General features: G+C 35.2%; 53 protein-coding genes and 1 pseudogene (1 of these 54 only partly in view). 37 read left to right on the forward strand and 17 right to left on the reverse strand.

The genetic code is table 11. The features are described 5' to 3' along the window. The 3 genes from OEA66_RS17855 to OEA66_RS17865 form a co-directional block, all read right to left on the reverse strand. A protein-coding gene (locus tag OEA66_RS17855) for a helix-turn-helix domain-containing protein (protein ID WP_267282674.1) crosses the window boundary here: on the reverse strand, positions 1–616 show its 5' portion. It extends 326 nt beyond the left edge of the window; only the first 616 of its 942 coding nucleotides appear in the window; the start codon lies at positions 614–616; its stop codon lies off the left edge, out of view. Between the two features lie 228 nt (positions 617–844). Beyond that, positions 845–1,807, reverse strand: coding sequence for a bifunctional helix-turn-helix transcriptional regulator/GNAT family N-acetyltransferase (locus tag OEA66_RS17860; protein ID WP_267282675.1), 963 nt, complete (start codon positions 1,805–1,807; stop codon positions 845–847). A 117-nt stretch (positions 1,808–1,924) separates the two neighbouring features. Next, positions 1,925–2,254: a winged helix-turn-helix transcriptional regulator gene (locus OEA66_RS17865; RefSeq protein WP_267282676.1), complete on the reverse strand. Its 330-nt coding sequence runs from the start codon at positions 2,252–2,254 to the stop codon at positions 1,925–1,927. A gap of 114 nt (positions 2,255–2,368) precedes the next feature. Between OEA66_RS17865 and OEA66_RS17870 the strand changes: the two genes are divergently transcribed. The 10 genes from OEA66_RS17870 to OEA66_RS17915 all read left to right on the forward strand — a co-directional run bounded on the left by OEA66_RS17870 (position 2,369) and on the right by OEA66_RS17915 (position 10,929). Further along, a complete protein-coding gene (locus OEA66_RS17870) occupies positions 2,369–3,103 on the forward strand; it encodes a pirin family protein (protein WP_267282677.1) in 735 nt (244 codons plus the stop codon). Between the two features lie 20 nt (positions 3,104–3,123). Next, entirely contained in the window at positions 3,124–4,200 is a 1,077-nt protein-coding gene (locus OEA66_RS17875) for an alkene reductase (protein ID WP_267282678.1), read from the forward strand. A 305-nt stretch (positions 4,201–4,505) separates the two neighbouring features. Beyond that, positions 4,506–5,315 carry an SDR family oxidoreductase gene (locus OEA66_RS17880; RefSeq protein WP_267282679.1) on the forward strand — a complete coding sequence of 270 codons (810 nt, stop codon included), beginning with the start codon at positions 4,506–4,508 and terminating at the stop codon, positions 5,313–5,315. 12 nt (positions 5,316–5,327) lie between these two features. Beyond that, positions 5,328–6,239, forward strand: coding sequence for a helix-turn-helix domain-containing protein (locus tag OEA66_RS17885; protein WP_267282680.1), 912 nt, complete (start codon positions 5,328–5,330; stop codon positions 6,237–6,239). A gap of 7 nt (positions 6,240–6,246) precedes the next feature. Continuing rightward, on the forward strand, positions 6,247–6,579 hold the full coding sequence (locus OEA66_RS17890) for a nuclear transport factor 2-like protein (protein ID WP_267282681.1): 333 nt from the start codon (positions 6,247–6,249) through the stop codon (positions 6,577–6,579). Positions 6,580–6,623: 44 nt separating this feature from the next. Beyond that, the gene (locus OEA66_RS17895; RefSeq protein ID WP_267282682.1) at positions 6,624–7,502 is read left to right on the forward strand and encodes a helix-turn-helix domain-containing protein; all 879 of its coding nucleotides are present in this window, start codon (positions 6,624–6,626) and stop codon (positions 7,500–7,502) included. Positions 7,503–7,587: 85 nt separating this feature from the next. Continuing rightward, positions 7,588–8,178 (forward strand): sugar O-acetyltransferase, encoded by a 591-nt coding sequence (locus tag OEA66_RS17900; protein WP_267282683.1) that lies wholly within the window; start codon positions 7,588–7,590, stop codon positions 8,176–8,178. Between the two features lie 12 nt (positions 8,179–8,190). Next, entirely contained in the window at positions 8,191–9,237 is a 1,047-nt protein-coding gene (locus OEA66_RS17905) for an alpha/beta hydrolase (protein ID WP_267282684.1), read from the forward strand. 128 nt (positions 9,238–9,365) lie between these two features. Next, positions 9,366–9,863: a cupin domain-containing protein gene (locus tag OEA66_RS17910; RefSeq protein WP_267282685.1), complete on the forward strand. Its 498-nt coding sequence runs from the start codon at positions 9,366–9,368 to the stop codon at positions 9,861–9,863. Between the two features lie 4 nt (positions 9,864–9,867). Further along, positions 9,868–10,929, forward strand: coding sequence for a carboxymuconolactone decarboxylase family protein (locus OEA66_RS17915; protein ID WP_267282686.1), 1,062 nt, complete (start codon positions 9,868–9,870; stop codon positions 10,927–10,929). A gap of 75 nt (positions 10,930–11,004) precedes the next feature. On the opposite strand, the gene OEA66_RS17920 is transcribed toward OEA66_RS17915, so the two are convergent. After that, positions 11,005–11,388: a winged helix-turn-helix transcriptional regulator gene (locus tag OEA66_RS17920; RefSeq protein ID WP_267282687.1), complete on the reverse strand. Its 384-nt coding sequence runs from the start codon at positions 11,386–11,388 to the stop codon at positions 11,005–11,007. Between the two features lie 279 nt (positions 11,389–11,667). On the opposite strand from OEA66_RS17920, the gene OEA66_RS17925 reads away from it, so the two are divergent. Next, positions 11,668–12,594 (forward strand): DsbA family protein, encoded by a 927-nt coding sequence (locus tag OEA66_RS17925; RefSeq protein WP_267282688.1) that lies wholly within the window; start codon positions 11,668–11,670, stop codon positions 12,592–12,594. Between the two features lie 105 nt (positions 12,595–12,699). Here the strand turns inward: OEA66_RS17925 and OEA66_RS17930 are convergent, their stop codons facing one another. Next, the gene (locus tag OEA66_RS17930; RefSeq protein WP_267282689.1) at positions 12,700–13,032 is read right to left on the reverse strand and encodes a DMT family transporter; all 333 of its coding nucleotides are present in this window, start codon (positions 13,030–13,032) and stop codon (positions 12,700–12,702) included. Positions 13,033–13,184: 152 nt separating this feature from the next. On the opposite strand from OEA66_RS17930, the gene OEA66_RS17935 reads away from it, so the two are divergent. Beyond that, positions 13,185–13,910 (forward strand): NUDIX hydrolase, encoded by a 726-nt coding sequence (locus tag OEA66_RS17935; RefSeq protein WP_267282690.1) that lies wholly within the window; start codon positions 13,185–13,187, stop codon positions 13,908–13,910. Between the two features lie 16 nt (positions 13,911–13,926). Here the strand turns inward: OEA66_RS17935 and OEA66_RS17940 are convergent, their stop codons facing one another. The 6 genes from OEA66_RS17940 to OEA66_RS17965 form a co-directional block, all read right to left on the reverse strand. Then, the gene (locus OEA66_RS17940; RefSeq protein WP_267282691.1) at positions 13,927–14,709 is read right to left on the reverse strand and encodes a hypothetical protein; all 783 of its coding nucleotides are present in this window, start codon (positions 14,707–14,709) and stop codon (positions 13,927–13,929) included. A 17-nt stretch (positions 14,710–14,726) separates the two neighbouring features. Then, positions 14,727–15,278, reverse strand: coding sequence for a DUF7691 family protein (locus tag OEA66_RS17945; RefSeq protein ID WP_267282692.1), 552 nt, complete (start codon positions 15,276–15,278; stop codon positions 14,727–14,729). Between the two features lie 137 nt (positions 15,279–15,415). Further along, entirely contained in the window at positions 15,416–15,772 is a 357-nt protein-coding gene (locus OEA66_RS17950; protein WP_267282693.1) for a response regulator, read from the reverse strand. Between the two features lie 48 nt (positions 15,773–15,820). Further along, complete coding sequence (locus tag OEA66_RS17955) at positions 15,821–16,981, reverse strand: FAD-dependent oxidoreductase (RefSeq protein ID WP_267282694.1); 1,161 nt, start codon at positions 16,979–16,981, stop codon at positions 15,821–15,823. Between the two features lie 25 nt (positions 16,982–17,006). Next, positions 17,007–17,753 carry a helix-turn-helix domain-containing protein gene (locus OEA66_RS17960; protein WP_267282695.1) on the reverse strand — a complete coding sequence of 249 codons (747 nt, stop codon included), beginning with the start codon at positions 17,751–17,753 and terminating at the stop codon, positions 17,007–17,009. 102 nt (positions 17,754–17,855) lie between these two features. After that, complete coding sequence (locus OEA66_RS17965; RefSeq protein WP_267282696.1) at positions 17,856–17,996, reverse strand: hypothetical protein; 141 nt, start codon at positions 17,994–17,996, stop codon at positions 17,856–17,858. 307 nt (positions 17,997–18,303) lie between these two features. On the opposite strand from OEA66_RS17965, the gene OEA66_RS17970 reads away from it, so the two are divergent. From OEA66_RS17970 to OEA66_RS18055, 18 genes are all read left to right on the forward strand, one after another. Next, entirely contained in the window at positions 18,304–19,311 is a 1,008-nt protein-coding gene (locus OEA66_RS17970) for a LacI family DNA-binding transcriptional regulator (RefSeq protein WP_267282697.1), read from the forward strand. Between the two features lie 35 nt (positions 19,312–19,346). Then, positions 19,347–20,258, forward strand: a complete 912-nt coding sequence (locus OEA66_RS17975; protein WP_267282698.1) for a carbohydrate kinase family protein — start codon at positions 19,347–19,349, stop codon at positions 20,256–20,258. A 9-nt stretch (positions 20,259–20,267) separates the two neighbouring features. Further along, positions 20,268–21,512 carry an L-fucose:H+ symporter permease gene (fucP, locus tag OEA66_RS17980; protein WP_267282699.1) on the forward strand — a complete coding sequence of 415 codons (1,245 nt, stop codon included), beginning with the start codon at positions 20,268–20,270 and terminating at the stop codon, positions 21,510–21,512. A 1-nt stretch (position 21,513) separates the two neighbouring features. Then, positions 21,514–22,926 (forward strand): carbohydrate porin, encoded by a 1,413-nt coding sequence (locus tag OEA66_RS17985; protein WP_267282700.1) that lies wholly within the window; start codon positions 21,514–21,516, stop codon positions 22,924–22,926. A 21-nt stretch (positions 22,927–22,947) separates the two neighbouring features. Next, a complete protein-coding gene (locus tag OEA66_RS17990) occupies positions 22,948–23,787 on the forward strand; it encodes a sugar phosphate isomerase/epimerase family protein (RefSeq protein ID WP_267282701.1) in 840 nt (279 codons plus the stop codon). Positions 23,788–24,021: 234 nt separating this feature from the next. Continuing rightward, positions 24,022–24,954 (forward strand): ring-cleaving dioxygenase, encoded by a 933-nt coding sequence (locus OEA66_RS17995; protein WP_267282702.1) that lies wholly within the window; start codon positions 24,022–24,024, stop codon positions 24,952–24,954. A gap of 83 nt (positions 24,955–25,037) precedes the next feature. Beyond that, positions 25,038–25,991, forward strand: a complete 954-nt coding sequence (locus OEA66_RS18000) for a ring-cleaving dioxygenase (RefSeq protein ID WP_267282703.1) — start codon at positions 25,038–25,040, stop codon at positions 25,989–25,991. Position 25,992: 1 nt separating this feature from the next. Then, entirely contained in the window at positions 25,993–26,613 is a 621-nt protein-coding gene (locus tag OEA66_RS18005) for an alpha/beta hydrolase (protein WP_267282704.1), read from the forward strand. A 12-nt stretch (positions 26,614–26,625) separates the two neighbouring features. Then, on the forward strand, positions 26,626–26,973 hold the full coding sequence (locus OEA66_RS18010; protein ID WP_267282705.1) for a cupin domain-containing protein: 348 nt from the start codon (positions 26,626–26,628) through the stop codon (positions 26,971–26,973). A 21-nt stretch (positions 26,974–26,994) separates the two neighbouring features. Then, positions 26,995–27,306 carry a hypothetical protein gene (locus OEA66_RS18015; protein WP_267282706.1) on the forward strand — a complete coding sequence of 104 codons (312 nt, stop codon included), beginning with the start codon at positions 26,995–26,997 and terminating at the stop codon, positions 27,304–27,306. 9 nt (positions 27,307–27,315) lie between these two features. Continuing rightward, the gene (locus OEA66_RS18020; RefSeq protein WP_267282707.1) at positions 27,316–27,900 is read left to right on the forward strand and encodes a Crp/Fnr family transcriptional regulator; all 585 of its coding nucleotides are present in this window, start codon (positions 27,316–27,318) and stop codon (positions 27,898–27,900) included. A 265-nt stretch (positions 27,901–28,165) separates the two neighbouring features. Continuing rightward, positions 28,166–29,041 (forward strand): pirin family protein, encoded by an 876-nt coding sequence (locus OEA66_RS18025; RefSeq protein WP_267282708.1) that lies wholly within the window; start codon positions 28,166–28,168, stop codon positions 29,039–29,041. A gap of 148 nt (positions 29,042–29,189) precedes the next feature. Beyond that, a complete protein-coding gene (gene gnd / locus OEA66_RS18030; RefSeq protein ID WP_267282709.1) occupies positions 29,190–30,608 on the forward strand; it encodes an NADP-dependent phosphogluconate dehydrogenase in 1,419 nt (472 codons plus the stop codon). Positions 30,609–30,617: 9 nt separating this feature from the next. Continuing rightward, a complete protein-coding gene (gene zwf / locus OEA66_RS18035; protein ID WP_267282710.1) occupies positions 30,618–32,099 on the forward strand; it encodes a glucose-6-phosphate dehydrogenase in 1,482 nt (493 codons plus the stop codon). 18 nt (positions 32,100–32,117) lie between these two features. Further along, positions 32,118–32,834, forward strand: coding sequence for a 6-phosphogluconolactonase (pgl, locus tag OEA66_RS18040; RefSeq protein WP_267282711.1), 717 nt, complete (start codon positions 32,118–32,120; stop codon positions 32,832–32,834). A 494-nt stretch (positions 32,835–33,328) separates the two neighbouring features. Beyond that, positions 33,329–33,619, forward strand: a complete 291-nt coding sequence (locus tag OEA66_RS18045) for a DoxX family protein (protein ID WP_267282712.1) — start codon at positions 33,329–33,331, stop codon at positions 33,617–33,619. A gap of 43 nt (positions 33,620–33,662) precedes the next feature. Then, positions 33,663–34,136, forward strand: coding sequence for an alginate export family protein (locus OEA66_RS18050; RefSeq protein WP_267282713.1), 474 nt, complete (start codon positions 33,663–33,665; stop codon positions 34,134–34,136). A 157-nt stretch (positions 34,137–34,293) separates the two neighbouring features. Continuing rightward, on the forward strand, positions 34,294–35,037 hold the full coding sequence (locus OEA66_RS18055) for a M17 family peptidase N-terminal domain-containing protein (protein WP_267282714.1): 744 nt from the start codon (positions 34,294–34,296) through the stop codon (positions 35,035–35,037). Between the two features lie 101 nt (positions 35,038–35,138). Here the strand turns inward: OEA66_RS18055 and OEA66_RS18060 are convergent, their stop codons facing one another. After that, positions 35,139–35,759 carry a methyltransferase family protein gene (locus tag OEA66_RS18060; RefSeq protein ID WP_267282715.1) on the reverse strand — a complete coding sequence of 207 codons (621 nt, stop codon included), beginning with the start codon at positions 35,757–35,759 and terminating at the stop codon, positions 35,139–35,141. A gap of 65 nt (positions 35,760–35,824) precedes the next feature. Beyond that, positions 35,825–36,424 (reverse strand): Crp/Fnr family transcriptional regulator, encoded by a 600-nt coding sequence (locus OEA66_RS18065; RefSeq protein ID WP_267282716.1) that lies wholly within the window; start codon positions 36,422–36,424, stop codon positions 35,825–35,827. A gap of 522 nt (positions 36,425–36,946) precedes the next feature. On the opposite strand from OEA66_RS18065, the pseudogene OEA66_RS18070 reads away from it, so the two are divergent. After that, a pseudogene (locus OEA66_RS18070) lies at positions 36,947–37,837 on the forward strand (fatty acid desaturase family protein). Positions 37,838–37,918: 81 nt separating this feature from the next. Here the strand turns inward: OEA66_RS18070 and OEA66_RS18075 are convergent. Both OEA66_RS18075 and OEA66_RS18080 read right to left on the reverse strand, forming a co-directional pair. Beyond that, entirely contained in the window at positions 37,919–38,620 is a 702-nt protein-coding gene (locus tag OEA66_RS18075; RefSeq protein WP_267282717.1) for an SMI1/KNR4 family protein, read from the reverse strand. Positions 38,621–38,999: 379 nt separating this feature from the next. Then, positions 39,000–39,542: a hypothetical protein gene (locus tag OEA66_RS18080; protein WP_267282718.1), complete on the reverse strand. Its 543-nt coding sequence runs from the start codon at positions 39,540–39,542 to the stop codon at positions 39,000–39,002. Between the two features lie 368 nt (positions 39,543–39,910). Between OEA66_RS18080 and OEA66_RS18085 the strand changes: the two genes are divergently transcribed. After that, a complete protein-coding gene (locus OEA66_RS18085) occupies positions 39,911–40,816 on the forward strand; it encodes a leucine-rich repeat domain-containing protein (protein ID WP_267282719.1) in 906 nt (301 codons plus the stop codon). Between the two features lie 675 nt (positions 40,817–41,491). Here the strand turns inward: OEA66_RS18085 and OEA66_RS18090 are convergent. Next, positions 41,492–42,214, reverse strand: a complete 723-nt coding sequence (locus OEA66_RS18090) for a ferredoxin reductase domain-containing protein (protein ID WP_267282720.1) — start codon at positions 42,212–42,214, stop codon at positions 41,492–41,494. A gap of 75 nt (positions 42,215–42,289) precedes the next feature. After that, positions 42,290–43,144, reverse strand: a complete 855-nt coding sequence (locus tag OEA66_RS18095; protein ID WP_267282721.1) for a helix-turn-helix domain-containing protein — start codon at positions 43,142–43,144, stop codon at positions 42,290–42,292. Between the two features lie 686 nt (positions 43,145–43,830). Here OEA66_RS18095 and OEA66_RS18100 point away from each other — a divergent pair. The 5 genes from OEA66_RS18100 to OEA66_RS18120 form a co-directional block, all read left to right on the forward strand. Beyond that, a complete protein-coding gene (locus OEA66_RS18100) occupies positions 43,831–46,335 on the forward strand; it encodes a PIG-L family deacetylase (protein ID WP_267282722.1) in 2,505 nt (834 codons plus the stop codon). A gap of 100 nt (positions 46,336–46,435) precedes the next feature. Further along, positions 46,436–48,127: a sodium:solute symporter family protein gene (locus tag OEA66_RS18105; RefSeq protein WP_267282723.1), complete on the forward strand. Its 1,692-nt coding sequence runs from the start codon at positions 46,436–46,438 to the stop codon at positions 48,125–48,127. A 26-nt stretch (positions 48,128–48,153) separates the two neighbouring features. Beyond that, positions 48,154–48,672, forward strand: coding sequence for a DUF2911 domain-containing protein (locus OEA66_RS18110; protein ID WP_267282724.1), 519 nt, complete (start codon positions 48,154–48,156; stop codon positions 48,670–48,672). 294 nt (positions 48,673–48,966) lie between these two features. Beyond that, a complete protein-coding gene (locus OEA66_RS18115) occupies positions 48,967–50,235 on the forward strand; it encodes a SpvB/TcaC N-terminal domain-containing protein (RefSeq protein WP_267282725.1) in 1,269 nt (422 codons plus the stop codon). Next, a partial coding sequence (locus OEA66_RS18120) for an RHS repeat domain-containing protein (protein ID WP_267282726.1) occupies positions 50,201–57,004 on the forward strand: 6,804 nt, incomplete at its 3' end. The genes OEA66_RS18115 and OEA66_RS18120, both read left to right, overlap by 35 nt.

The following is a 57,004-nucleotide window of genomic DNA, read 5'->3' on the forward strand; positions in this document are numbered from 1 at the left end:
ATAGAGTAGTCGTTCTAGAAGCGGCAGTTTTGGTATTTTCAATTGGTTTAATTGGTTTTAATTTCTGTCCAAAATGAATCAATTCCATCACGTAATTTCTCAGCAAATCATATTTATAAACATAATCAGACTTGATTTCATCGTGCATTTTCAAGAAAATCGATTCAAATTGATGAAACTGTTCTGTCGAGATTTGAAAAATAAAATCGCTCTGAGCCGAGAAAACAGGAAGCAAGTCAAGCTCCAATCCAACTTTCGTGGCTGGTAAAAAATCCTTTGTGAAAACACAAAAATGTCCCGATTGCTCTGAACACTGATTGGTGTAGTTGTAAGGAATCTTCGGCGATGCGAAAAGAACGGCGCAATCCTCAATCTCAATGGTTTTGTCTGCATATTCCACTTTGTTCTTTCCATTAATCAAACTTATTTTGTAATAAGTTCTCCTATTGTAAGGCATTTCAGTCTTCGAAGTGCTGGTTCTGTAGATTTCAGAAATATCAAAAACATTGAAATGGCCAATGTCCTTATTGATATTTTCAGTAAGGAATTGGTTGATATCAGGACAGGTGTCTCCCAAAATATCCTGATAAAATTCTTTGATGGTGATTGAGTTCATTCGGTTGTAAAAATCAAAGATACGGGTTTGCTATTAATAAAAGTTAGGCATTTCAGATTTCAGACACATTGTTCCCCGTTTTTCCTAAGAAAACAGAAAGGCAAATGGACAATTGGTTGATTTGGTAAAACAATTGCAGAATCCAGCAATGCCTTGCATTTAGTTTGGTTGTTGACACAATAACCTTACAACGCATCAATTCAGGAACTGACAAAAATCTACAGTTTACTACTTTTTCAAATCCAATTCCATCTGAATGTTACAGCGCTGGTAAGGCGTATAACGGCCAACAATCTTTTCAAATCCCATTTTTTGATACAAATTAATAGCAGGTTTTAGAATCGTATTACTTTCCAAATACAGTTTTGAAGCACCCAATTCCTTGGCAGAATTAATAATTGCCTGACCCAAAAGCCAACCGATATTTTTGCCTTGAGCTTTTGGAGATACCGCCATTTTTGCCATTTCAAAATCGTAATCTTTGTCATTCATTTTTATTAAAGCGCAAACACCCAGCGGTTCGTCCTTGTAGAGTGCGACAAGAATTTTTCCGCCTTTATCGAGTATATATTCCTGCGGATTGTCCAAAGATTTGTAATCCGTTTCTTCCATTTTAAAGTAATTCGAAATCCATTCTGCATTTAAGTTCCTGAAAGCCGACCGATATTTTGGTTTGTATTCCACGATTTCAACATCTTTACTTTCACGTAGTTTTTTCTGCTCCTGAACACGTTTCAACAAAGACTTTTGTTCCAATAAAAATTCCCATTCTGCAACAGCTTCCCAAAGATTGTAAGTCGCTTCGGTCAGAAGATTTTCTACAGCCAAATCAATATCGACACATTGTTCCTGCAACATTTTTTCTGCTAAAGATTTTCCTTCTTCGGTTAATCCAACTACATTTCTGCGTTTGTCACTTGATTTAAGCTGATCATTTACCAAACCTGCTTTTATCATTTCCTTGATGATTTTGGTTACAGAAGGTTGAGAATGACCGATTTCTCTGGCTATTTTGGTAATGGTCTTTTCATCCGTTTCTGATAATACAAAGAAAACCGGAAACCATTTTGGAGAGAATTTCTCAACATTGTACATTTCATAGATTTTTGTTGCATCATCTGTAAATCGGCTTGTCAGCAAACGCAATCTGCTACCTAAAGCCATTTTTCCTGTTCTTTCAAATATATTCATAATTAATTACATAACTGATTATGCAAATGTAGAGATAAATTTGAATTGAACAAAATTGCTAGGTCTGAAAACTGATTAACAAATAATTGATACAGATATGATTTTAAGAAAATCTTTTTATTGGTCGACAAATTCCTCGCCCCATTTATGCAAATCCATTATGATGGGTTTCAGCATCATTCCTTTGTGATTCAGGGAATATTCTACAGTTGGGGGAACGGTGGCGAAGGCTTCTCGTTTAACAATTCTGTTTTCCTCTAATTTTTTCAGTTCTTTTACCAGCATTCTTGTATTGATGTTGGGAATCGTGCGCTCCAGTTCGCTGAAACGTTTCTTACCGTCGAATAAAGTATAGATGATGGGAATCGACCATTTGCCTCCTACAATGTCTAAAACATCTTTCAGAGAGCACTTGAATTCAATATTTTTATTTTTTTTAACTGCCACAATCATTGATTTTGCTTAATGCTTTACATTTTGTTACTACTGTACAAATATGTAACTACTTGCAAAAGTAAAGTAATGTATCTAAATTTGCAATAGCATTTAAACAAAAAGATAATGTTACACAAAATAAGCAACACCAGATTTACCGGTCACGGTCCCATTAAAATACTATATCCTGGTCTTGAAATTTCAAAAGAAGATACCGGAATTGGAAGCATCGGAAGAATCGACCATCCCGAAATCCACGGAAAGACAGTCATCAAAATGCATCCGCATATCAATGATGAAATTCTTTCTTATTTCAGAACCGGAACTGCTGAACACAGCGATTCCGAAGGTTTTGTAAAGACGATTGGCAAAAGAACTTTGATGCTGATGAAGGCCGGAAAAATGTTTCAGCACGAAGAAAAAATCTTTGGTGACAAAGAACCAATGGAAGGTTTGCAAATATTCATTCGTCCGGGCGAAAAGGATTTGAAACCGGAAGTTGTTTTTCTCGAACTTGATGAAATTCACAGTGAAAATAAATGGAGATTATTGGCTTCGCCCAATGTGGAAACTGACTTTCAGTTCAGCAGTCAGACCTGGTTGTATGATGCCAGATTATTGGAAGAAAATACACTTTTACTTCCTGATTTAGCAATACAAGGATTGACTTTGTTGCTGTATGTTTTTAAAGGAAATATAATCGTCAATTCAGATTTAAATTTAGAAAAAAAGGACAGCCTTCTCATCAAAGATGAAAATGTCATTATTAAAGCCAATCAGGATTCCGAATTGGTTTTGTTTGTGACAGACGAAAGTGCGGAAGTTTTTAAAGAAGGAATGTACAGTGGAAATAAATTATAATTAAATTATTAAATAAAAATATGAAACAACTAGAACAAATACAGTTAGGAAATAAAACGCTGAAAAACAAAATGGCAATGGCGCCAATGACCCGAAGCAGGGCCGACGAAAATGGAATCGTTAGTGACTTAACAGTATTGTATTACGCACAAAGAGCGAGCGCAGGTTTGATTATTTCTGAAGGAATCAATATTTCAGAGCAGGCTTTGGGAAGTCCTTACACACCGGGGATTTATATTCAGGAACAAATCGAAGCGTGGAAAAAAGTAACCCAAGCGGTTCACGAGAAAGGCGGTGTAATTTATGCCCAACTTTGGCATACGGGTCGTGTTGGCCATTCTTCTGTGAGAAACGGAGCGCTTCCTGTTGCTCCGTCCGCCATTGCCATCCAAGGACAAAAACATTTTACGGGGACCGGAATGGAAGATTACGAAACGCCTAGAGCTTTGGAGACAGAGGAAGTAAAACAAATTGTTCAGGATTACAAACAAGCTGCTCTCAATGCAATTGAAGCAGGTTTTGACGGTGTCGAGCTTCACGCTGCGTTTGGCTATTTGCCAAATCAGTTTTTAGCGGAAAGCTCAAACCACAGAACAGATGAATATGGAGGAAACATCGAAAATCAAAACCGTTTTGTGTTGGAAGTTATGCAGGAAATTACAGATGCTATAGGCGCGGACAAAGCCGGAATTAAATTATCGCCGACGATCCCTTACAATAATATCATCCACAACCAGCCAACAGAACAGTTTTCTGCGTTGATTGAAGGATTAAACAAGCTTCCTTTGGCGTACATTCAACTGATGAATCCGCTTTTTCCGATTGATGAATTGACACATTATCCACAAGATGTGATAGAAACTTTCGGAAAACTTTCTACCCACAAGGTCATTGCAAACGGTGGCTACAACAAAGAATCCGGAGAAGCAGAACTGGAAAAAGGAATAGCGGAAATGATTTCGTACGGCACTTTATTTTTAGCCAACCCTGATTTGCCAAAACGTTTCGAGCTTAATGCAGAATTGAACGAAGCTGACAAAGCCACAATGTACGGCGGAGGCGAAAAAGGTTATACGGATTATCCTTTTTTAAGCTAAATATTTGAAATAATTTTTTAAGGCCGGAGTGAAAACTTCGGCTTTTTTTGATTTTGGGCGTATCCCTTTGCATTTTTGCCTGTCATTCTGAGCCTGTGGCATAAACTTTCAGCAAGGCAAAAATGCAAGCGGGTCGGGCTCTCCGCTATATCTTTTGCTCCATTTCATTACGCAAAAGGATGCCACTTCTATCCCTTACGCAAAATTACGCTTCGTCATTTCGGATACAACCAAACTCATTTTGGCAACATTTCCCTCACTGCGTCTGCAGACATTTGTATTATAAAATTTAAACAACATTTAAAATGAAAAAAACAATTTTTATCACAGGCGCATCATCAGGTTTAGGAAAAGCAACAGCCAAATTATTTCAGTCAAAAGGCTGGAATGTGATCGCAACAATGAGAAATCCTGAAAAAGAAACAGAACTTTCTCAACTGGAAAATGTAACCTTACTTCCGCTTGATGTTACAAATTTAGAACAGATTCAGAAAACGGTAAAAACAGCAATTGAACTTCATACGATTGATGTGGTTTTTAACAATGCAGGTTATGGTTTGATTGGCGCTTTGGAAGCTTTGACAGACGAACAAATTGTCAAACAGCTGGACACCAATTTACTGGGCGTGATTCGTGTGACGCAAGCTTTCATTCCTTATTTCAGAAAAAACAGAAGCGGATTATTTATCACGACAACTTCGATTGGCGGACTTCTGACTTTTCCTCTGGATTCGCTTTATCACGCTACAAAATGGGCTTTGGAAGGTTGGAGCGAAAGTATGTCGTTTGAGTTGGCGTTACATAATGTTGGCATCAAAACCGTTGCGCCCGGCGGAATTAAAACTAATTTTGCAGGAGAATCATTAGCCGTTGCCAATCATCCCGCTTATGAAGACGGAATGCAGAAATTATTTGAACTGATGAATCCCGATAATTTCGAACCGGCAGAGTGGATTGCAGATGTGGTTTATGAGGCAGCGACAGACGGAAAAAACCAATTGCGATATGTGGCGGGAGAATTTGCCAATCAGTTGTACAACCGTCGTCTGGAAATCGGTTCCGAAGCTGCGGTTCACGAGATGAAACAGATGGCATTTGGAGATTTAATAAACTAAAAATATTAAGAAATGAATAATCCGATAAAAGTAGATTCCATCTCACAGCTTCACGAGATGCTGGGTTTTGGGAAGCCTGTTCATCCGTTGATCAGCATTACTCAAAATGCCAATATGGTTGTGGAAGAAGAATTTCTGAATCAGCATTTTCTGTTCAATTTCTATAAAATATCATTCAAGAAAACATTGAAGGGAAAAATGGGATATGGACAAAGTTATTATGATTTTGATGAAGGCGGAATGATTTTTACGGCTCCCAACCAGCTGCTTTCTACAAGTTCAGACGATATCCAATATGAAGGTTTGACACTGCTGATTCATTCTGATTTTTTGAGGAATTATTCTTTAGCAGCCCGCATCAAAAGCTTTGGATTTTTCTCTTATTCGGCAAACGAAGCTCTGTTTTTATCGGATAAAGAAAAGCAGACTTTGTTTTCAATTTTTGATAATATTAAGGAAGAATTGAACAACACGATTGACGATTTCAGTCAGGACGTCATCATTTCGCACATCGAGGTTTTGCTCAATTACAGCAACCGTTTTTACAAGCGCCAGTTTATTACCAGAAAAGCGGTCAACAATGATTTGCTTTCGAAAATTGAAGAACTTTTAAATGTCTATTTTGAAAAAGAAAACGGACTGAATCAAGGCTTGCCAACCGTTGAGTTTCTCGCAACCGAACTCAGCCTTTCACCACGATATTTAAGTGATATGCTACGGTCTTTGACAGGGCAGAATGCACAACAGCTCATCCACGAAAAACTCATCGAAAAGGCAAAAGATTATCTCACAACAACTCAGCTTTCAGTAGCAGAAATTGCTTATCAACTGGGTTTTGAGCATCCGCAGTCTTTCAATAAATTATTTAAAAATAAAACCAATCAGACGCCAGTGCAATTCAAACAAGGTTTTTATCATAACTAAATTTAAAATGAATATAGAAACGTTTATCAAAGACTGGATTGCAGTTGGCAACAGTTATAACACCGAAAAATATCTTGAATTTTATAATGAAAATACCGTTTTGGATGATCCTTCAGTTGGAAGAAAATTCATCGGTCATAGCGGAATTAAAAATTATTTTGTGAGCTATTTTATTGGTTATAAGACTCAGACTGAATTGAGGAAATTAGAAGTTAAAGAAAATTCAGCTTATCTGGAAGTTGAGTTTAAAGGAGAATTTCCGGAAGGTATAATTGGCGGAAGCTTTGATTTTACTTTTAAAAATGGAAAAATATCGAGCGTTAAAGCAGAGTTGATTTAAAATTATAGATAATCTATTATATTTGAATTTCTTAACTTTGACAAATGAAAGAAAAGGTAATCAGAGAAGTCTCAAGTTTTAACAATGAACTGAAATTGCAAGGTTTTAAAGCCTTTCAAATAGAGGGAGACGGAGCTGAAACCAGAACCTACAGCAGAAAAGAATTCTATAAAATCTGCCTGACTACGGGGAAAAGCAAAATTCATTATTCTGATAAAACCTACGAGCAGGAAGGGACAATTCTCTTTTTTGGCAATCCGCACATTCCGTATTCGTGGGAAACGATTTCAACAACTTACGTAGGATATACTATTCTTTTTTCGGAAGAATTCTTTAAAAATTCCGAACGTTCGGAAAGCCTGCAGCAATCTTCATTCTTTAAAATTGGCGGAACTCCTGTTTTAAAAATTACAGAGGAGCAAAGAATTTTCCTCAATACCATTTTTCAGAAGATGATTAGCGAGCAAGAAAGTAATTATGTATTTAAAGATGAATTGATTAGGAATTATATCAGTCTCATTATTCACGAGTCTTTGAAGATGGAGCCTTCTGAAAATTACGAACAAAACAAGAATGCATCGTCAAGATTAACTTCTGTTTTTCTGGAATTGCTCGAAAGACAATTTCCGATTGAAACTACTGCAAACCCGCTTCAATTAAGAACGGCACAACATTATGCACAACATCTGAATGTTCATATCAATTATCTGAACCGTGCCGTAAAAGAAGTGACAGGAAAATCAACAACAACGCACATTACAGAAAGAATCGTTACCGAAGCAAAAGCCCTTTTGCAACATACAGACTGGAGTATTTCCGAAATCGCTTATGCACTCGGTTTCGAATATCCAACATACTTCAACAATTTCTTTAAAAAACAAACAGGAACCAATCCTAAAGCTTTTCGATTGACGGAAGTTTGATTTTCTTAACTTTTGGTTTGATGATCTTTAACGGCTTGCTTGTAAGTCGTTATACCTTTGTATCTGATAATCAAATCAATCTAAAATGTCAGATTCACAACATAATTCCGGTTCTACACCAATTCAGAAAGATATTTTCGAAAGGCTTTTAAATGGCGAAACGATACTTCCTGATGATACACAGATGTACAGATTACGGGAAGAATCTTTTGCTGTAAAAGTTTTGCTTAATCGGATGAATAACTCTTCAAATCCTGACGAAATTAGAGATATATTATCTCAGATTTTAGATAAGAAAATTCAGAATGTCGCTGTATTCACGCCTATTTACATCAATTACGGAAAGCATATCAACATCGGTAAAAATGTCTTTATCAATTTCGACTGTACCTTCCTTGCATTGGGCGGAATTACGATTGAAGACGATGTTTTAATTGGTCCGAAAGTCAGTCTCATTACCGAAAATCATCCATTAAATCCGAAAGACAGAAAGGGATTGATTGGTAAACCTATTCTCATTAAAAAAAATGTCTGGATTGGTGCCAATGCTACAATCTTACCGGGCGTTACGATTGGTGAAAATTCCGTCGTAGCAGCCGGAGCAGTAGTTTCTAAAGACGTTCCCAATAATACTGTTGTTGGTGGAGTTCCTGCAAAATTTATCAAAACAATTTAAATTCAAAATCATATGAAAAAAATATTAGCAGTCACAATATTGTTTCTGTTCACAGGACAATTATTCTCACAAAAAGTAAAATCAAATTCAGAAAAAATGAATACAGCAAAAGAACATTACACATTCAAATTAAGCGATAAAGTGACCCGTGAAAAAGTAATGTTCAAAAACCGTTACGGAATCACTATTTCAGGCGATTTGTATCTTCCAAAAAATGTAGGAAATGCCAAGTTATCAGCGTTGGCCATCAGCGGACCTTTCGGTGCAGTGAAACAGCAATCATCAGGATTGTATGCCAATCAAATGGCGGAACGTGGTTTTGCTGTATTGGCGTTTGACACATCTTACACAGGCGAAAGTGGAGGAGAACCGAGAAATCTGGCATCTCCTGAAATTAACACAGAAGATTTCAGTGCAACGGTTGATTTTTTAGGACTTCAAAAAAATGTTGACAAAGACAAAATAGGAATCATAGGAATTTGTGGTTTCGGAGGTTTTGCTTTGAACGCCACTGCGATTGATAAACGAGTGAAAGCTGTTGCCACGACAAGTTTGTATGATATGACCAGAGTAATGTCGAAAGGCTATAATGATTCAGTAACACCCGAACAACGTACCAAAACTCTGGAAGACTTAGGTCAGCAACGTTGGAAAGATGCCGAAAATGGAAAACCTGCCGACGGATCAAGAAACTTACCCGAAACATTGAAAGGCGATGAACCTCAGTTTGTAAAAGAATATTTTGATTATTACAGAACACCACGTGGTTTTCACGTCAATTCTGTAAACTCAAACGGAGCTTGGCTCATTACGAATCCAATTTCATTTATGAATATGCCGATTTTGACTTATGTAAAAGAAATTTCACCAAGACCGATGTTGATGATTGCAGGGGAAAATGCACATTCCAGATATTTCAGTGAAGATATTTTTAAAGTGGCAAATGAGCCAAAAGAACTGCTGATTATTCCAAATGCTGTTCACGTGGATTTGTATGATAAAACGGATGTGATTCCTTTTGACAAACTGGAAACTTTCTTTAAAACGAATTTGAAATAAAATGCCTGATAGAATTAAGATTTTTTTTATTTTAATGAAATCAGTAAAAATGGTAAGCAACACAGTAATCTGTTTATAACTATTTTTCAGATGCACTTACCGAACTTTGTTTCGAGAAACTTTAAAAAATGAAATATTTAATAACAATAATTCTTTTAGTGTTGGCTCAATTTCTGCCAGCACAAAAGACAAATAATCAAAGTAAAATGAATTCAAACATTCCTAAAATAAGTGATTTTCCGACAGGCGAAGAAAACACTGCTTTTGAACAATATTTTACAGGCAAATCTTATCTGGCCACGCTTACAAGCGATAAAGATTTAAATGTTCCTCTCTCTAACGTAACCTTTGAACCCGGTTGCCGCAACAATTGGCATAGCCACAATGGTGGACAGCTTTTGATTGTCGTGGGTGGCGAAGGTTTGTATCAGGAAAGAGGAAAACCTGCCCGTCATTTGAAAGCAGGAGATGTCGTTGAAATTGCCCCGAACGTCGAGCATTGGCACGGAGCAACTGCTACAAGTTGGTTTTCACATCTGGCAACTGTTGGCAATCCACAGAGCAATGCAAATACCTGGCTGGAAGCTGTTTCAGATGAAGAATATGCACAAGCCAATCAAAAATAAAATTATGACTAAAAGCAAATTTTTTCACTGGATTATTCTGTTTTCCCTAACATTAAGTTTTACAAAAATGAATGCACAAAAAACTGTAGATAAACAAAATTTAAATTCGAAAGAACAGAATCTTGTAAAGATTTCTATATCCACGGCGATTGGAAATTTAGAAAATTTAAAATTAGATTTGAATAAAGGATTGGAAGCAGGACTTACCATCAATGAAATAAAGGAATTGCTCACTCAGTTGTATGCATATTGTGGTTTTCCGAGAAGTCTGAATGCAATCAATACCTTTAAAACTGTTCTCGATGACAGGAAATTAAAAGGCAAAAATGATATCGAAGGAAAGAAAATTGTTATCGAAAATAATATTGCTGATAAATATGAGCAAGGCAGAAAAACGTTGGAAACCCTCACAAAAACGCCACAATCCAAACCAGCACCGGGATTTGGGGAATTTGCGCCTCGTATCGATGCATTTCTGAAAGAACATTTGTTTGCAGATATTTTTGTGAGCGATGTTCTGAGTTATCAGCAACGAGAATTGATTACAATCTCAGCTTTGGCTTCTATTTCTGGTGTTGAATCTCAATTACAATCGCATATTAATATTGGAAAGAATACCGGAATTACAGAAAATCAATTAGTACAATTGGCAGATTTGATACAGGAATCTGTCGGTAAAACTCAGGCAAATACAGTCCGAAAAATCATCGGAAAACCACTTGTCCCAATTATCGAAAATGATATGATGGTTCGCATCTCAGAAATAGAAATTATTCCTGAATTTTTGGAAGAATACAAATCTATTCTAAAAGAAGAAGCTTCGGCTTCGGTAAAATTAGAGAAAGGCGTCATTGCTATTTTCCCTATGAATGAGCAGAAAAATCCTAATCAGATTAGAATTGTAGAAATCTATGCTGATAAAGAAGCGTACCAGTTTCATTTGCAAACACCACATTTTCAACATTATAAAACTTCCACTTTGAAAATGGTAATGTCATTGAATTTAATCGATATGGAAACGCTTGACAAAGAAACAATGTCAAATATTTTTGAGAAAATAAAATAAATTAAAATTTAATTCTTAGTCTACTGTTTCGTTCAAATAATTCTGATTTTATCATTAAAATTTTACTTAAATATTTTAGTTGGGCAAATCTATTTGCTCAGTTTTTTTATGGAATTTATCTCTGTAATCAATTCCCCATTTTGCGATTTCATCAATGACAGAGCTTAGTGTTTTACCGTGTTCTGTGATTTGATATTCAACAGTGACAGGTTTTGTATCAAGAACAGTACGAATAATTAAATGATTCATTTCCAAATCCTGAAGTTCTTTTGAAAGCATTTTCGAGCCAATTCCGTCAACTTCTCTTACCAAATCCATAAAGCGAAGTTTATCTCCTAACATTAAAGTACCCAAAATGTGAAATTTCCATTTGCCTGAAAGGATTTCCATGGTATCTTTTATTGCCAGAATTCTTTTTTCACAAATTCTGTTATTGTTAAACTCAGGTTCTTTTTTCATAATTTATTAATAAAATTGAAGGTTTGCAAATGTAGAAAATTAAACTACAGTTTCATAGAGGAAAGTAGTTTCATAGAGGAAAGTAAGGATGATTTTTATTGTATTGAATTATAAATTTGCATCGATATTTTAAGTATCAACGACTAGGCATCGTTTTAAAAACACAAATGATGAAAAAGGATTTTTCGAATTAAACTGATGAAAATTAAATTGTTAACAGTAGTTTGTTTAACCATAACTGCGTTTTATTGTTCAGGACAAAATATAAAGAAAACGAAAATGACAGATTCGATAACTAATAATCCGTTGATTTGTGACCCGGTAGAAGGCGTTTGCGGAGTTCCTGAAAATAGTGAAACAATAAAAATTAAAAAACAAAAATCTGAAAAACCTGTTAAAATTATCTATTTTACAGACCCGATTTGTTCGTCTTGTTGGGGAATAGAGCCTCAATTAAGAAAATTAAAGCTTGAATATGGCGATAATATTGAAATCGACTATAGAATGGGCGGATTGCTTCCGGATTGGAGTTATAGCAGTGGCGGAATCAGCAAACCTTCAGATGTGGCGCACCATTGGGATGAAGTAAGTCTGCACTACGAAATGCCGATTGATGGTGATATTTGGTTGGAAGATCCATTAGATTCGTCTTATCCTCCTTCGATAGCATTTAAAGCATCTCAAATTCAGAGTAAAGAAAAGGCTGCATTATTGATGAGAGAAATGCGGGAAATGTTGTTTCTGAATAAGAAAAATATTGCAAAATGGGAACATATTGCAAAAGCAGCAGAAAGAGTAGGACTTAATGTGGAGCAATTGAAGAATGATTTTGAGGGTCAAGGGAAAATTCTTTTTGAAGAAGACTTAAAATTAGCTAAAGAAAACGGTGTGAGAGGTTTTCCTTCAATATCTTTTATGAATGATTCAGGAAATAAAGAGATGATTTACGGTACAAAACCTTATCCTTTTTATGAAACAGCAGTTTTGAAAATGTTTCCGAAAGCTCAGAAAAATGAATATTCAAAAAACTGGGAAGCGTTATTTGAAAAATACCCATCACTTACGGCTAAAGAATTTGCTGTTTTATCAGATTTAAAAAAGATTGAAAGTGAAAAAATATTAGACGACCTTTTCATAAAAGGTAAACTCGAAAAACTTACAACAAAAAACGGTTCTTTATGGACTGTAAAAGCAATTGAAGAATAAACCATTTCACAAGATATCAATAAATAAAAGGCATGAATTTAATTTTCATGCCTTTTTGTTTTTACAAATTTCGATAAACGGTAAATATTAAATTTCATTATATATTTAATGGGACGCAGATTTTGAAAAAACATTAATTACCACAACGCCTATTATAATTAAAACGATTCCTAGAATTGCGGGGAAATCTAGAGATTGTTTATAAACAAAATATCCGATTAAAGAAATCAAAACAATTCCTACAGCAGACCAGATTGCATAAGCAATTCCTATCGGAATTACTTTTATTGCGTGAGTAAGAAGATAAAACGAAGCCGACATTGCAACCACAAAAATTATTGTCTGTAATGGTTTGGTAAAGCCTTCCGAAGCTTTTAGAAATGAAGTTGCTACCGATTCGAAAAGTATGGCAAATGCTAAAAATATATAATTTTTCATGTCATTAAATTTAATAATTTCTTTTAATTAAGCTATTGTTGATGTATTATTTTTAGAAAAATTTTTGAGTTTAAAAAGTTAATTATATTTTATGTGGTAGGATTTTTCTAATCCTATTTTGGTCGTTATCTTTGTGGTTTAATAAAAACTTCATGAATTCAAATTTTATTCAGACTTATGTTTCCGTAGACTGTGTGGTTTTTGGTTTTGACCATGAAAACCGACTGAATATTTTACTGGTTCAGAAATATCTCGATGAAATGCCTCTAGAAAGGTCGAAAAGATTGCCAGGAAGTTTGATTTTGAGTAATGAAGATGTCGATGATGCTGCACAAAGAGTTTTAACTGAGCTTACAGGAATCAAAAAAATGGTTTTGAAACAGTTCAAATGTTATGCAGACCCGAACAGAGCGAGTAATGAGGACGATATAAAATGGATGGGGAAGGAGTATAAACATCAGATTGAAAGAATTATCACGGTTGCTTATCTTTCTCTCTGTAAAATTGACCACAAAATTAACAGCGCAAAGTATGATACTGTGGATTGGTGTACGATTGATAAAGTTCCGATGCTTCCTTTCGATCATAACAAAATCATCACAGAATCATTAATAGAAATTAGAAAGTGGATTGAAACCGATTTCTCAATTATTTTTGAACTTCTTCCCAAAAAATTTACTATTAGACAATTGTATCAATTATACAATTCTTTGAGCGAAAAGAATATTGATATTAAAAATTTTCATAAAAAAATTGCTACATTTTCTTACATCATTCCTTTGGATGAAATGGAGAAAAATGTTTCGCACCGAGCGGCAAGATTTTACAAATTTGATGCTAAAATTTACAAGAAAAATTATAATAAGCTGATTAAATAATTTAATGTATTCAATGTTATAAATTTTTGATCTCAACAGTATTAAACTCAAAAGGAATTTTTTTAACTGAAACTTTATTTTCAATTAAAAGGTCGATGCGGATTTCATTTCTTTCTGAATCTGTCATCTCTTTTTTCAGTTTAATCATTTTATAACTGATGCCTGTTTCCGGATTTCTCAATGTCAAATTATTGTAACCAAATTCTATTTCATCATTGACTACAGGTAGAAAATCTTGATTTTTACTACTTTTGAAAGCATACATTAAATCGTAAAATTTAAAATCAATCTTTTTGAAATTTTCATTGTCTTTTAATTTTATAAAAGCTTTTTTAATCTCTTCTGAATCTACAATGCTAAAATATAATACGTTTGTATTTGCTGTATTTGGATTGATTAAATTGGTGTTTTTCTTTAAATTTTTAACCTTATCTAATTTCAGATAAGATTTATTTTGCTCCGCAGGTTTGAAATATCTGAGTTTACCTTTAATATCAACCGTTTTAAATTTTTTGGAAGGAATTTGATAACGTATTAAAACGTTCGCTCTTTGGAAAATCTGCTCCACATTATGATTGTCTTTCAGAAATTCGTCTTTGTTGGTTTTCGTAGTAATAGTGTCAATTTTTATCAAATGAAATTTATCGTTGGGTTTATTTTCAATTTCTAAACTTAATTCAATGAAATCGCCATATTGTTTTGCATTAGAAATAATTACTTTTTCCTGCGAATACAAAAAAGAACTGATGATAAATGAGGTGAAAATGATTATTTTTCCTGTGACAAATTTACTTTGCATAGCTTATTTATTAAGATTTAGTACAGAAAGAAAACCAAATCTTTATTTTCTTTGATTGCTTTATTAAAGGCAAATTCAAAATCTTCTTTTTCTGTTTTTAAATAATCTGAATCAACTCCTTTTCTTTCGGTTAAGGCTAAAAATTTTGATTTTTCTGTCTGTAAATCTGCAGCATAAATACTGTATACTTCAGGAAAATCTGATGAAAACGGAATAGGAATAAAAGCCTTATAAGTCTCTTTTGGAATTTCCCAATAATAATTCGTTGAAAACTCATCGTTTGGCGAATCAACTATTTCTCCAAAATATTCACAAAGTTTTTCGTAAACATAACCATACAAATAGGCGAGTTCAGGAAATCTGATTTCTCCATTAATAATATCAGTTAAAACAGCTTGTGAATTCTTTTCTTCATTCAAATTATCATCAAAATCGAAATCATCATTTAGCTCATCCAATGAATCTGATAATTCGTTTAGAAGAGAAGTCAATATCTCTTGATCTTTGCTTCCGTAAAGATTTTTAATGTTTGCAGAATCTGTTACATAGCCTGTTACGTAATATCCCATTGCTTAGTTTTTAATATTAATGTTTTTGAAATTCAAATATAACAAAAGACTGTGAATTAGTTTTCTGTCTTAAATTTAAAATTGAAACAAAAAAATACTCCAAATTTAAATTGGAGTATTGTATTATAGTATTTTTATTACGCAGTAAGTTTTTCTATTTTTACCAAAACATCATCGATATCGAAAGGTTTTGGGATAAATTCATCGGCTTGGCAAGAATTAATCACATTTTCAGCTTTTGCATGAGCGCTGATAATCATCACAGGAATTTTTGAAGTTGCTTCATTTTCCTTGATCTGATTGCATAAATCTGTACCGGAACCATCAGGAAGTCTTACATCCAGGATGAAAATATCAGGAACTACAGATTTGTCTCTGCTATTGAAAGCTTCAACGGTAGCAAAAGAACGCACATCATAATTTTCGAATGACAGGAGCAATTGTAATGCATCTCTGATGCCTGTCTCATCTTCTACGATAAAAATTGTTTTCATAATTCTTGGTTGGCAAAAACAAAGCCAATCTTCAGACTGCCGAAAAATTTATTGATTAAAAAATTCTAACATTGTCGAAAGAGAATTTTTACTATGCATTTTCTCTCCATTGTCAAGAGATTCTTGTGCAATTACTGAAGCTCTTTTTCTCATTTCTTTTTCATAATGTGAAATAGATTCTAAAATAGATTTGTACTCATTATTCGTTAAATACTCACTCAATTCTAAAGCATCAAGCATTGCCATATTAACACCTTCCCCGGCAAAAGGAGGCATCAAATGCGCTGCATCACCCAATAAAGTCAAATTATCTTGTGATTCCCAAGTTTGGTCTAAAGGCATGCAATAAATCGGACGTGGAATAAACGGAGTAGAAGTATTTTCAAATAATTCATGCCAAATATCGCTCCATTCTGCATAGTTTGATTTGAACCAATCTAAAACCTTATCTCTGTCTGAAAAATCTAATCCGCTTTTTGTTACCCAATTTTCTTCTGCTTTAAAACTAACATAAAATCCAATTTCTCCATCAGCTTTTTGTCCCATTAAAATATTTTGCTCATTTCCGAATGCCATAATTTTTCCGCCTTTAAGAATTGAAGAAATCTTCGGAACCGAATCTTCAGCATTATAAATATTTCCTTCAAGCATCAAAATTCCTGAATAAAATGGCTTTATATGGGTTAAATAAGGTCTTATTTTCGAATTTGCTCCATCTGCAGCGATAACAATATCTGCATAAACATCTTTTTCGTTTTTGAAATGTAAAACCCAGCCTTCATTTTCTTTTTCCATAGATAAAAAGTGGCTGTCCCAAATAATTGTATCGGGTTGTAATGATTCTAAAAGTATTTTTCTTAAAACACCTCGGTCAATTTCAGGGCGGAAATGTTCATAACCAAAATTCTCTTCTTTTTTATCAGTCTCATGCTCGTTGTAGAAAATTTCGGCTTGGGGATTTACAATCGTTGTTTTATCGGCTCCAATCATGAAATTCTTTTTGAACTCTTCCATTAATCCCGCTTTTTGCAAAGCTGCCAAACCTGAGTTTTCATGTAAATCTAAAGGAGAACCTTGCACTCTTGCATTTTTATCTATATCTCTTTCGTACACTTTTACCTCGATATTTTTCAATTGTAAAAGTTTTGCCAATGTTAATCCACCTGGACCACCGCCGATTATTGCGACTTGTTTATTTTGTAACAACATGCTTTTTAATTTTATTAGAGCAAAATTATGATTGCTTATAAACTAAAAATTGTAAAAATCGGTCATTTTCATTTTTGTGTAATTCTTTTGGGGAAACACCGGAAAATTGTTTGATTTCTTTGATGAAATGTGATTGGTCTGTAAAATTGAGTTGAGGGTAAAGTTCTCCTTTATTGATGTGTGGAAGAGAAGCTTGAAAACGCAATATTTTGCAGTAAGCTTTTAATGAAAGTCCGAATTGTTGATTAAAATATCTGTTAATTTGGCGTTGGCTCCATGATATTTTCTCGGAAAGTTCTTTTATTGTAATTTCTCCGTTTGATTCGAATATCAATTTAAATAAATTAAGCTTGCGTCCATCAATGGTTTTCGGTAATATTGAACTTATTTTTTGAGAGATTTTTGAGCAAAACTTTTCAAAGTCTTTTAAATCTTCAATAGTAATATCCCAAAAATTACTAGGCAATATTTTTCCGGAATTGATGATTTCAGCTACAGATTGATTAAAAATATATTCTATAGCAATCGGATTAAAACTCACTGCGCAAAATGAGGAAATTTGATGATTGGTATATTTGGGTTCGGTTTCTAAGCCTAATAAAGCAACTTGAAAATCACCTTTATCATTAATTGAAAAATTTAAATCAATTTTCCCATTTGGAATAATTACAACATCTTTTTGTGTGGAAAGATTTTGTAAAGAAGAAAAACAATACACGAAATCACTTAACGAAGTATCTGGTTCGACGAGTTTGAATTCTAAACTTTCCATTTTTTTCTAAAGTAGATTTAAAAATAGCTAAAAATTATTTATCTCATAAAATAAATGGAAAATTATATGATAATTTGAGATGTGAAAGTTAATTTAATTATCTTATTTTAAAACCGTGTAATCACCTTCTTTTAATTGTGGTTTCCAATGAGATAATTCTGAATATTTGATTAAAATTTGATCCATTGCTGAATAATACCCGTTATAAGCTCCAAGAAGCCTTTCTTTTTTATCGTGTATCAAGGTTACTTTTTTAGGTTTATATCTATATGCGGCTTCATAAATAGAAATTCCTTCAAAAAAATTATTAATTAGAAATTTATTGGATTAAACGTTTAACCAAAATTTAATATTAGAGTCGAGATTTATAATGATAAGTTAATATGACATTCTCTTAAATTGTTTTAAATATTTGATTTACAATACATTGTAAATTATTTTACTTATTTTTAAAATTCCCCAAATTACATATTTTTTCCAATTGACGAAAAAAAATTGGCTATTGTTTTTTTAATTTATTATTAAATACTTTGCAATGTAAATCAGACCAATGAGAAGAGCATCTATTAAAGATATTGCTAGAATTGCCGGAGTTTCCGTGGCAACAGTATCGTATGTTCTGAATAAGAAAGAGGGTCAGAGAATAAGTGAAGACACCAAGAAAAAAATTTTTGAAATTGCTGAAACGATTAACTATGTGCCAAACAGAATCGCGAGAAGTCTTCAGAATAACAGAACCAAATTGTTAGGTTTGATCGTGGCTGACATTTCCAATGATTTTTATTCCAGCATCGCAAGACACCTGGAAGATAAAGCTATAAAATTAGGCTATACTCTCATCATTGGAAGTTCAGACGAAAATGCACAAAAATTTTCAAAATTGATAGAACTGTTTTCGCAACAGCAGGTAGATGGAATGATTGTCGCGCCAGTTGCCGGTTCCGAGGATATTCTCCAGAAATTGATGGACAAAAATTATCCGTTGGTAACTATTGACCGTTATCTGAAAGGCGTCAATATTCCTGGTGTTCTTCTAAATAATAGGGAGATAGCGGAAAATACGACCAGTTTTCTTGTAGAAAAAGATTTTGAGCAGATCATATATGTTGGTTACGATACAAAACTACCACATCTTCTGGATCGGCAATACGGATTTGAGACGACGATCGCCGAATCCGGAAAGAATATCAGAACCAAAAATATCCTTGTCGGATTAGAAAATATTACTCTTGAGATACAGACAAAACTTGAAGAAGCTTTAGGGAAAAATCCGAAGAATACTGCCTTGTATTTCTCCAGCAACAAGCTTGCTGTAGCGGGTCTTGCCTATCTGGTTCAAAATAATGTCAATGTGCCGGAGCAGGTTTCCGTACTTGCTTTTGATGAGACAGAGGCATACAAATTATTCCCCGCAGAGATTACTTACATCAAACAGCCTCTGGAAGAGATGGCCGATGAAGCAGTGAAATTTCTGGACTCACAAATTAATCAATACAGTTCCAAGACAAAGAAAATAACATTGTCTGGAGAATTAATCATTAAAAAATCAATCAAATAATTTTTTTACCAATTAACTTAAACGTTTAATCTAATATGGATAATAATAAATCTTACACGGTATGTTTCGGAGAAGTGCTCTGGGATATTTTCCCAACCGGATCCAGAGCTGGCGGAGCTCCCTTCAACGTTGCGTATAACTTAGACAAGATGGGAACTGAAGTGAAAATGATCAGTAAAGTGGGTGATGATGAGCTTGGAAATTCGCTTTTGAGTCAGATCAGAAATTGGAATATTTCTACCGACTTTATTCAGATTGACGACGATAAACCTACGGGTACGGTCACTGCCAATTTTGATGAACACGGCGAAGCACATTACGATATTGTAAATGATGTTGCCTGGGATCATATCAGGGTTTTGAAGGAGCATAAGGAGTTGATTACAAATTCCAAAGCTTTTGTTTTTGGGAGTCTGATTGCCAGAAATGAAGTGTCTAAAAATGCACTTCTGGAATTGCTGGAGTTTTCGGATTTCCGTGTATTTGATGTCAATTTTCGTCCGCCATTCATCGATTTTGAATTAATTAAAACATTACTTCACAAAGCGGATCTCGTAAAAATGAACAAAGCAGAATTACGAACCATAATCGAGTTTCTAGGCGAAATATATATTGATGAAGATCAAAGCATAAAGTTCATTCAAAAGTATTTTGATCTGAATGAAATCGTGCTTACAAAAGGAAGCAAGGGTGCAAGATATTTTGTTGGAGACAGAAGTTATGACTTTTCTGCAGTCTCCATCGATGTCAACGACACGGTAGGAAGCGGCGACTCTTTTCTTGCGGGCTTTCTGTCAAAAAGAATTCAGGGGAAATCACCGGAAGAGATTATGAAACAAGCTGTTTCACTGGGCGCTTTTATCACTTCAAAATCAGGTGCTTGTCCGGATTACACTTACGAAGAATTCAAATCTTTCCGGGAAGAACATTACGGTAAAACTATTTAAATCACTATTATGAATACTGCAAAATTTACAGAAAAGAAATACATTGTCGTTTTGGCGTTTGTGATTTCGTTGTTTTTCTTTTGGGCGATTGCTTTGACGATGGGCGACGTGCTCAACAAACACTTTCAGAATGTTCTTAATATCTCAAAATCAAAATCAGGATTAGTTCAGCTTTCAATCTTCGGCGCGTACGCATTGATGGGAGTTCCGGCAGGATTGTTTATGAAGAAATTCGGTTACAAATTGGGTGTAATATTGGGATTGTCACTGTTTGCGCTTGGCTCTTTTCTTTTCATTCCGGCTGCCAATCAAATGTCATTCAACTTTTTCAGAATTGCACTTTTTGTTTTGGCGATGGGAATGGCTACTTTGGAAACCGTTGCGCATCCCTTTGTTGCAGCTTTAGGAAATGAAAAAACGAGTGATCAAAGGGTGAATTTTGCTCAATCTTTCAATGGTTTGGGCGCAATTATCGGTCCTCTTTTGGGTGGTTATTTTATCTTCGGAAAGTCTGGAGTGGATGATCAATCATTAGATTCTGTGAAAGATCTTTACACCTGGATCGGCGTGGTGATTTTAACCATCACCATTATTTTTTCTTTTATTAAAGTTCCCAGCCTGAAAGATCCTCACGCAGAAGATATTACGATTTCTGAGGACGAAAATGGAGTAGAAGCTTTGGTTTCAGATCCGCACGCACCACTTTGGAAGCAGAGGCATTTTATATTTGCTGTGATTGCACAGTTTTTCAATATCGCAGCACAGGGCGGAACCTGGGCTTATTTCATTAATTATGGTGTGGAAAAAATGCAGCTTCCGGAAATTGAGGCATCTTATTATTTTTCTCTAAGTATGGCGATGATGATGATTGGACGTTTCGCAGGAACATTCCTGATGAAATTCATCGCACCAAATAAGCTTCTCGCGATCTTTACAACTTGTAATATTGGATTATGTTTGATTATTTCGCAAAGTTTCGGTTGGGTCTCTTTCATCAGTTTAATCTTACTGAATCTCTTTTTAAGCGTAATGTATCCAACAATATTCAGTCTAGGTCTGAAGCGATTAGGCAGCAAAGTACCACAGGCATCATCATTCCTTGTAATGGCTATGTTCGGAGGTGCCGTTTTTCCACCTTTGATGGGGAAAATTGCTGAAAAAGATATTGCACACGCCTATCTTCTACCGATTATCTGCTATGCTGTAATTCTGTTATTTGCTTTGAAATTCTACAAGCCGAAGACATTTAAATAAGATGAAAAATTTAGATGTTTTTAAGTATAGCTTTTGGTTTTTATTAATCATCAGCCAGCTTTCGCACGCTCAGATTGTGATCACCAACAAGGATTTTTCTTTCGGAACAACAGGCAGAATCGGTGCAGGATATTCTCCAAATGCCGACGGAAAAACCGGCAGACAGCTGAATCTTAATAATCAGGGGTCATTGGGCGGAAGAATGGATCAAGGCGATTATGTGGATTTTTTGCCAGCTTTTCATTTTACTCCAGTTGTAAATGGCGACAGTGTAAAAACTACGAAAATCGATATGCAGGCAAGATTAAGTTTCTATTCAGGTGGAACTTTTTTGGGAAATGTGGATTCAAAGTCCAATCAGGGGATGATTATTGCTTTGCCCGAAGCTTTTGTGGAAGCTCGAAATATTATGGGAAGCGATTGGGATGTCTGGGCAGGATCACGTTGGCTGAGATATGATGACGTGCATATTGCAGATTATTTTTACTTCGATGACCACTCTGCGACGGGTTGGGGCGTGAGACATAAAAACACCAGATTCTCAATGTTTTTTCCCGCCGCAATAGATACTGCAGCGAGTAACTCAACACCATATTCTTACACGAATGTCATCAGTGGAACCAAAAATCTAATTTACAGACAACGGGAAGTTTTTATTTTGGAACAGATTATTCCGTTTAAAAATAATATTCATAAACTGAAATTTCTTGCTGAATTTCATAACGTCGATAAGTCTGGCAAAAACTCGATGGAGCAGTATCCATCAGATCAAGGCTGGGTTTTGGGAGCAAAACTGAACTCTAATTTAAAAACAAAAATTGCAGGCTCTTTCAATCAAATATCCATTAGATATGGCAGCGGAATTGCCAACGGTGGCGACAGTGGAAACACCCAAACCTGGCGAACCTACGGCGCTCCCGATGATGTGATGAAAAAATATAATGGCGCTTATTCTTTAACGGCTGTAGAATATATTTTATTAAATCTATCAAATAAATGGTCTGTCAATGCTTATGCAGTTTTTACTCAAAGTAAAGGTGGCGCAGATAGTAATAATAAAGCCATAGATTATTATGAGCGTGAAATCTTCAATAAGAAATCTGAATTTAATACAGGATTCAGAGCAACTTACTATTTCAATAACTGGTTTCATATGCTCTCAGAACTTCATTTCGCATCGAGAAAAGAAGGCAATCAAAATTCAGCTTCGATGACAAAACTGGTTTTGGCTCCAACCATCGTTCCTACGGCGGAAAGAAGCGTTTGGGCGAGACCGCACATCCGTTTTATTGCAGAAGTTTCCAGATATAATGATCAGGCAATGAACAGTTTGTATTCACCATTTCTACAGCAATCCGGAGCAAAAAGATTCGGAACTTATTTTGGCGTGAGAACAGAATGGTGGATTTTCTAAATAATATTTAAATTTAAAAAAATGAACGTAAAATTTGGCGCTTCGCTGTTATCCTGGATCACACCTCGATGGACAGCCGAAGCAGGAAAATATGCAATAGAAAAAACGGCAAATACCGGTTTTGATTTGATAGAAATTTTATTACCAACTTCAATGGAATTTAATTCTAAACAAGTAAAACAGCAGTTGAAAGATAATCATCTGGATGCTGTCTGTTCGCTTAATCTCCCCAAAGAAGCACATATTCCTTCTTATCCCAAAACTGCAGAAAAACTAATAAAACTGGCAATTGATAAAACTTCAGAACTGGAAACCGACTTTCTGGGAGGCGTTTTACACAGCGGAATCGGCGTGTTTTCAGGAAATCCTTTGACAGAAAATGAAGCTGAAATTATTACCGGAGTCTGGTGCAAAGTTGCAGATTATGCCAAAGAAAAAGGCGTAAATATAGGAATCGAACCCATAAACCGTTATGAATCGTATGTCTGCAATACAACATCAAATGTCCTGAATCTAATAAAAAAAACGGAAAAGGATAATCTGTTTCTTCATCTCGATACATTCCATATGAATATAGAAGAAGCTAATTTTTATGATCCAATCATTCTTGCGGGACAGAAACTGAAACACGTTCATATCACAGAATCTCACCGAGGGATGTTGGGAGAAGGAACGGTCAATTGGAAAGAACTTTTTATGGCTTTAAAAGAAATCAATTTTGAAGGAAATCTTGTTTTGGAAAATTTTTCGTCTTCAATTGCAGGAATGCAGCAAATGGTTTCATTATGGCAAAGATCACCTTATGATGCAGAAGAACTGGCTGTTGGAAGTTTAAAGTTTTTACAAAAATATCATAATTAATATCTTAAATATTAAATGTAATAAGCATTTGAATCTTCAAATATTTTTATAAGGAAATCTAAATCAGGTATAAAAACACCAGCAACAGTTTCTATTGGCGGTATTTTTTCTAATTCTATCATTTATTTTTTGAAAAACAGTTTTTACATTTATTAATCTAGTTAAATGTCCAGCATTTTACATCGACCTAAATTTGTCATATCAAAATCAATTAATCAAAAAAAAATAGACAAAATGGAAAATAGAATCTTAGGATTGCACCACATTACAGCGATCGCCAACAATGCAAAAAGAAATTTAGATTTTTACACTCAGGTTTTAGGAGTACGATTAGTTAAGAAAACTGTCAACTTTGATGACCCTGGAACGTATCACTTTTATTTCGGTAACGAAGAAGGAACGCCGGGAACAATTTTAACATTTTTTCCCTGGGAAGGAATCGGGCAGGGCACCAACGGAGCTGGTTTGGCAACGCACATCGGATATTCGGTTCAAAAGGGAAGTTTGGAATTCTGGAAAAATAGGTTAAAACAGTTTAATTTAAATGTTGAAGAAAGCGAAATCTTCGGTGAAAAACTGATTTCATTCAAAGACCCGGACGGACTTCAATTACAGTTCATCGAATCATCAACACCGGATAACAGAAAAATCTGGACAACCGATGACATCAAGGATGAAAATGGCTTGAAAGGTTTTCACAACGTTACTTTAACCTTGAAAAAAGCTGATCCAACCATCAAAGTTTTGACTGATATTCTTGGATATGACCTTCAAAAACAGGAAGGCGAAAGATCCCGTTTTGCGACAGATGCGATAGAAACTGCAAACCTTATCGACATTATTGAAAATGATAAAATTCCTGTTGGTAAAAATGCCGCCGGAACCAATCACCACATCGCTTTCCGGGTTGCAAATGATGATATTTTAATGGAATATCGTGAAAAAGTAATGTCCGCAGGTTTGAACATCACACCGAAAATCGACAGAGATTATTTTTACTCTTTATATTTCCGTGAACCGGGCGGTGTTTTATTCGAAATAGCAACAGACAATCCGGGATTTACAGTCGATGAACCTTTAAATGAATTAGGACAAAATTTAAAACTTCCGAAACAATATGAAGCAATGCGTTCTCAAGTAGAAGAAGCGTTACCGAAATTATCATAGGTCATTTCTTAAATTTACTTTAAAGTATAATTTTAAATTAAAAAAACTAATAACCATCAACTATAAAAAAACAATTAGAAATTATGGCACTCATCACAGGACTTCACCACGTCACCGCCATCACAGGCGACGCGCAGGAAAATATAGATTTTTATACCGGAATTTTAGGACTTAGATTAATTAAGAAAACCGTCAACTTCGATAATTCTGAAGTGTACCACTTTTATTTCGGGGACGAATTTGGAACGCCGGGAACCATTATGACAACTTTCCCTTATGGCAAAGGTCTGGCAAACGGACGACACGGCAAAGGAATGCTGAATACAACGGCTTTTTCAATTTCAATGGATGCTCTGGATTATTGGCTCGAAAGGCTGGATAAATTCAATATTCCGTACAAACAGGCACAGCAAAGGTTTTCAAGTGAAGTTTTTATTTATCTGGAAGATTTTGACGGACTAGGTTTGGAGTTGGTTTTCAATGAAAAAGATGACAGAAAAGCTTATGATAATGGATTTATTCCGAAAGATTTTGCCATCAAAGGTTTCCACCACGTTGAGATTTGGGTAGATGCTTATGAAAGAACTGCCGCACTTTTGACCACACAAATGGACCATCAATTGATTGCTGAAAGCTCTGACAGATTCAGATTTGGAACCGAAGACAAGCCCGGAAAATATGTCGACTTGCTTTGTGCTCCCAATTCTCTGAAAGGTTTGGCAGGACGAGGAACGGTGCACCACGTTGCTTTTGCGACTCCCGATACGCAATCACAATTGGAAATGATTGAAAGACTGAATAAATTCGGTTTGCAGCATACGGAAGTGAAGGATAGAAAATATTTCACATCCATTTATTTCAAAGAGCCGAGCGGTGTTTTGTTTGAAATCGCCACTTCGGGACCTGGTTTTGACATTGATGAAGAATTGGCGTCATTAGGTGAAGATTTGATGCTGCCGGAACAGTTCGAAGAAAACAGAGGACACTTAATAGATGTTCTTCCAAAAATTAATTATCCAACAGAAAAATTTAAATAAAATGAATCATAATTTAGATATAAAAACAGGCGGAAAATCATTGAATGAAGCTGAAAAAGTTTTGATAATGATTCACGGCAGAGGCGGAAGCGCACAGGATATTCTGAGCTTAGCCCAACATTTGAATGTAGAAGATTATGCTTTACTAGCGCCACAGGCAACAAATGGGAGCTGGTATCCATTGTCCTTTATTGCACCGGTTGAGCAAAACGAACCTTGGCTGTCATCAGCAATTGAAACAATCGAAAAAACAGTTAAGACTGCTTTGGATGCGGGAATTAAAGCTGAAAATATCTACTTTTTCGGATTTTCTCAGGGCGCCTGTCTCACTTTGGAGTTTTTGGCGAGAAATGCTCAGAAATTCGGTGGAGCAATGGCGATAATTGGTGGAGTAATCGGCGATAAGATCAACCGTGAAAATTACAAAGGCGATTTTGCACAAACCCCGATTTTCCTTGGAACAAGCAATCCGGATTTCCACGTTCCGGTAGAAAGAGTGTACGCAACAGCGAATATTCTGAAAGAGATGAATGCCGATGTGACGGAGAAAGTGTACGCAAATTTCGGACATTCCATCAATCAGGAAGAAATTGAACTGGCAAATTCTATCGTTTTTAAATAAAATTAAAATTAGATGAAAATCACAAGAATATTCAGTGACGAAAATGGAGAATCTCATTTTGGAGACATCGAAATTCCATTAATCGATCAAGGAGAAATTGGATATTTATCCGAAGATATTAATGTTAAAAAACTACAGTTCCGAACCGTTTCAGCTGATTACGACTACGATTTTCATCACGCTCCGCAAATGCAATATATCGTACTTTTGGATGGCGGTGTGGAGATTGAAACTTCGCTTGGAGAAATCAGACAATTCAAAACTGGCGAAATCCTTTTGGTAGAAGATATTTCGGGAAAAGGCCACAAAACAAAGAATCTTGAAAAGAAAGAGCGGACATCGTTATTTATTCATATTTAAATTAATTAAAGATAAACACTTATGAATACATTAAACTTTTTGGTCATCGGAAAGAATCAGGAAATTCTTGATACCTTAAAAAGAATTATCGAAAATAATGAAGGCTGGAAAGCAGAAATAAGAAGCGATGAAAATATTTGTTATGATTATATAAAAGAAAATCAGGTAGATATTGTGCTTTTGAGTTCCGGTTTGGATGAAGAATTTGAAAATGACATTAAAATATTTTGCACAAACTTAGAGAAAGAAGTGAAGGTTATCGACCATTACGGCGGTGGAAGTGGACTGTTAAAGAACGAAGTTTACAGTCTTTTTCCTAATTTGCAGCCGTAAACTTAATTTATGTTTGAAAATATCGTCAAGAACGTTACCCGTTTTATCAATCTGAACAGCGAAGAAGAGAAAATTTTCACCGATTTATTGGTTTGTGAAACCATTCCGAAGAAAACAATTTTGTTGCGGGAAGGCGAGATTTGCCAGTTTGAAGGCTTCATTCACAAAGGTTGTTTAAGAGCTTATTACCTTGATGATAATGGTTTTGAAGTGACGATTTTGTTCGCCATTGAAGATTGGTGGATAAGCGATATCGCCTCGTTTCAGGACCAGAAACCTTCCAATTTATATATTGAAACGATTGAAGATTCAGAGATTTTTTTGCTGAATCCGACCACCAAAGAAAAATTGTTGCAGGAAATTCCGAAATTTGAAAGGGTTTTCAGAATGTTGGTTCAGAGAAATCTCTTTACCCTTCAAAACCGATTGGTGAACACGATTTCCAAAAGTGCATCAGACCGATATCTGGAATTTATCAAAGTGTATCCTACAATTCCGCAGCGGGTTGCGCAATATTATATCGCTTCTTATCTGGGCGTTTCTAAAGAATTTGTAAGTACAATCAGAAAACGTTTGGCGACGAAAGAAAAATAGCTTTTATTAGCAGATAATTAAACGCTTAGAATTCCCCTCCTTTGGAGGGGTGGCGAAAATTCAAAGAATTTTTGACGGGGTGGTTTATGCGTAATGTATAAACTACCCCGTCTTTTTGCTTCACAAAAATCCACCCCTTCAGAGAAGGGGAATTTTAGCTTACTATTTTTTTGCTTTAAATGTATTTATTAAACTAGTTAAATGCACAGCAATTTTCATCACCATAAATTTGTCCTATCAATAACGAATAAATAATAAAACAGATATGGACAGAAAAGATTTTTTAAAGAAAGGATTACTCGGAACAGGAATGTTTGTAGCAACCGCTTCATTGGGGAATACAATGAAAAATGAGATTGACGAAATCGAACCTCTGGAACCAATCGGATACAATCATTTACCGAATACCGATTCAAAAATCAAAGACAATTCTGTGATTCACAAAGCAGATTCCAGAGGGAAGACAGACCACGGTTGGTTGGTGAGCAATCATACCTTCAGTTTTGCGAATTACCACAATCCTGAAAGAATGCATTTCGGTGTATTAAGAGTGTTGAATGATGATAAAGTGGAGGCGGGAAGAGGCTTCGGAACGCATCCCCACGATAATATGGAGATTATCAGCATCCCGTTAGAAGGCGATTTGGAGCACAAAGACAGTATGGGCAATTCTGCGATTATCAGTGGTGGAGACATTCAGGTGATGAGTGCCGGAACCGGAATTATGCACAGTGAATTCAATAAAAATAATGACAGTTTGGTGAAGTTTCTACAAATCTGGGTATATCCAAACAAGAGAAACGTGACACCAAGATATGACCAGCTTACTTTAGATAAATCAAAAAGTCAGAATCAATTCCAGCAGATTCTTTCTCCCAATGCGGATGACGAAGGCGTTTGGATTCATCAGGATGCCTGGTTTCACTTAGGAAACTTCGAAAATAATGTTAAAACCAATTATAAAATCAACAAAAAAGGAAACGGCGTATATGCCTTTATTTTAAAAGGAAGTGCAGAAATTGAAGGACAAAAAGTGGAAACAAGAGATGGTTTCGGAATTTGGGATATTGCAGATCTTAATATCAAATCAACAACAGAAGGCACAGAAATTTTATTGATGGACGTTCCGATGACGATGTAAGAGTTTGATAAAGAATTTTCAATTATTTATTGGGTTTTAATTGATTTTACAAAAGGTACAGATTAAAAGAAAATTTAACATAATTTTTTTAATAATACCCATTTCCGTAAATTTGAGCTGTAAAAATAAAAATAAATCTTAAGTAAGAATGGAAAAGTATAATTACGGGGTCGTTGGTCTCGGCGTAATGGGGAGAAATCTGCTTTATAATATTGCTGATAACGGTTTTTCTGTAGCAGGATTCGATTTAGATGAAGAAAAAGTTATCGAACTTAAAAATGGAGTGGCTGAAGGTACAAAGGTTATCGGTTCTGTTTCTCTGGAAGAATTTGTAATAGGTCTGGACATTCCGAGAAAAATTATTCTGATGGTTCCTGCAGGTAAGCCGGTAGATGCCGTTCTTGAAAGTATCACACCATTTCTTACCCCGAAAGATGTCGTAATTGATGCAGGAAATTCTTATTTTAAAGATACCGAAAGACGTATCGCAGATTTGACATCTAAAAATCTGCATTTTATGGGAATGGGTGTTTCCGGAGGTGAACAAGGTGCAAGAAGAGGCCCAAGCATAATGCCTGGAGGTGATTTGGAAGCTTTTAAATTAATACAGCCCATGCTGGAATTAATTTCAGCAAAAGTTAATGGTGAAGCCTGCACAGCTTACATGGGCAAAGGTTCTGCCGGAAACTATGTGAAAATGGTTCACAACGGTATAGAATATGCCATTATGCAATTAATTAGTGAAGCTTACGATCTGTTGAGAAAGGGAGCAAAACTAAACACTGATCAGTTATACGAAGTTTTCAAAAAATGGAACGAAGGAGAAATGAATTCTTTCCTCATTGAAATCACCAGAGATATTTTCAAACAAAAAGATGATTTGACAGATGGTTTTCTTGTCGATCAAATTTTAGATAGAGCCGGAGCAAAAGGAACAGGAAAATGGACTTCTGAGCAGGCAATGGAAATCGGCGTGTCAATTCCTACAATCGATATTGCTGTAACTTCAAGAATTTTATCTGCTTATAAAGAGGAGCGTATTCAGGCGTCTCAGTTATATATCAAAGAAGAAATTGCCACTCCTGAAAACATAGAATTATTTATTAAAGAAGTTGGCGATGCATTGTATTTGGCAACTTTGATCAGTTATGCTCAAGGTCTTGCATTACTGGTGAAAGCTTCTGAAGAATACAAGTTTGATATTCCTTTGAAAGACGTTGTCAAAATCTGGAGAGGCGGTTGTATTATACGTTCTGTTTTATTAGAAAAATTCTACGGTGCTTATACTGAAAATCCAAGTTTGTCTAATATTTTATTGAATAGAGAAATTTCTGAAATCGTAAAATCTAAAGTTAAACCATTGAGAAACATTGCTTCGTTCGCTGTTTTAAACGGAATCCCAAGTTTAGGAATCCAATCATCTTTAGGCTATTTTGATGCGTACTCAACAGATACTTTACCAGTGAATCTTATTCAGGCTCAGCGTGATTATTTTGGTGCGCATACATACCAAAGAGTTGACCAGGAAGGTGTTTTTCACACATTATGGAACACCCAAAATATTTAAATCCAGAAAATGAGCGACAATACAATCTTGCACCCAACGACTATCGTTATTTTTGGTGCGACTGGAGATTTGGCAAAAAGAAAGCTTTTTCCTGCGTTTTATAATTTGTATGTTGATGGCAGAATGCCAAAGGGCTTCAATATTTTAGCCTTAGGAAGAGCTGAAAATACAGATGAGAAATTTAGATCTTATGTCAAAGAAAATCTGGATAGCTTTTCCAGAAGAACTGTAACTTTAGAAGACTGGGCTGGCTTTCAGGCACATATTACCTATTTTCAGCATCAGTTGGATGAAGTTGATTCCTATCAGAATTTACATGAGAAACTGGAAAATTTTGACAAAGTATATGGAGCGAGAGGAAACAGGCTTTTCTATCTGTCCATAGGACCAAATTTTGTTTCGGTGATTTCAAATCATCTTAAAAATACAGCCATCGCTTCTGACTCGGATAAAGACCGAATTATCATAGAAAAACCTTTTGGACATGATAAGAAATCTGCCATCGAGCTGAATAATCTGCTTTCACAGACCTTTGAGGAAGAACAAATATACCGTATCGACCATTATTTAGGAAAAGAAACCGTTCAGAATATTTTGGCATTCAGATTTGGAAATTCCATTTTTGAGCCTTTATGGAATCATAGACACATAGAGTCTGTTCAAATTACCGTTGCAGAAGAGGTGGGCGTAGAGACGAGAGCCAGTTTCTACGAACAGACCGGTGCTTTGCGTGATATGATTCAAAACCATCTTTTGCAAATACTTTGCATGGTTGCGATGGAACCGCCCATTTCATTGGAGTCTGGCGAAATTAGAGATCGTAAGGTTGATGTTTTAAAATCAATCCGCAGAATTTCACCCGACAAAGTTGACCATTATGCAGTGAGAGGTCAATATGGAAAAGGAAAGGTAAATGGTGAAAAAGTAAATGGTTACAGGCAGGAAGAAGGCATTGCACCTGATTCAAACACAGAAACCTTTGTTGCCATCAAATTTTACTTAGATAATGAAAGATGGGAAAATGTTCCTTTCTACGTTCGTACCGGAAAGAAGATGAAAGAAAAGCATTCTTATATTACGGTCCAGTTCAAACCGCTTCCTCATTCTGCGTTTTCAGAAAGTAAATCTCTTCTATCAGCTAATCGATTGGTGATCAATATTCAGCCACAAATGGATATCAGGCTACAGTTCATGTCAAAAAAGCCTGGACTTTCATTGGAATTGAAACCTGTAGAGATGATCTTTGACAATTTTGCCTGTCAGACAGATACCCCCGAAGCTTATGAAACGCTTTTATTGGAAGCTCTTGTTGGAGATCTTACATTATTTATGCGTTCGGATCAGGTAGAAGAGGCGTGGGATGTTGTAAAAACAATTCAGGAAACTTGGGAAAAAACTACAGATTCTTCTTTTCCGAATTATGAAGCAGGAAGCTGGGGACCTGAAGACAGCAATGCTTTGGTTGAAAGGCAAGGGCATGAATGGGTTTAAAATTTAATAAAAATTAAAATGAATATTACAATATTTGATACTCTGGAAACTTTATATAAAAAGTCAGCAGATACTTTTGTAGAGCTTTCAGAAAAAGCAATCCGAAAACAAGACAAATTTGTGGTTGCATTAAGTGGCGGTTCTTCGCCGAAAGCGATTTTCAACTTATTGGCGACTGAGGAATATGCTGATAAAATAGAGTGGAGCAAAGTGTTTTTTTTCTGGGTAGATGAAAGATGGGTTTCTCTTGATGATGAAAAAAGTAATTTCAAAATGACTTTAGAAACGCTTTTGGATAAAGTTCCTGTGAACAAAAACCAGGTTTCTCCGATGTACAAAGCCGGAACGGAACCTGAGGATTATGCCAAGGAATATGAAGATCAAATCAGAAATGTTTTAGGAGCTGACGGTATTTTCGATTTTATTCTTTTGGGAATGGGCGATGATGGTCATACGGCTTCACTATTTCCTGGCGAAGCAGTTTTAAACGAAAAAGAAAAATGGGTTTCAGCTTACTATCTGAAATCTCAGGAAATGTTTAGAATTACACTCACAGAACCAATCATTAATAAAGCTGAGAATATTTTGGTTATTACATTCGGTAAATCAAAAAAACACGCTTTAAATGAAGTTTTGAATGGAGAGTACAATCCCCAATTGTATCCGCTTCAGCTAATTGAAAGGAAAGAAGGATTTCAACTTTTTACTGATAAAGAGACAGGTGTTGAACTATAGATTGTTTAAAATTAATTGAACTAGTTAAACGCTAGACATACTTTTTCATCATAAATTTGTCATATCATTATTTTAAAAAAAGATAAAAATTATTAAAAAAAGTGATCAATAATTGTAAAATATAAAAATTAAACATTCACTTTTAAGAGAGTAAAATATTTAGAAAAAATAGGCTTAGATTTTAATATCTGAGCCTATTTTTTTTGTTTTAAATTAAATCTTATAAAAATGTTGCTCCGGCTTCGCTTCCTGTACTTCCTGAATGGTATCCTGTAAAATATTACGGCGGATATCAGACAAAATAAATTTACAATTTCAACCTAAAACATTTCGCTCCATTGGAAATCGAGGAAAGAGATTCGCCGAATCAATCAAATAAATAAAAAATTTTGAGGCACTGGTGGCGAAAATTCAAAGAACTTTTGAAGGAGTGGTTTTAATTTACCAATAATCAAGAATGACTAATAAACTCCTTAAAATTCAAACCTAAAACAATGAAAAAGCTCGTTCAAACCATCACCAATACCAATCTCGAAGGCAAATTAATTCACGTTGCGTTATTAATTTTCAGAATTGCATTATCATTAGAATTAATCATAGCTCACGGACTGAAAAAACTAGGAGTAGGCGTTGCGGAGGCAGAACAGGTTCCGAATCCTTTGAACCTTCCAGAAGAATTCAATAGTCTCTTTGCAGACGCAGCCAACTTGGTATTTCCAGCGTCTGTCATCTTCGGATTGTTCACTAGAATAGCAGTTCTACAACTAGTTCGGAAATTTCAATAAAACAACCATCAGTGCCTGGACAGCTTCTGCGGACATCAGCTATATGTTTGAAAATGTAAAGGGAAAACCAACTATCAATCTTCGAAATGATTACATTTCCGGAGACCGAAACAGAGAAGACGGAAAGTTGGGAACCTTCAATCCATTATATCCAAAAGATGGTTATTTCGGATTCAATCCACAAATCGGACCTGTGAATTTGATTGACATTCATCCGTATGCAACGGTTGATTTGAACAGCAAAATGACGGTGCAGGCTGATGTGGTTTTCAACTGGAGATATTCTGCGCAGGACGGCGTTTACAGACCGAGCGGTTCTTTAAACCTGACTTCGATGAACTCCAAAAAGAAATACATTGGAACGGCTTTCCTTGGAAGCTTTAATTATAAAATCAGTAAATCTTTTACTTTCAATACAGGCATTCAATATTTCAAAACAGGTGAATTTGTGGACGACATTATTGAAAACGACAAAGACGGATTGTTTATCAACTCAAGGATTGTTTTCAAGTTTTAACGAATTAATTCGAAAATTTGATTCAATTAATTATCCCACATCAAGAATAATTTTTACTTCTAAGGCTAACTTTGAGTAACATTAAAACAATATTAAAATCAACAAAATTATAATCACCCAAAAGCCAATCGCTAAGAGCTAAAAAACAAAAAATATTATGAAAAATATACTAAAAAATACAATAAACAAATCATTATTAATTGCGGGATTAGTTTTTTCGACTTTAACTTTCGCACAAAATACAACAGCAAATTCTTCTGCAACTCCTGCAAAAATCGGAACATCCAAAAACTGGGGTTCAGTTGATGGAATTTCTATAATTGGATTGGTTCAGGGGCCATCTTCGGCCGACGCTCAACTGCAGGTTGCCTGTGTTTTCGAATATACAGATAACGACATACACAGCGCTCAGGCATTGCCCGCCAACTTAAACGGATTGGTGCATTTGGATGAAGCTTTGAAAGGTGAATTTACCAAAATCAGACAATCCGGTCAGTTCAAAGGTCACTCTCTGGAAACGTTATTGATTTCTCCTCCAAAAGGTTCTATGTCAGCGAAAAAACTGTTGCTGATTGGTTTGGGTGACCGTAGTAATTTCACTCCAGCACTGATGATTTCCGTTGCAGAAGTGGCTACGAGAGAAGCTTTGAGATTGGGCGTAACCAATTTTGCTTTTGCAAGTGATTTAAAAGATGCAGGAATTGATTCTCCAACCGCTTTGGTTGCAGGAAATGTGGTGAAAGGTGTTGTGAATGCAAACCGCTCTGAGATTTATTTGAGAGAGCATAATTTGTCTAAAACTAAAAAATTAGAAAAAGTATATTTATTGGCCGGTCCGTCTTTCTTTGATGTTGCAGGTGGCGGAATCCAGACTGCGATAGCGGAAGTGAAGAAGAAATAATTTTTATAATAGAAAGTGAAGGTGAGAGAACCGGTATTTGTTTAAATGCCGGTTCTTTTTATTTACAATTATACTTTGTTACTAAAATTTAATCCCAAATATTACCACAGCTTGGGAAGAAGTTTGTTGGTTTTTTCCTTATAAGATGCAAAACCTGCGTGTCTCGACATTGATTGGTCTTTTTTGCCCATATTGATAAAGAAATATCCAACCCAGAAAGCCAATACAACTAGTGGAATCCAATGCCAGGCGACGAGAGCAAATGAGCCGTATATCAATATTTCGCCTAAATAATTTGGATTTCTCGTGCGTGCAAAAAGCCCGTCTTCAATTAATCCCTTCTGAATTCTTAAAGTGAAAAACTTTTGGGCATCACCTACATAATGGAGAAAAATTCCCATTGCGTAAATGGCTGGAGCAAGTCCGAAAACCCAAACGGGTACATTGGTATGTTCGGAAATAAGCAGGTAAGGTGCAATATAATAGCCTGCCAATGGTAAAAATGGTGTCATAAGCCCTGTAATGACTGGCAATTTCTGTTCAAATCTCTTATCGGGAAATAGTTTTTGTTTGAATAACCAGAGAATGGTGTAAGTGCCGTGCAATCCAAGATATAAAAAAGCGGGCGCACTCCAGTTGTCATAAGTCAACATCATTAATAGGACGATAGGACTGACTAAAATTTTATGCAGGTTAATCACTGCATTGACAGTTGTTTTCATTTATTTTTTGTTTCTACAAAGGTCATCCTTATAGAAACCTGTTCACTGACACATATGTTACAAAATTACAATCCGGCTATTTTTTTTCGAATCCGGCTTAATGAAGGTCGTTCAATTCCAAGATAGGATGAAAGGTGAGTCAAAGGAATCCGGTTAAAGAGTTCAGGATTTTGTTTGATAAATTGAATATAACGCTGTTCTGCCTGGTCAAACTGGAAACTCTCTACTCTGCTTTGAAGCATTTTCAATATTTCCTCTGCCATCAATCTGCCATAACGCTCAAAGCCTATAAATTTTTTATAACCATTTTGCATATGCTCGTAAGGAAGCGTGATAATAGTACTAGGTTCCAGACACTGAAAATAATATCTGCTTGGCATTTGATTGAGCAACGAGGGATAATCGGTTACATACTCATTTTCCTTTGCAAACAAAATTGTGATTTCGTTTCCTTTATCATTGATGTAATATGCTCTGACAAGTCCACTCGTTAAGAATCCAAGCTGATGATTTTTTTTCCCGGCTTCCATATACATTTCTTTAGACTTAAAATGCTGAACGCTCAATCCGCCTTCCAGATATTCCCATTCATCTTCAGAACATTCGGGATGGATACTAAGGATGGCTTCTTTATATAGACTAAATTCCTCCGGCTGTTGAATCATTGTTTTGGATATTGAATGAGTGATTTTATATAATTGATTCGCTTAAAAAACTTATTGATGAATCTGCAAACTATCGATCAATCGATTTTGAATTGTAAAATTAGTTTTTAAAACCAAAAACTGCTTTATGACTATTGGTAATCTTTACTTCCTAAATACTAAAATAGATTATTTTGGTTAATAACTATAATAAAATAACGATAAATCCGTTATGTTAATATAAAGTCCGGAAATTTGCCGGAAAACCTAAACATTCTTCTTATTCCAACACCCGATTTTAGCACATCTGTTTGTTCGCGTAAAGTAGATCAAACACGATATCATATGTCTCAAAAAGTAAAATTCTCATCCGCTTGCGGTTCTCGTTTCTATGCAACTGTCAAAAGTAGAGTAGAACAATATTTCACTCATAATCAACTAAGTCAGCATGCTAATGCCCAAATGTGGGGTAAGACTGTATTTTTCTTGGCGGGGTTAAGCGCGACGTATATTGCAATTATCTCAGGTTTGATGTCTAATTGGATGCTATTGCCTCTTGCTGTATTGATGGGAATGTTCAGTGCCTTTGTAGGCTTCAACGTATGTCATGATGCAATACATGGTGCACTTTCTGGTAATAAAAAAGTAAATAAAATCTTTGGTTTTGTTTTTAATCTTGTCGGCGCCAATCCATATGTTTGGAGTATTACGCATAACGTCGTACACCACACGTTTACAAATATTCCCGGGCATGATGAGGACATTGACGTAGCACCGGGATTAATCAGGATTGCCGAAGATGATGAAGTGAATTCCATTCAGAGATTCCAGCATTAGTATGCATTTCCGCTTTACAGCTTGGCATCACTCTCATGGGTGTTCCGTAAAGACTATATGAAATTTTTTCAGAAAAAAATTGGAGCGCATAAGAACAAACACCCCAAGTCGGAGTATTTTAATTTATTTTTTTATAAAGCAATTTATTATTTTTTGTTTATTATATTACCTCTGTTAGTACTTGATGTAAGTTGGTGGCAGTTTCTAATTGGTTTTCTGTTTTTACATATTGCTCAAGGATTGACAATGGGACTGGTCTTCCAATTGGCTCATGTAGTTGAGGGTACCCATTTTCCGGTTCCCAATGAAACCGGGCAGATGGAAGAAGCCTGGGCAGAGCACCAAATGCGCACAACAGCGAATTTTGCAACGCATAATAAGTTCGCAGCATTTTTTTTAGGTGGTCTGAACAGGCAAATTGAACATCATCTTTTTCCTAAAGTCTGCCATATACATTATGGTGAAATTTCCGTCATCGTGAAGAAAACTGCAATGGAATTCAATTTACCTTACATTGAAAATAAAAGCTTCTTATCTGCGCTGCGTTCGCATTTTCTGACGTTGAAAAAATTCAGTAAGGTTTCAAAGGTTGATTAACAAGAGTATGACCGGTAAGTTTGAGCAAATACCATAAACTTTGCATCAAGAAATGCTTTACTTCTCTATTTAGTATTTACCCTAGTCTTTGGAATATTCAAACGAAGTGTCTATCTTTTTGTAAGGAATAGTATCTGATAAGATGCTTTTTAGTTCTATATCTGTCAAAAGTCCTCTATGTTTTTCTTTTCTGCCTTTTGGTAATTCAATTTCATAATCAATGATTTCTCTTGAATATATATTGAGTAGAATTTCAATTTGTTTTTCAGTCAGATACTTTGTGTGTGTTTTTAAAACACTTTTTAAATTATTTTTGAATTCTTCATCACTGACGCTATTATAAGTATCTTGTTCAGACATATCAGTAAGCAAAATTCTAAAAACAAAGTCCTGCAAATTTTTGGCAAGATAATTAGACTCATTGCTATCATGCCAAACAAATACAATAGGAATATCATCACCATCCTTTTCATTTAAAAAAAAGCAATAATAATCACCCGCTCCACTTTGTCCAAACGGGATCAGTTTGAATTCATGTTTAATTTGTCTGTAATCGTCAGGATCAGTTAGTTCTTCAATTGCTTCACTTACAGCCTTTGTATTTAGTAATTCAAAATCATCAGTGAATAATAAAAGTGGAGGATTTTCTTTTAATTTAGGATAAACTGTGCTGTACCAATTTGAACCATATTCTCCAATTTCTAACATTCCATCTTGTTCTAATTGCTTGTAAAGTTCAGAATATGTAAAATTGTATTTGTGTTCTATTTCGGATAATTTCATAGGTCAATATTTTTGAATTTTGGTTTTTATCAGGCGATGCCTGCATTTTTAGTCGACGAACTTCATTCGGTTCTCAACAGTATCGTTTGGAACTTAAATAAGTTCATATTTGAAACTTATAAATACTATGGATATAGTGGCATTTCAAATTTTTGTATCTGAAATAATTCCTGGCCGATAAAATTCTTCAATCATCATTAGTGAAAATAAAATTACGAAATTTTCATATTATCCTGCCTTATCTCACTTTAAATATCAGTTAATTATTTCTAGAATGCATAGTCAAAAACAAGAAACTGCTACACATATAAATAAAAATAGCGTCTGAAATTTCAGGACGCTTTGATTTTCTTAAAAATAAAAATTATTTTTTTTAATATCAATTGACTGCAAATTCTGTCCTGCCATCATCTAAATTACTATCCTTGATGTTCGTTGTAATGGTAATATAAGCACAATCTACGTTATTATAGTCATGATCCCGAAAGGTAACTGCTGACTCAAAAGAATATATTCCCATACGATTTAATTTAACATTGATTTTCAGCTCGTAGGAATCAGTGATAGTATTGTAATTGGCTTTGAATCTATTATCTTCTATCTTTTCACCTTTGATAAATGTTACCGTGTTATCCTTAAACAGTTCAGATAAATTGATGAGAAGCAGTCCGGAGTTAAGTTTTGTTTCCTGAAAAATATCGATTTGTTTTCCTTTCAATGAAAGTTTTGATTTCACTGCAAACTTTAAGGTTACTGTTTCCCCCTGATTGTAGTTTACTTTTGCGGGTAACAATTCGCAAAGATTTTCTTCAGATGTGTAACGGGTGTAAATATCGCAAGGAACTCCACGTCCGTCTTCACACTGCATCATAAGACGAACCAAAAAAATTGAAAAGAACACATTTAAGGATAGTTTAAGCATATTATACTTTTTATTTTAAATTAATCAGTTTTAAAATCACACAAGTGTTTGAATTTCAATGCCTAACTTGTGAATTCCTATATGTTAATAATAGTATTGTATATAATGAAAAATGAGTTGCCATCATAAAATTTTATTTGTTGAAGATTTTCTAGATATAATATTTATTTACTATCTGAATCTGTCATAAGAACGATATGTTTCAGGATTGGTTACAATTTTACAGCACCAATAATTAAGTGATAGTATCAATTTAGTATATTATTTGATGTGATTATTTAAAATAGATTACATTATTTGTAAATTAGTACTAACTAGACCACCATTAATACATTTAAGGCAGTTTCTGGTTCATTAAAAAAATCCTTATGGCTCTTAAAAAATTTAAAATTAATACAGAAGAAAAAATAAAACGTATTACCATTGATAAAGCAAGTGATTATGATGAAATAGATTTTACAGCGATGGCTTCTGTTGAAGAATTATGGATCAGCAGTAAAAAAGATTATTATATTCCTGTGGAGCTTGCTTTTTTGAAAAATCTAAAAAGACTTGGCGTTAGTAACCATTGTCATCTACCGGAAAATATTGATCAGTTTAAATCATTAGAGGAACTTTCACTGAGTCATGAGGCAATATATAATGTTCCGGATTCTATAAAGAAAACTACATCAATAAAAGAATTACAAATAATATTTTATCCTAAAAATACAGAACCGCAAATCTCTCCTGAATGGATTTTTGATGTGAAAAGGATTGAAACGCTAAGTATTACGGTAAGCAACTTTTCAGAAATCAAAATAAATTCTAACAATACAAATCAATTGAAAGAGATAGATTTTAGCTCTTCATTATCTGGTTTGAAGGTTTTTCCAGATCTTTCATCTTTGAAAAATGTAAAAAAACTTAATCTGAGTGCCGAACCTGTTATAGGGCAAAAAATGCCCGGCTATGAACTTTTCGGACAAATGCTTGACAGTATTAAGGATCTTAATCAGATCGAAGAGCTGGATCTTTCTTTTTGGAGACCAAAGAAAAAGTCAGACCGGCTTGTGATCAGAGATGGTAAAGTGTCAATTCCTGATATTTTTGATCGTTTCCCAAATTTATTCAGACTGTCCATTGCAGATATGAAGATTGATTTCATCCCTGAATCTATCCTTGGTCTGAAAAAACTGCGGGAACTTCAAATCCAGGGCAATAATTTTGACAAAGATGAGATTGCAAAAATTAAAACCAGTCTTAGCTATTGCGGTATTCAAAATTATCATTAATCTTAGGAATAGAATGATTAAAAGAAATAGTTTAATTTTATCAACTGGAACTTCTCGATCAGAAAAATAGTTTTTTAATCGAGAAGTTCATTGAATCTGAGTACCGTTACAAGTCTTTCTTAGCAAATAAAAAATATTGCTATTTTAGTCATCATGAAAAGTTAATTTCCACAAAACTTTTGATACCTACGAAGTTAGATTGTATTTCACTAAATTGGAAAAAATGTGGTTAACGTTGTAATATTTTAAGTGTATTTACACCCCAAAATATTAGAATTATGATTTTAAGAAGAGATTTAGTTTTTTAAACCAATCAAAAAAAGCGACTAATGAACTTTTATCAAGTTTCTCATAATTAAAAATTTGATGAGGGTAAGGTATTGCGTTGGAGAAAACTCCTTTATTAGAGAAGATTAATACAATGTGTTTTGTTGTTTTAAGATCTGAATTAAAATGTTTTTTAAGAGAATCTATGTGATTGATGAAGAGAGAGTGCGTCGTGAAATGATCATTTACTAGGGAAATACTGCAATCATAAATATTGAGATTACAATTGCAGTTATTTTCTAATTCAACTTCATGACCGGAGTTCCAAAAGAATTCGGCGATGTCAGACAGCAAATCATTTTCAGGCCTCTTTTTAGTATTTAATATGATACATTTCATAGCAAATTGTTATAATCCTTTTTTACCTTCCATCCAGTAGCCTTTAACATAGATTTTACCTTTGTGCTTATTTTCTTTCAATACTTTACGGAAATTCTGTATTGAATCGACATTTCCTGTCAGAACAATATTAGCATCAGACCAAGCATTCTCTAAAAGGTGAGGTATCGTATGAATTTGATCTTTGTCTCTGAACAGATCATTTTTTGAATAAACACGGTAGTTTTCCAGTCTCAACTTTTCAGGAATATCTCTATTTTCATCATCAAGTTCAAGCAGAAATTGATATTGATGTTGATTTTGCTGCAGATAGGGTAAAAAGCTTGACATTAGGCTTAAGGAAGTTTCATCACCAAAGATGATCTGTTTCTCGACCTTTGAATCGTACTGCTTATCGCTTCCCAAAACTGCTAATTTTATTTTTTCATTTCCAGGCATAAGACCATTGATATATTGTGCTCCTATAGCATCACCGTGAATGTGAGCGATGAAATCCATCGTCCTTGAGGATGCATCGAATTGTGATACCGTGTAGTGTCTTAATTCTGTAGGACTTACTCGGAATGAAATAACAAATCCCGGCGCAAAATGCAATGCTGAAAAATCACCTCTCAGACGTACTTTCTTGATGCATGGATTGAGATAGAATATTTCTTCCACTTTAACCATCCGAAGCATGGAAGGTGCTATTTTTTCGAGTGCGTCATTGACCCATTTTGGTGCTGTTGGCATATCTTTAAATTTTATGCTACAAAGGAATGACATCGTATCCTTTTTTAAAATGGATAGGGATTGGTATGTGTTGGACTATTCAAGGTTTTTACTTCTGAATGTGAGTGCTGTCATTCCGGTTATTTTCGTGAATAATCTTGAAAAATAGGGATAGTCATCATATCCAAGTTCAGTTGCAATTTCCTTTACCGATTTGCTTGAATGAAAAAGCAAACGTTTTGCCTCTAAAATGATACGCTGATGAATGTGGTAAGACACTGTTTGTCCGGTGGCTCTTTTTACACATTCATTAAGATATACTGTCGAGATATTCATTTTTGAGGCAAATTCACTGGGGCTTTTTGTATGGATAAAATGCTGATCTAGTAATAATTTAAAGTTTTTGGAAATGACTTCACTTCTTGATGAGTTTTCGGCCTTGTGGGATTCAAGTAAAAATTGTGAAATAATAAATCCCACCAAACTATTGCAAATATCTTTCAGTATGGTATTATGCAGTTTTTCATTTTGTCGCTCAAAAATCATGGCACTGAGATTTCCCATTTTTGTTGCAGTTGAAAAATTAACAGCATCTAATTGTAGTGGATATGTAGGAGCAATTTCTTTTAATAAACTAAGATATTCGGGATTTAAGCTTTCACTACTGATCAGCAGTACAGTAAATAGACCCTCTTCCAATGAAAGTCCTCTATGAACCTGATACGGCTGAATATATGTGATAGATTGTGAATTGATTTCAAAGCGTCGAAAATCAATTTCAAATATTCCATTGCCCTGTTCAAGCAGGAAGAAAATATGATAATCATCTCTGTGAGCTTCTCTTATTTTGTCAAATTCCAAGTCTGCAACCGTAAATTTTGAAATAATGATGCCGGAACCAATGTTTAACGGAAAAGTATTAAGGGGTATCGATTTTGATTTTTCTGGCATCTGTTTTAAATATAAAATAAATATATAGTGACAAATTTAGTACTTTAAACAGACTTATTTTTCACAAGAAACTACCTCTTCCGATTGCTTATTTCCTTAATTGTGCAGAAGCTTGATAAAAAGTGATGAGCTTAATGCCGGTTTTACCTACAGCATATTTTACTTTTGACGGAAATCAGGATGTGTGAGTTTTTTTAAGCTGGCTTCGTATGGCTTTTGAGTAAAGAGATTTAAAAGTCAGGCAAACGAATAGGGCTTTTCACAATTTTTTCAACAAAATAGGGCTCATAATTTACTAAAACCTGAATTTTTAGAATTTAATGCTTAATCAAATATCCATAAATAATTGAATCTTCATACCGTTGATTGAGTTGCAGAACCTATTGATTCAACCTATCTAAAGCCATAAAATATCATTTGGAAATTCAAAAGTCATTTTAAATAATTTAATTTGCGTAGAGCTACAGTTTGCTTGTTAATCAGATTTTTATCGAATTGTTTACATTTAATATTTTTTTAATTTAGCGGAATTCAGAGTCTAACTTATATGATTTCGTTATATAAATATATGATAAATAATATGTTACAAAAAAAAACAATTTTTAATCGTCAGCAAAAAGCATATTACTTTCTTTAAGCCTGAAAGAAAAACCATTTACTTATATTTGCCCGCAAAGCAAATCAAAATGTTCAACAAAGCAATTACTGTATTAATCCTTGGCTTTTATTCGGTATTTTGTTCGGCCCAACAGGTTCGACCCGCAAAATCATCTGAAATCTACCGCGACCTCAAAACTCTCAAAAACATTCCTAAAGTTTTATATCTGGCGGCTCACCCTGATGATGAAAATACGGGATTACTCTCTTGGTTGATCAACGACCAAAATGTGGAAACGGGCTATCTGTCTTTAACACGAGGTGATGGCGGTCAGAATTTATTGGGAACAGAGCAGGGAGCTGCTTTGGGTTTGATCAGAACGCATGAACTTTTGGAGGCCAGAAAGTTAGACGGCGCCCAACAGTTTTTTACCCGCGCAATCGATTTTGGGTTCTCTAAAAATACGACAGATACTTTTAAACAATGGGACGAAAACAGTATTACGGCCGATGTAGTTTGGGTCATCCGAAAATTTCGTCCTGATGTGATCATCTGTCGTTTTCCGGCTACCGCTGCGGCAGGCCACGGACAACATGCGGCTTCGGCTGTGGTTGCTGAAAAAGCTTTTAAACTGGCAGGCGATAAAAACGCTTTCCCTGATCAATTAAAATATGTGAAGGTATGGCAACCAAAACGTGTATTGTGGAATACCTTCCGATTTGGAGCAGTTAATACAACCGCTGAGAATCAACTGAAAATTACCGTTGGGCAATACGATGCACAATTGGGAATGGGCTATGGTGAACTGGCAGGATTAAGCAGAAGTCTGCATAAAAGTCAGGGAGCAGGAACGCAGTCTGTAGCTGGAATCAAGACTGAATATTTTAGTCACGTTGCCGGTGAGCCCGCAAAATCAACACTTTTTGATGGTATTAGTAAAAATTGGACGGCACAAGGAAACGCTGATATTGACCAGTCACTGGATAAAATCATTTCTGATTTTAATTTCAATCAACCTGATTTGAGTTTGCCCGCTTTGCTCGCATTACGAAAAAAGGTCATGGCGCTAAAGGATTCAAACCTAAAAAAAGATAAAATAAAATCTCTTGACCAAATTATTTTAAACTGCGCCGGATTTATGGGTGAGGTTGTAACCAATCAGGCTGAGGCTGTTGCAGGAGATCAGTACAATTTTAGATTAAATTTGATATCAAGAGCTGAAAATCCTGTTGTTTTGGAAAATGTAAAATGGTTGAATCAGTCTGAAAGCTTTACCAGAAAACTGTCAAAAGATTCATTAATTACTATCGAACATAAAATTCAGATTCCTGCTGATGCAGCACTTACAGAACCGTATTGGTTGGCAAAACCAGCCACTGACGCAGCCACTTTTTCTGTTCCAAATGAAACTTTAATCGGTTTGCCGGAAGCAGAATCACCGCTGAATGTTTTGCTTGATTTAAAAATCGGTACAGAAAAGTTTCAGGTGAGACTTCCATTGTCTTTCAAAAAATTAGATCCGGTGCGTGGTGATGTAGTGGAGGCCTTGCGTATTATTCCTGCCTTAGAACTGAAATTTGCTCAGCCGTTATATTTAATTAAAGAAAATGAAGATTTGAATTTAAGCTTAAATTTTAAGGTTAATTCAAATAAACAGTTTGGTAATGGAAAAGTCAATCTAATGTTTAACGGAGAACGATTAGGTGGCGGGGATTTAAAATCAATCAATGGTAAAGAATTTACAGTTGATTATGTTGTTCCGAAAACCAAGCTTGCCTCAATCAATTCGAACCGTTTGCAATTGGATGCCAATTTTGTTTTAGATGGAATAACTTACAATAAAAAACAGGTATTAATTCAATATCCGCATTTGCCTTCTCTTCAATATTTTGCGCCTGCAACGGTTGCTGTAATGAAAGGCGACATTCAGGCGAAGGTTAAAAAAGTAGGCTATGTAGAAGGTGCAGGCGATTTCATTCCTGAGTTTCTGCGCATTGCCGGTATTCAGGTAGATGTCCTGAAAGACGGAGATTTCTATGGCAATCCGGATATGTCTGGCGGAAACGGAAGCCTCACTAAGCTTTCGCAATACGATGCAATTGTATTAGGAGTTCGTGCCAATAATACGGAGAAAAAACTGGGTCGTTGGATGCCATTTTTATGGTCTTATGTAAAAGCCGGTGGTAATCTGGTGATGCAGTACAACACCAATCAGGATACAACGGTTAATCAACTGGGAATATATAATTTCAGCATTGCCAATAAGCGGGTAACGGAAGAGAATACTGCAGTTCAATTTTTAGATCCAAATCATAAATTACTGAATTATCCGAACAAAATTACTACAGATGATTTCAACGGTTGGGTACAGGAGCGTGGCGCTTATTTCCCAGATCAATGGGATTCGGCGTATAAACCGCTTTTTGAAATGCACGACACTGGTGAAGCGCCTTTGCGGGGTTCAACTTTATATGCAAAATACGGAAAGGGTAATTTTATTTACACGCCGTTGGCATTTTTCAGACAGCTGCCTGCCGGAAATGTGGGAGCTGCGCGTTTATTTTTAAACTTTTTATCTGCACAGAAAAACTGATGAGCAATCAATTTAAAAACTGGAACACCTGGTACATATTACTGGCTGCCGCACTGGTAGTTCAAATCATATTTTATTATCTGTTTACTAAATTTTGGGCATGAGCAATATAGACTGGACCGTCCTTATTTTCACACTGGTTGCGGTGGTTGTTTACGGGGTTTTTATCGGTCGTGGACAGAAAAGCAACGAATCTTACCTGAAAGCAGATAACAAAATGCCCTGGTACATTGTGCTCATCGGCATTATGGCCACGCAGGCAAGTGCCATTACATTTCTTTCAGCACCGGGACAGGCGTATACCGATGGGATGCGTTTCGTTCAGTATTATTTTGGTCTGCCTTTGGCGATGATCGTGATCTGCATTACGTTTATTCCGATTTTTCAACGTTTGAATGTTTACACGGCCTACGAATATCTGGAAAACCGTTTTGATAAAAAAACAAGGGTGCTCACTTCAATGCTTTTTCTATTTTCCAGAGGTTTATCTACAGGAATCAGTATTTACGCTCCGAGCATCATTCTGTCAAGCGTTTTAAACTGGAATATTTATTTGACGAATGTTTTGACAGGTGGAATTCTTCTGATCTATACCTACGTCGGTGGTGCCAAAGCGATCGCTCATACGCAAAAATTACAGTTTTTGATTATTCTCGGAACTATGGCATTTGCAGGTTATCTTCTGATTCAAAATATGCCGAATGGAATTGGTTTTAAGGATGCACTTTATCTTGCAGGGAAATCCGGAAAACTCAACGTCATCACCACAGAATTCGACTGGAAGGATAAATACAATATCTGGAGCGGACTGATCGGTGGTTTTTTTCTGGCACTTTCTTACTTCGGAACCGACCAGAGTCAGGTAGGAAGATATATTACTGCGAAAGACAATACCAATGCAAAAATGGGTCTGCTGCTGAACGGATTGGTTAAAATTCCGATGCAGTTTGCTATTCTGTTGATCGGTGCTTTGCTCTTCGCTTTCTTTTCCCTGAAACCGGCTCCGGTTTATTTTAATGAACGTTCTTATCAATTTTTGAAGGACACAAAACCTGAACAGGCTGCTGTATTTGAAAAAGAGCATCAGGATTTGCAGACAAAATTTAATGCAGAATCTAAAGAAATTTTAAAGTTAAAAGAAAATAATTCGCCTCAACTTCAAAAAACAATCCAGGATTTTAAAAATACACAAACCGAAGTGAAAGAACTTCACGGCAGGGTAGAGGAAGCTATTAATAAGTCAAACTATAACGCTGAAAAAACCGATACCAATTACATCTTTCTGTATTTCGTAAAAAACACCCTGCCTGTAGGAATGATCGGATTACTGTTTGCCGTGATTTTTCTGGCCAGTTGGGGGTCAATTTCCGCAGCGCTAAATTCCCTGGCCGCCTGCTCATTGAAAGATGTACATTTAATCTTCAAAAAAGAGATTCCTGATGATGCAACTGAATTAAAATACAGTCGTTTGCACACTTTAGCGTGGGGAATATTCTCGATCGGCGTTGCCATGTTTGCCACTCAAATGGGTTCCCTGATTGAAGCGGTGAATGTTTTGGGATCTCTTTTCTACGGACCGATTTTGGGGATTTTTCTGGTTGCCTTTTACTTTAAAAAAATCAATGGAGCGAATGTATTTGTTTCAGCAATTTTAGCAGAAATAGCGGTGATAGCCGTTTATCAGTTCGATATCGTTTCTTTCCTTTGGCTTAACGTCATCGGGGCAGCGGCGGTGATTATTTTTTCGGCAATTGGATTACTGTTTTATAAGCCGAAAGATGTAACTTCGTAGTTGAATAAAAATCAATAAAGGATAATATGAAAACAATGATTAAAACTGTTGCAGTTGTTTTGGCTACAATGACGGTTTCAGTGAACGCTTTTGCTCAGGAAGCTAAAAAACCTGCGAGCCCTGCGGCTATGGCAACGGGAAAAATTAAAGATGCAAACATCACGATCGCTTACGCAAGTCCATCTGTTAAAGACCGTAAAATCTGGGGTGATTTAGTAGCTTATGATAAAGTATGGCGTGCAGGTGCCAATGAAGCAACTACTTTTGAAACGAGCAAAGATATTACTGTTCAGGGTAAAAAACTGCCTGCTGGAAAATACAGCTTTTTTTTAGTACCTAAAGAATCAGGAACGTGGACTGCCGTTTTTAATAAAGAGTCAAAACAGTGGGGCGCTTACAAATATGAAGAATCTAAAGATGCTTTGCGTGTTGATGTTAAAACAAAACCTCTACAGACAAAACAGGAAGCTTTGGTTTATAAAGTAAACAGCAATGGATTCACAATGGATTGGGATAAAATCTCGGTTCCGGTTGAAATAAAATAATTCTTAATTTAAGAAATTTAAATCCCGTTGATGCGGGATTTTTTTTGTTTTAAAATTTTAATATTTAGCAAAGATTACTATTGTAAATTCCAGTGATATTGATTTCCCAACATTATTGAATAAATCGCTTTTATAGATCACTAAACTTAAATAACAATGATGAATGGGGCTGCAACATTATTCAAATATTATTGTTTATTGAGATGTTTTCTCTAGTTTCCCAACGATCGTCTTCAGTATGAATGATTAAAAGATATTACTGCCTTAAATTTCGACTATACAAAAAAACAGTGGGTGCCTTTTAAGGTAGATAGCATCAATACTGCTAAAAAATATATTGTTATAAATTCTTCATTAAGCAGTGGTGATTTTATGCTTGGTGTTGTAAAACAACCTGAAAGCCCCGATGGAGGAGGACATGCTCAAACTTCATTCAATGATTCGCCAATAGCAAATCCCGCTGAAAAAATTAACCTTATTGCTCCACCCACTCCTAATCAGCAAGGATCTGCAAATGTATCATATCCCATTGAAATCCCTGCAGGAATTGGAGGGTTTCAGCCAAATGTTTCATTGATTTATAATAGTGATAATAAATTTGGATGGGCAGGTACAGGATGGGATATTCCTGTAGAAACCATTGATATTGACACACGATGGGGAGTTCCTTCATTTTCAGATCATGAGAGTGAAATCTATTTAATTGCAGGGGAACAACTTGTTTTTAAAGATGAATACTTGCCTAACAAATTACCATATAATGAAGTAAGGACATCTGACAGAAGATTTTACTATCGCAATGGCATTAAGGAAGGATATGTTATTACAAGAAAAGGAAATTCTCCATCCAGCTACACTTGGGAAGCATTAGATGGAAATGGCGTTAAAAAAGAGTATTTGAATATTCTAACGACTAATCCATCAAGTAATTCTTCAGGGAATGTAATTAAGTGGTTCTTGTCAAAAGTAACAGACCGCTTCGGAAATACCATTACATATAACTATACAGACTCATTCGATAGTGGAGGAAAGAATAAATATCTTTCAAAAATAACTTATAGCAATAATACGGTTGTCGAATTTGAGAATGGAGGAGGTGTACGAGGAGATATGACATTAAACTATAAGTTTGGAGTAAAACTGACTGATTCTAAAATCTTAAACAAAATCATCGTCAAACGAGCTGATATAAAAATTAGAGAATATCAGTTAGTAAATACTGATATCGGACTTTTTTCTAAAAGACTTTTAACAGAGATTATCCAAAAAGATGGCACTGGAAACGTTTTTAATAAGCATACTTTACAATATGCAAAAAATGTTACTGTTTTTGAAAAAGGAATTACACATGTTTATAATACTCCAAAGGATAATGCTGATGCAGGATCTTTTTCGGGAGGGCATACAAGTTTTATTTCCGGTACTTATAGCAGAAATAAGAATTTTAGAGGTGCAATTAGTTTAGGAGGAGGATTTTGTTTTTTCTTGGGTATTGATAAAAAAGGTACGGTAGGAGTTACGGCAAGCTATGATGACAATAGGTCTTACGGAAAAAAATATTGATGGAGATGGATTATTGGATAAAGTATTCTATGGATCCAATGGAAATATACTTTTTAGAAAAAATAATAAAACGGCTTTTAGCAGTATATACTCTTCTTTAGGTATTCCTAATGGTACACCCATTCATAAACATAATAGCTACAATACTACTGTAGGTTTGGAATATTCTTTTGCCAGTGGAGTAGTAGGAGCTAATTATTCTTTTGGAAATAGCAATTCACCAACCTACTTTTCAGATGTCAACGGAGATGGTCTTGTAGATATGATCAATTATGGAGATGTTTATTTTAGCAAAATTAGAAATGGTATACCTTCGTTTCAGTCTCAGACTGTTTCAAGTACATTTAATGTAACGGAAGAAACGCCAAATGCTATTCTAGCTGGAAGCGGTGCTCAACAGGATACAATTATTTCAACAACTTTTGCAAAGTCTCTTGCTAATATTGTTAGAATGTGGGAGGCTCCCGTATCAGGTAGTATTCAGATAAGTAGTGATTTTTATCTAACACAAAACTCTCAGGATGGTGTAGATTTTTGGATTGAAAAAGGAGACATGAGGAAAGTATATGAAGATATCACAGGGTTTAATCCTGTCAACTCAACAATTATTTCACCAATAGCTACATTAACTACACAGCAGACTCAGTCACTAAGTGCAAGTGTTGTTGTAGAAAAAGGTCAGAGAATATTTTTTATAGCTTCTTCTAAAAATAATGAGATAGGAGATAGGATCAATGTTACTTCAGATATTAGATACACATCTGTATTTGGAGTTTCAGATATGGGAATACAAGACGCAAACAACAATAATTATTTTAAATTTAATTCGAAAAGTCATTATTTGGCGTCCAGTCAAAAACCGAACATGGTTGCAGACCAAAGTAAGGTTAGGATTTCCTGGGATAATTTAAGCAATGAAATTTTTACGGATGATGTTGATTTTAAGATCTATAAAAGCGTGCGAAATGTTTCTGATACAACTTCAGTAATATCTCCTTCATCTGGAACATTAATCTATCATCATAAGTTGACTCAAAATGATGATCAACAAAATGTTACACCAGCCAGTAATCAGATTCCCAATATTGATATTACGGATTTGTTGGTTAATTCCAACGGAAACACCGTAACACTATTTTATTTCGATGTTTCAGCAGACACAAATGTTTCTTGGGGAAAAATTAAGTGGCGACCGACTATAACGGTAATGAATCCTACAGATACTACTGCTGTCTATGCTTTGGTACAGTATAATCCTTATTCAGAAAGACTGATTAATACTTTGCCAAAAGACTTCAGAAAATATTTAGATCGACATTATTGTAAGGATGGATGTGTGAGATGTGATACAGATACTTCATATCTATTTCCTGATTTTAACGGAAATCAGAGCACAAGTACTAATTACACGATTAACCTTCCTTCCCTACATTCTACAAAAGTTACTTTTTCTTTAAAAATAAAAGATAATGATGGAAATGTATATACTGAAAAAAATACAGTAGATGTAGTAAATAATGTGATGGCTATTCCTAAAATAAGTCTCTGCGCACTTTTAAAGAAAATACCGCTTAGAATAGGAGAAGTTTTTTCATTTCCGTTTTATTTTGAAATAAGTTCTGCAGATTATGTGGTTGCAAAAAAATTATCTTCGGTAAATCCGTATATTTTTCATTCCGAATATTTATCAGATCCATATTTTGCTAATACTGACCATAAAGCCGATTATTTTGGATCTCGTTCAGCTAATACTCATTATAATATGAATACAGGTTTGGTGTATCAAGGTTGGGGAGGTTTTAGCTACAACGGATCCAAATATCCTACCGAACCAATTCGTGAAAGTGAGTTTGCAAATAATCCTTTTGCCAATGTTCCACTTCCGGGTGGAAGTTCGCCATGTAATCCATCAGCTCCAGATTATTATACCTGCATGACAAACTATATTATGCAGCAGAACAACAATCGTTATTTTACACCTTTGGAATTGGATGCAGAGAAGTATGCTTACATATCACCAATGGAACCAGCGGAACTTGGAGAAGAAGAAATGCAGCCTTATCTTTTGGGAGTTTCGTCAACCAGTTCAACGGTTATTACTACTCCTCTATTTGCGGTCCCTAATCCTAGAGGTATAATTCTTCGATCGACATTCGACTCATTCCACGCATATGTCTCCGGACAAATCATACCTTGGCTGGGAATTAGTGCTCATGGTGGGATTTCGACAGACAGAACTTCAGATTATTTTCAGGATTTTAATGGGGATGGTTATCCTGATGTTATTTCAGGAAAAAAATATCAGAAAACCAACATATTAGGTCAATTAGGTGGCGTTTCTTCTATTGCTGAAAAAGAGGTGAAGAGCAGAGGTTTTATCTTGGGAGCTGGTATTTCTGCATCTGCTTCAGTAGCAAAATTCAGTAATACGGATAGTAAATTCTTTGCAATAGGCGCAGAAAAAGATTCGCATACAAGTTCATCTTCATTTGCCCTCGGAATTGGCTTTGGTTTAAATATAGGAAAAGCTTGGGCTCAAGGAACAGGGGTTTGGGCCGATATCAATGGCGATGGATTGACAGATTATATATCGGATGGAAATTCTTATATCAATACAGGAGACGGATTTGTTGTTGACAATTACAATTGGGATGTTTCAGAAGTATCTAAGGGGGACTCTTTTGCACTTTCAGGAGGTGGAGGATTCAGTTTTGCCAACGGAAGCTGGGCGGTAGGTATTGGTCTTTCTAAGTCTAGTTTTACTGCAAAAACGGGATTGATCGATGTCAACGGAGATGGTATGGCAGATAAGATAGTTAAGAATGGGGATACTTATGAGATGTGGATTAATAACGGAACATCTTTTATGCCCCCTGCCAATTTCAACAAAAACTTTAGTCTTGATAATAAGCAGAATGCGTCCGGTTTTAATTTATACGGTACCTTATGTGGATGCTTTGGTGTAAAAGTATGTATTTCCGTAGGTGGAGGTACTGATAACTCTGTTAGTAAACAAGAGGTTGACCTGAGAGATTTTGACGGTGACGGATATCCGGATTTACTTATCTCTGATAATGATAATCAATTAACTTACTACCATAATAATTTTTCTAGAGCAAACCTTTTGCTTACCATTGAAAATCCTTTACAGGGGATTATAATGATGGAGTATGACAATGTAAATCAAGAAAATGATCTTGGAACACTTGTAGGCGGTACCTACCAAATGCCCTTCTCTAAAACTGTAATGTCAAGAGTATCTGTTTGGAATTTTAAACCAATCGATACAACGCTTCCGTACTTAGGGCAGGTTCATGATCCTCAAAAAATAAAGCCTCAGCAGAGATTCGATTTTGAGTATGAAAAAGGAATCCAAGATCGAAGAGAAAGACAGTTTTTAGGTTTTGGAATTGTCAAGACGAAAGTTTATAATGACCAAACATTTCATCAAACTTTTGTTACTCAGTATGAAACTGATTACACAGGAAATGAAAATAGCTTTTACGTTAATTTTAATGATACAAACGTAAGACAATATTTTTATAAGAAAGGAATTGTACGTTCATCATATATGCTGGACAACCAAAACAGAAAGCGCAGCGAAACCAAATACACATATAATTATTTTGATCAGGTTTCTACAGAATACACGCCCACCGAAAGCCATCCAGAGCCACAGTTTAAGGATATAGGAAGAATTATTCCGTTGCTTTATAAAACAGAATCAACATTTACAGAATATTCCGGCTCAAGCAGTCATTCTAAAACAACGTTCAGCACTGTAGATTCTTATGATAAATATGGCAATATCACATCTGCAACTGATAGAGGAATTACGCCTTCTGTAACGACAGATGACGTAATTAAGAAATTTACCTATCACACCCCTGGACCAAAAAATATTATTGGCACACCATCAGAACAATTGGTCATAGATGGTTACAATAATGAAGTGATGAGGAAAACAACCACAGTTTTGGATGCTGACCAAAATATTACCAAAATAAGAAAGAATGCTATAGAAAATACTTATACTGCAGATTACGATATGGAATATGATTCTTACGGAAACATGACCAAGATCACATATCCATTATCAAATAATGGTCAAAGAATGTTTTACAGCTATGAATATGATCCGGAATATCATACCTATTTATTATCAACCAATGATGCATACGGATTTACAAGTTCCACTCAGTATGACAATAACTATCTCTTTAGTGTTCCTGTAAGAATAACAGGTATTCATGGAGAAAACTCTACTTATGTGTATGATAATTTCGGAAGACTTACAGAATATCTTGCACCATCTGATACAGATTTTACCGTAATGTTACATTATTTTCCTTTCAACAATATTCCGGTTGCTATTACAGAAAGAAAGCCTTTTAAAAATGATAGAGATCCCAGACCCAATTATTTTACCAGTTTGTTTACTGATGCTTGGGGGCAGGGGATGATGATTAAAAAATTATTTAAAAAGGAGGGCAATAATTACTATTTTGCCAATAACGTTTATCAGATTAAAGATAAGTTAGGGCGACCAATAAAAACCATTCTTAGAGATAAAGTTACTACAGGAACTGATATTATGGTTTCTCTACAACTTTTCGACGATTATACTACTGCTGAAGATCAATCGGCTCAGATATATTCTACAACAACTTATGATGAATTAGACCGCCCTTTAAGTAGTACGCAACATAATGTTACTACAAATAATGGCATCGAGAACCTAACTACTCAAATGTTTTATGAATTTGATAATGATCGATACGGAAATAGGCAGTTTGCTACAAGAGTAGTAAGCCCTCTGGGAAATACCAGTATTAGCTATACTGATGAGTTTGGCAGAACGGTTTCAACAAAACAAACCAATGGTAATAGTAGTAATGATATTTGGACCAGCTATAAATATAACCGACTTAATGAGCTTACTACAATGGAAGATGCAGGAAATAATCCTACTGTATATGGCTATGATAAATTGGGCAGAAATAATTTGAAAATTTCTCCGGATTCAGGAGAGTCAAGTTTTTTCTATGATTTGAGTGGTAAACTGATAAAATCTACTAACGCTAATCAAAGACCCATTGGGCAACAGGTAGATTATATATATAATTTTGATCAATTAACCAAGATTCATTATCCTGATCACGATGTTAAATTTGAATATGGGCAGCAGACAGGTACAGATACCGAGCGTGGAAGACTTATAAAACAGACAGACAGAAGTGGAACCGAGAATTACAAATATGATGTAGCTGGAAACATAAAAGAAACTATGCGAATTGTAGTTGCTCCGAACAATGTTCCGAAAATGTTTAAGACTTATTACACATATGATATATTTGGAAGAATTAATACAATTGTATATCCCGACACGGAAAAAGTTACGTATACCTATGGAATGTCGGGTCTTTTGACGGATATTACCAGTACACCTCCCGGAAAACCATTCCATGTCTCTATTGCGCATTCGATGGAATATAACCATAGGGATCAACTGACTTCCTATTTATCCGAAAATGGAACTAAAACAACGTATGATTATGATCCGTGGGGTAAAGTTAATGAGTTGGCATTGCAGTACACCAATGGAAATATCAATATCCGTAAAAACCAGTATATTTTTGACGGTAACGAAAATTTGGTAAATGTATCGAGTACAACACCAATGAATGGAAACTTTCCCTCTATGGATTTAGGGATTGCTACCAGTAAACAATACAGTTATGACCCTTTCGGAAGGCTGAGTTCAGCGCAGATTACGGCAAAAGGTAAAGAATATACCAAGTTTAATAATCTTGCTATGGGATATAATTCGATAGGAAATATAGGATATAAAAATTCTCAACTTAAAACGTATGATAATAACCTTAACTGTCAGTACCCTGTAAATGAAGGAGATATAGGCGGGTATAAATATGAGCATCCTGATCATCCGAATGCAGTGTCGGATATAAATTATATGAAATATGATAATTTTACTGCTCCACTCGATTGCGGACAACCTCCGGTAAACCAGATAATTAATTCACAGGAGTCGATGGGTTATGATAATAACGGAAATTTAACGGTAGTTAAGGAAGATGACGGTAATAGTATATTGAGTTTCAGAGAAATGCTGTGGGATCATGAAAACCGTCTTAAAGCGGTAATAACAGAGCATGAAAATCTGAATTATTATGTTTACGATGCGTCGGGGGATAGAATCCTGAAAAATGATGCAGTCTCAAAGAGTCTATATGTAAATGGTAATGATCCCAATAAAACAACTCAAATGGGGGCATTTACGTATTATCCGAATGGATTCTTGGTACTTAGTGATAAGACCATGAGTAAACATTATTACATGGGGGGGCAAAGACTTGCAACTAAGGTAAGTAATATACCATCTCACAGATTTAAGATTGATCTCTCAGGGGAATATTACGAATTATCTGCCGCATTAGATGAAGAGATAATTCATATTGCTGAGCAGACGGGTCTTCCACCTGTAGTTTGGGTGCCAAATGAAGATTCGCAGGGTACTTATACACCTCCGGTTTCTTCTACACAAGACGATACGCAATGTATTTACTTTATGGAGCATCAGATGTATACATTCCAACAGGATGGAAATGAAGAATGTTACAACAAACTCTTAGCGTTTTATTCTAATGCTTTTGATAGTGGAAACTTTTGCGATATGTGGAGTCAGTTTCTTGCAGAAGAATGTATGGTTGGCTATACTCCTCCTGAACTTCTGGAATCTGAAATGTAC

Source organism: Chryseobacterium luquanense, assembly GCF_026460945.1.
Lineage (GTDB): Bacteria > Bacteroidota > Bacteroidia > Flavobacteriales > Weeksellaceae > Chryseobacterium > Chryseobacterium luquanense.

What these genes read in the sequence shown, in the direction of transcription:
- OEA66_RS17860 (WP_267282675.1), bottom strand. Translation starts at nt 1,807, where the DNA reads ATGAATATATTTGAAAGAACAGGAAAAATGGCTTTAGGTAGCAGATTG.
- OEA66_RS17870 (WP_267282677.1), top strand. Translation starts at nt 2,369, where the DNA reads ATGTTACACAAAATAAGCAACACCAGATTTACCGGTCACGGTCCCATT.
- OEA66_RS17875 (WP_267282678.1), top strand. Translation starts at nt 3,124, where the DNA reads ATGAAACAACTAGAACAAATACAGTTAGGAAATAAAACGCTGAAAAAC.
- OEA66_RS17880 (WP_267282679.1), top strand. Translation starts at nt 4,506, where the DNA reads ATGAAAAAAACAATTTTTATCACAGGCGCATCATCAGGTTTAGGAAAA.
- OEA66_RS17885 (WP_267282680.1), top strand. Translation starts at nt 5,328, where the DNA reads ATGAATAATCCGATAAAAGTAGATTCCATCTCACAGCTTCACGAGATG.
- OEA66_RS17890 (WP_267282681.1), top strand. Translation starts at nt 6,247, where the DNA reads ATGAATATAGAAACGTTTATCAAAGACTGGATTGCAGTTGGCAACAGT.
- OEA66_RS17895 (WP_267282682.1), top strand. Translation starts at nt 6,624, where the DNA reads ATGAAAGAAAAGGTAATCAGAGAAGTCTCAAGTTTTAACAATGAACTG.
- OEA66_RS17900 (WP_267282683.1), top strand. Translation starts at nt 7,588, where the DNA reads ATGTCAGATTCACAACATAATTCCGGTTCTACACCAATTCAGAAAGAT.
- OEA66_RS17905 (WP_267282684.1), top strand. Translation starts at nt 8,191, where the DNA reads ATGAAAAAAATATTAGCAGTCACAATATTGTTTCTGTTCACAGGACAA.
- OEA66_RS17910 (WP_267282685.1), top strand. Translation starts at nt 9,366, where the DNA reads ATGAAATATTTAATAACAATAATTCTTTTAGTGTTGGCTCAATTTCTG.
- OEA66_RS17915 (WP_267282686.1), top strand. Translation starts at nt 9,868, where the DNA reads ATGACTAAAAGCAAATTTTTTCACTGGATTATTCTGTTTTCCCTAACA.
- OEA66_RS17920 (WP_267282687.1), bottom strand. Translation starts at nt 11,388, where the DNA reads ATGAAAAAAGAACCTGAGTTTAACAATAACAGAATTTGTGAAAAAAGA.
- OEA66_RS17925 (WP_267282688.1), top strand. Translation starts at nt 11,668, where the DNA reads ATGACAGATTCGATAACTAATAATCCGTTGATTTGTGACCCGGTAGAA.
- OEA66_RS17930 (WP_267282689.1), bottom strand. Translation starts at nt 13,032, where the DNA reads ATGAAAAATTATATATTTTTAGCATTTGCCATACTTTTCGAATCGGTA.
- OEA66_RS17935 (WP_267282690.1), top strand. Translation starts at nt 13,185, where the DNA reads ATGAATTCAAATTTTATTCAGACTTATGTTTCCGTAGACTGTGTGGTT.
- OEA66_RS17940 (WP_267282691.1), bottom strand. Translation starts at nt 14,709, where the DNA reads ATGCAAAGTAAATTTGTCACAGGAAAAATAATCATTTTCACCTCATTT.
- OEA66_RS17945 (WP_267282692.1), bottom strand. Translation starts at nt 15,278, where the DNA reads ATGGGATATTACGTAACAGGCTATGTAACAGATTCTGCAAACATTAAA.
- OEA66_RS17950 (WP_267282693.1), bottom strand. Translation starts at nt 15,772, where the DNA reads ATGAAAACAATTTTTATCGTAGAAGATGAGACAGGCATCAGAGATGCA.
- OEA66_RS17955 (WP_267282694.1), bottom strand. Translation starts at nt 16,981, where the DNA reads ATGTTGTTACAAAATAAACAAGTCGCAATAATCGGCGGTGGTCCAGGT.
- OEA66_RS17960 (WP_267282695.1), bottom strand. Translation starts at nt 17,753, where the DNA reads ATGGAAAGTTTAGAATTCAAACTCGTCGAACCAGATACTTCGTTAAGT.
- OEA66_RS17970 (WP_267282697.1), top strand. Translation starts at nt 18,304, where the DNA reads ATGAGAAGAGCATCTATTAAAGATATTGCTAGAATTGCCGGAGTTTCC.
- OEA66_RS17975 (WP_267282698.1), top strand. Translation starts at nt 19,347, where the DNA reads ATGGATAATAATAAATCTTACACGGTATGTTTCGGAGAAGTGCTCTGG.
- fucP (WP_267282699.1), top strand. Translation starts at nt 20,268, where the DNA reads ATGAATACTGCAAAATTTACAGAAAAGAAATACATTGTCGTTTTGGCG.
- OEA66_RS17985 (WP_267282700.1), top strand. Translation starts at nt 21,514, where the DNA reads ATGAAAAATTTAGATGTTTTTAAGTATAGCTTTTGGTTTTTATTAATC.
- OEA66_RS17990 (WP_267282701.1), top strand. Translation starts at nt 22,948, where the DNA reads ATGAACGTAAAATTTGGCGCTTCGCTGTTATCCTGGATCACACCTCGA.
- OEA66_RS17995 (WP_267282702.1), top strand. Translation starts at nt 24,022, where the DNA reads ATGGAAAATAGAATCTTAGGATTGCACCACATTACAGCGATCGCCAAC.
- OEA66_RS18000 (WP_267282703.1), top strand. Translation starts at nt 25,038, where the DNA reads ATGGCACTCATCACAGGACTTCACCACGTCACCGCCATCACAGGCGAC.
- OEA66_RS18005 (WP_267282704.1), top strand. Translation starts at nt 25,993, where the DNA reads ATGAATCATAATTTAGATATAAAAACAGGCGGAAAATCATTGAATGAA.
- OEA66_RS18010 (WP_267282705.1), top strand. Translation starts at nt 26,626, where the DNA reads ATGAAAATCACAAGAATATTCAGTGACGAAAATGGAGAATCTCATTTT.
- OEA66_RS18015 (WP_267282706.1), top strand. Translation starts at nt 26,995, where the DNA reads ATGAATACATTAAACTTTTTGGTCATCGGAAAGAATCAGGAAATTCTT.
- OEA66_RS18020 (WP_267282707.1), top strand. Translation starts at nt 27,316, where the DNA reads ATGTTTGAAAATATCGTCAAGAACGTTACCCGTTTTATCAATCTGAAC.
- OEA66_RS18025 (WP_267282708.1), top strand. Translation starts at nt 28,166, where the DNA reads ATGGACAGAAAAGATTTTTTAAAGAAAGGATTACTCGGAACAGGAATG.
- gnd (WP_267282709.1), top strand. Translation starts at nt 29,190, where the DNA reads ATGGAAAAGTATAATTACGGGGTCGTTGGTCTCGGCGTAATGGGGAGA.
- zwf (WP_267282710.1), top strand. Translation starts at nt 30,618, where the DNA reads ATGAGCGACAATACAATCTTGCACCCAACGACTATCGTTATTTTTGGT.
- pgl (WP_267282711.1), top strand. Translation starts at nt 32,118, where the DNA reads ATGAATATTACAATATTTGATACTCTGGAAACTTTATATAAAAAGTCA.
- OEA66_RS18045 (WP_267282712.1), top strand. Translation starts at nt 33,329, where the DNA reads ATGAAAAAGCTCGTTCAAACCATCACCAATACCAATCTCGAAGGCAAA.
- OEA66_RS18050 (WP_267282713.1), top strand. Translation starts at nt 33,663, where the DNA reads ATGTTTGAAAATGTAAAGGGAAAACCAACTATCAATCTTCGAAATGAT.
- OEA66_RS18055 (WP_267282714.1), top strand. Translation starts at nt 34,294, where the DNA reads ATGAAAAATATACTAAAAAATACAATAAACAAATCATTATTAATTGCG.
- OEA66_RS18060 (WP_267282715.1), bottom strand. Translation starts at nt 35,759, where the DNA reads ATGAAAACAACTGTCAATGCAGTGATTAACCTGCATAAAATTTTAGTC.
- OEA66_RS18065 (WP_267282716.1), bottom strand. Translation starts at nt 36,424, where the DNA reads ATGATTCAACAGCCGGAGGAATTTAGTCTATATAAAGAAGCCATCCTT.
- OEA66_RS18075 (WP_267282717.1), bottom strand. Translation starts at nt 38,620, where the DNA reads ATGAAATTATCCGAAATAGAACACAAATACAATTTTACATATTCTGAA.
- OEA66_RS18080 (WP_267282718.1), bottom strand. Translation starts at nt 39,542, where the DNA reads ATGCTTAAACTATCCTTAAATGTGTTCTTTTCAATTTTTTTGGTTCGT.
- OEA66_RS18085 (WP_267282719.1), top strand. Translation starts at nt 39,911, where the DNA reads ATGGCTCTTAAAAAATTTAAAATTAATACAGAAGAAAAAATAAAACGT.
- OEA66_RS18090 (WP_267282720.1), bottom strand. Translation starts at nt 42,214, where the DNA reads ATGCCAACAGCACCAAAATGGGTCAATGACGCACTCGAAAAAATAGCA.
- OEA66_RS18095 (WP_267282721.1), bottom strand. Translation starts at nt 43,144, where the DNA reads ATGCCAGAAAAATCAAAATCGATACCCCTTAATACTTTTCCGTTAAAC.
- OEA66_RS18100 (WP_267282722.1), top strand. Translation starts at nt 43,831, where the DNA reads ATGTTCAACAAAGCAATTACTGTATTAATCCTTGGCTTTTATTCGGTA.
- OEA66_RS18105 (WP_267282723.1), top strand. Translation starts at nt 46,436, where the DNA reads ATGAGCAATATAGACTGGACCGTCCTTATTTTCACACTGGTTGCGGTG.
- OEA66_RS18110 (WP_267282724.1), top strand. Translation starts at nt 48,154, where the DNA reads ATGAAAACAATGATTAAAACTGTTGCAGTTGTTTTGGCTACAATGACG.